22 protein-coding genes are annotated in these 41,773 nt (G+C 39.6%); 8 read left to right on the top strand and 14 right to left on the bottom strand.

Going from position 1 to position 41,773, the window contains the following annotated elements; genetic code table 11:
• Together ACSHXM_RS09490 and ACSHXM_RS09485 are read right to left on the bottom strand one after the other, a co-directional pair.
• Positions 1-851 (bottom strand): sulfatase-like hydrolase/transferase (locus ACSHXM_RS09490; RefSeq protein WP_435688521.1); only part of this gene is annotated, 851 nt, incomplete at its 3' end.
• Between the two features lie 211 nt (positions 852-1,062).
• The gene (locus tag ACSHXM_RS09485; RefSeq protein WP_435688520.1) at positions 1,063-4,740 is read right to left on the bottom strand and encodes a TonB-dependent receptor domain-containing protein; all 3,678 of its coding nucleotides are present in this window, start codon (positions 4,738-4,740) and stop codon (positions 1,063-1,065) included.
• Positions 4,741-5,157: 417 nt separating this feature from the next.
• Between ACSHXM_RS09485 and ACSHXM_RS09480 the strand changes: the two genes are divergently transcribed.
• The 5 genes from ACSHXM_RS09480 to ACSHXM_RS09460 all read left to right on the top strand — a co-directional run bounded on the left by ACSHXM_RS09480 (position 5,158) and on the right by ACSHXM_RS09460 (position 13,555).
• Positions 5,158-6,528, top strand: a complete 1,371-nt coding sequence (locus ACSHXM_RS09480; protein WP_435688519.1) for a sulfatase-like hydrolase/transferase — start codon at positions 5,158-5,160, stop codon at positions 6,526-6,528.
• Positions 6,529-6,589: 61 nt separating this feature from the next.
• Complete coding sequence (locus tag ACSHXM_RS09475; protein ID WP_435688518.1) at positions 6,590-8,176, top strand: sulfatase family protein; 1,587 nt, start codon at positions 6,590-6,592, stop codon at positions 8,174-8,176.
• A 5-nt stretch (positions 8,177-8,181) separates the two neighbouring features.
• On the top strand, positions 8,182-9,075 hold the full coding sequence (locus ACSHXM_RS09470; protein ID WP_435688517.1) for a sialate O-acetylesterase: 894 nt from the start codon (positions 8,182-8,184) through the stop codon (positions 9,073-9,075).
• A gap of 25 nt (positions 9,076-9,100) precedes the next feature.
• Complete coding sequence (locus ACSHXM_RS09465) at positions 9,101-11,932, top strand: hypothetical protein (protein ID WP_435688516.1); 2,832 nt, start codon at positions 9,101-9,103, stop codon at positions 11,930-11,932.
• A 39-nt stretch (positions 11,933-11,971) separates the two neighbouring features.
• Complete coding sequence (locus ACSHXM_RS09460; protein WP_435688515.1) at positions 11,972-13,555, top strand: sulfatase-like hydrolase/transferase; 1,584 nt, start codon at positions 11,972-11,974, stop codon at positions 13,553-13,555.
• Here ACSHXM_RS09460 and ACSHXM_RS09455 read toward each other — a convergent pair.
• From ACSHXM_RS09455 to ACSHXM_RS09410, 10 genes are all read right to left on the bottom strand, one after another.
• Positions 13,527-13,697, bottom strand: coding sequence for a hypothetical protein (locus tag ACSHXM_RS09455; RefSeq protein ID WP_435688514.1), 171 nt, complete (start codon positions 13,695-13,697; stop codon positions 13,527-13,529). The genes ACSHXM_RS09460 and ACSHXM_RS09455 overlap by 29 nt on opposite strands.
• A 21-nt stretch (positions 13,698-13,718) precedes the next feature.
• Positions 13,719-13,841 (bottom strand): hypothetical protein, encoded by a 123-nt coding sequence (locus tag ACSHXM_RS09450; RefSeq protein WP_435688513.1) that lies wholly within the window; start codon positions 13,839-13,841, stop codon positions 13,719-13,721.
• Between the two features lie 107 nt (positions 13,842-13,948).
• Positions 13,949-16,036 (bottom strand): glycoside hydrolase family 127 protein, encoded by a 2,088-nt coding sequence (locus ACSHXM_RS09445; RefSeq protein ID WP_435688512.1) that lies wholly within the window; start codon positions 16,034-16,036, stop codon positions 13,949-13,951.
• Between the two features lie 51 nt (positions 16,037-16,087).
• Positions 16,088-18,751, bottom strand: a complete 2,664-nt coding sequence (locus tag ACSHXM_RS09440) for a hypothetical protein (RefSeq protein WP_435688511.1) — start codon at positions 18,749-18,751, stop codon at positions 16,088-16,090.
• Between the two features lie 70 nt (positions 18,752-18,821).
• The gene (locus ACSHXM_RS09435) at positions 18,822-20,219 is read right to left on the bottom strand and encodes a sulfatase (protein WP_435688510.1); all 1,398 of its coding nucleotides are present in this window, start codon (positions 20,217-20,219) and stop codon (positions 18,822-18,824) included.
• 10 nt (positions 20,220-20,229) lie between these two features.
• Complete coding sequence (locus ACSHXM_RS09430) at positions 20,230-22,089, bottom strand: right-handed parallel beta-helix repeat-containing protein (protein ID WP_435688509.1); 1,860 nt, start codon at positions 22,087-22,089, stop codon at positions 20,230-20,232.
• Between the two features lie 34 nt (positions 22,090-22,123).
• Positions 22,124-23,944: an alpha-1,3-galactosidase-related protein gene (locus ACSHXM_RS09425; protein WP_435688508.1), complete on the bottom strand. Its 1,821-nt coding sequence runs from the start codon at positions 23,942-23,944 to the stop codon at positions 22,124-22,126.
• A gap of 253 nt (positions 23,945-24,197) precedes the next feature.
• Positions 24,198-25,790: a sulfatase family protein gene (locus ACSHXM_RS09420; protein WP_435688507.1), complete on the bottom strand. Its 1,593-nt coding sequence runs from the start codon at positions 25,788-25,790 to the stop codon at positions 24,198-24,200.
• Between the two features lie 66 nt (positions 25,791-25,856).
• Positions 25,857-27,371, bottom strand: coding sequence for an arylsulfatase (locus tag ACSHXM_RS09415; RefSeq protein WP_435688506.1), 1,515 nt, complete (start codon positions 27,369-27,371; stop codon positions 25,857-25,859).
• A gap of 13 nt (positions 27,372-27,384) precedes the next feature.
• The gene (locus ACSHXM_RS09410) at positions 27,385-29,811 is read right to left on the bottom strand and encodes a glycoside hydrolase family 2 TIM barrel-domain containing protein (RefSeq protein ID WP_435688505.1); all 2,427 of its coding nucleotides are present in this window, start codon (positions 29,809-29,811) and stop codon (positions 27,385-27,387) included.
• A gap of 269 nt (positions 29,812-30,080) precedes the next feature.
• Here ACSHXM_RS09410 and ACSHXM_RS09405 point away from each other — a divergent pair, with 269 nt between their 5' ends.
• The gene (locus tag ACSHXM_RS09405) at positions 30,081-32,450 is read left to right on the top strand and encodes a glycoside hydrolase family 2 TIM barrel-domain containing protein (RefSeq protein ID WP_435688504.1); all 2,370 of its coding nucleotides are present in this window, start codon (positions 30,081-30,083) and stop codon (positions 32,448-32,450) included.
• 73 nt (positions 32,451-32,523) lie between these two features.
• On the opposite strand, the gene ACSHXM_RS09400 is transcribed toward ACSHXM_RS09405, so the two are convergent.
• A complete protein-coding gene (locus tag ACSHXM_RS09400; protein ID WP_435688503.1) occupies positions 32,524-34,491 on the bottom strand; it encodes a sulfatase-like hydrolase/transferase in 1,968 nt (655 codons plus the stop codon).
• 95 nt (positions 34,492-34,586) lie between these two features.
• Positions 34,587-35,612, bottom strand: a complete 1,026-nt coding sequence (locus ACSHXM_RS09395; protein ID WP_435688502.1) for a LacI family DNA-binding transcriptional regulator — start codon at positions 35,610-35,612, stop codon at positions 34,587-34,589.
• 168 nt (positions 35,613-35,780) lie between these two features.
• On the opposite strand from ACSHXM_RS09395, the gene ACSHXM_RS09390 reads away from it, so the two are divergent.
• Positions 35,781-37,139, top strand: coding sequence for an MFS transporter (locus ACSHXM_RS09390; RefSeq protein ID WP_435688501.1), 1,359 nt, complete (start codon positions 35,781-35,783; stop codon positions 37,137-37,139).
• Positions 37,140-38,822: 1,683 nt separating this feature from the next.
• Positions 38,823-41,717 carry a TonB-dependent receptor gene (locus ACSHXM_RS09385; protein ID WP_435688500.1) on the top strand — a complete coding sequence of 965 codons (2,895 nt, stop codon included), beginning with the start codon at positions 38,823-38,825 and terminating at the stop codon, positions 41,715-41,717.
• Positions 41,718-41,773 lie beyond the last annotated feature (56 nt).

The following is a 41,773-nucleotide window of genomic DNA, read 5'->3' as shown; positions in this document are numbered from 1 at the left end:
AACGGGAAAAACAACATAAAAGGCGCATCTTTACTGTCTTTAATAAAGTCTTTGGCTTTATCGGTAAAAACATGAGGGAAATCTTCATCTACCCATTCAGCAGACTTACCACCAGCCATCCACCCAATACGAGAAATACCATTTACGATAGTGCGACTATGTTGCAAATCAGCCGTCTGTTTCAATAATTCTGGGCTTTCAGTGCCTACAGGGCGATTACCAATACGCTCTTTATAACTGATGGTAATTGGGTCATTAGGATCTAAATTGACGACTTTATGGTTTTCCAAATATACGGTAGGCACTCGGTCTCCTGTGGCTGGCATTAAAAAGCTATAGTCAAATCCAAGCTCCAGAGGACCAGGTTTAACATCTTTATTCCAATCAACAAAGCCGTCACCTAGGCCTAAATGCCATTTACCCACCACAGCTGTTTTATAACCCGCTTTTTTTAACATTTTTGGTAGCGTGGGTTTAGTGTGGTCAATAATTAAAGGGGCATCACCCGGCAAGATTGCCGCGTCATTTCTAAAGGCAAACTGCCCTGTTAATAACGAGTAGCGAGATGGGGTACAAGTTGCTGCAGAACTATGGGCATCAGTAAAACGAATACCTTCATTTGCTAAGGCGTCAACATTAGGCGTTTGAGTCGCGGTCATACCGTAACTACTTAAATCACCGTAACCTAAATCATCTACGTAGAAAATAACGATGTTAGGTTTGGCAGACGCATCAACCGATACTTCTGTTTTTATTACAGCAGTCTCTGTTTTAGGGCCACAACCAACCAACAAACTCGCTACCATTAACGCAGATGCAGACAATTTCATTCGGGACAAACTTACTTTCATAATTACACTCACAACTCGTCACACTCTCTAAATATTAAATGTACATTTTTGTGCACTAAACTGAATGCCAATTGAATATACTCAAATTTATAAAAAATCATTTCGAAATATAAAATCCCCAGAAAACACTGGCTAAGATAAACCGTTATCTCCTCTAAAAACATAAATAATGACCCGTATATACCGGTCATAAATTAATATGTTCGGAAAGTTAGAAGTTCCCCCTAATGCCTAAACGAAACTGACGTCCTGTTTTATATTCAGTAAGTGTACGGCTGGCATTTCCGTCTCCATCCATCACATTACCTTCGTCAAACAATATTGGGGTACCGTCACCTGCTACTCCCATCACTGTACGAGTACTTGTGTAGAAAGTTCGACGAGATTCATTGGTTAAATTAAGCGCTTGGAATGACACTGATATATTTTTATTAATTTCATAAGAGGCACTTAGATCTAATCGATTATTTGACTCTAACCATGATGCACCACTAGCCAATCCACGGTTCACCAGTTGAGTAGAATTATAACGATTAGCTAACCTCAACATTGCCCCATCTTTTTCCCAAAACACGGTCACATTCGAAGAATGTTTAGGTGTATAAGGTTGAGGTAACGGTTTGATAACTTGGCCCGTGGTAACAGAAACTTCTGCATCTGATTCAGAATCTGCATAAGTGTAATTGATGTTTGTTCCTAGCCCAGAAAAAGCGCCCGGTAAAAAGTCGAAGTTTTGTGTATAGCTAAATTCCAAACCTTGGGTTAAAGCACCTTTACCATTTCGTACCACATCCATATTCAGTGAATGACAGCCCAATGTCAGTGGCTCACGGAGCTGTTTATGCATCATTCGATCAGGCATACAATCCGAATTGAAAGGGGTTTCTTGCCACTCAGGTAGGCCCGTCAATTCATTCACTACTGGGTTACCAGCCGAATCTACCAACTGGTTTGGTACAAACAACACATCATTTAAGTTCTCCACACCAGCCATGTCATAGTTTTCACGCTGATCAGTCCATAAGTAGATTTCATTAACTCTTTCTTCAAAGTTCGTCATATCTTTACGGAACAAGGCCACAGACAACAAGCTACTTGGATTAAAGTACCATTCTAGGGAGATATCTTGGTTATTGGACTCTAATGGCACTAGAGCAACATTATTAATTGTACCTGAACCTCTTAATTCCCAAGCACTTTCACGAATTGCTCCACCTGGCGTGGTTGAATCAAACCTAGGGCGGGCCATAGTTTTAGTAGCGGAGAACCGACCTATTAACTCATCGCTAAACAAATAATTTAGATTTAAACTGGGTAACCACACGTCGTTAGTCGCTTCGTCTGCGACTAAGAATGGTCGTACGTTGGCGATAGTGCCCAACTGCTCACCTGCATTGACCAAATTGCCAAAGGCATCATTAATAGTGATGTGACTAGTTGAACGGTCAGCTAATGCTTTAATTTCTTGAGTGTTGGAAAAACGACCATTGTTACCATTAGGGTTACCCTCGTTTCTCACTACAACTGGCGCGCCGTTTTCCCAAACGACTTGTAGAATATAATCATCATTACTAGGATCTAACTCGTCCGCAGGGATATTTTCGCCTGGTTCAGCTAATTGTGTATTTGCCTGTCTACGATGGAAAGCATGAGTCAATTGATATAAAGAACAAGTTCCAAGCTGTTGTAAATTAGATGGGTAGCTGTTTCTATCTAGGCCACCTGCAGGATTTTCAAGCCACACTGGAGCATCACACTGAGGTTGGCTAGTATCAGCGTATTGTAACAATTGCATCGGGTCATACGTATTACCCCCTCCTTGAAACTGTAATTTACTATAGGCTTCTGAGTAAGTAGTCGTTTCTACGTAACGTAAGCCTAAATTGCCGGTTAATCGACCATCCATATATTCAAAATTAACCTTAGCGTAAACCGCTTTTACGTCTTGATCTATCAAACGGGAGCCTGAATTATCAATTTTAAGTTTTACGTCTTTACCACCTTCACCATTAGATGGAGTGACAATTTCTAAGGCTTTAAACGGGTCTACCACATCCCAGCCCGACATGTAGGCTTGCTCACGACCATCTAAAATTCCGGCCATAAAATTATCTGCAGGAAACGCATCATCTGCAATAACATCAGCCAACCGAATAGTTGTAATACCGTTAAGAGATACTTCTTCTCCTTCGGAGTTAAACACTGTTGCTCCGTTAATAAAGGTATCTCTTTGGGTCACAACATCTTTTACACGATTGGTAGATTTGACACCAAATTCAACTTTTGTTATCCCGGCAAAATCAACTGTCCAATCAAAGTCTAAAAAGAAAGACTTATTAGTGTCTGAGTTCGAATTATCATATTTGGTTAAATTAGCTGCACCAAATAAATTCGGATCCAATATATTCGTTAAACTGGGAGCAAAATTAAGTGTCACATCCTCTGTTGAGTTAACCTGTGTAAGTCCCTGAGCTACATCAATACTACAGCGACTGCCAGTACAATCGTAACCCGCGGGTTCAAGTGTTATTACATCAGGATCATCTGAGGTCAAAGGGATGTCATACATACTGGTGGCACTCACACCATTTGGTGTCATGAATAACCCTATATTGTCTTTGCTATCAGATTGAGTACGAGAATAACCAGCCAAAAAAGTCATTTTTAAATCTTCAGTTATCCAATGTTCCAAGTTAAATGTGGCCACATTAGTTTTTTGATCATAACCGCCCACGTTGCGATATGAACGCCCTTTGGCATGACGAGAGTAACGTTTAACTAACGAGCTTGATTCGCGATCAACCGTCCACCAATCATGTTGGGGATCGTCTTCGTTGTTAGGATCCAACAAGCCAAATTGCATATTGAAATTTTGGTTGTCATCCAAAATGTCTTGTTGAGAATGACTTAAATCTAATTGAATATCAGTGTTATCTGTAGGTGCATATTGAAGACCAGCTGTAATCGATTTTCTATTACGCTCATTCATATTGATTATTTGGCTGGCTTGAGACATTGTGAGCGCATATAACTCACCATCGTTAAGAATTTCGGTATCACTATCAAAGTCAGCTGGTTGACCTTCAACCCCGGCTATACGAAGAACTTTTCCTGTCTCGGCATCTCGTGCTCGACCATCAGGAATATTGATAGATGCTTCATGCCAACTAGCTCGATACTCATCTCTGCGGGTATGTTGCGTTTCATCAGAAGCTGTCACAATCACCCCAAATGTATCATCGAAAAACTTATCAGATAAACTAAACGACAACTTACGGTCTACGTCATCTGAAAACTGGTTATATCGGCCTTGAATTTCTACGTTACGTCTTGGTTTTTTAATATTTAGTGGTTTAACTGTTTTAAGTACTACGTTTGCACCCAAAGACCCTTCATCCTGATCAGCCGAAGAGGTTTTTTGCACGACTATAGATGACAATATATCTGAAGAAAATGAGCTCAAATCAACACTTTGGTCAGCTACAGGCGAATCACTTCCACCACTTAAACCACTGGTTAAGGCGACACCGTTCATAGAAATTTGGTTTAATGAAGCACCGGCACCACGTACCGCGATACGCGTGCCTTCACCGTCTGATTCTTGAACTGTTACCCCTGTCACCCTAGATAACGCGTCGGCAATATTTTGATCGGTCGATTTACCCACATCTTCAGCATGAATGGAATCAGTCACACCATCAGCAAAACGTTTATTATTAATGCCTCTTTGTAAGCTACCTCTAAATCCTTTTACAGTAATCACTTCAACATCTTGCTCTTGTTGAGCTTGCTGCTTTCCAGACGATGCTTCTTGTGCATGGGCTGTGTTACTTAAGAAGGCCGCTACTAAGGCCGCTGAAATGGTGTTCAGTTTAAAGTTTGTGTTCATGTCGTTTACCATCACCTGTTGTCATACAGAAATAATGAGTCGATAACTGAGTATTACACATCTATGAATCAACTCTTGCAAATAGGGAATACGTTCTCCCTCTGTGTTTTCCAAAGAATACATAACAATCAACAGATTTGCTAATTAATTGTAAATAAAATTTATCTACAATCGCTAAACGACACTCATAGAATCACATAAAATCCATATAAAACGTGGACATGCCGTATAAAAATAAGTTTCAACTGAAACTTCAAAAACATAAACCAATTAACATTAATCAGGAAAACGTTACCATTTTAATTGCATATACTTTGTTTCTACAATATTATTTGGTTATACAACACGAATAGAGTTTAAAAGAACATGCAAATGAATGTATTCAACATTTTAACCCTATCAATTAGTCTCATTTGCATGAGCTCATCCGCTCAATCATCTGAAGTAAAGTCGATTCAAAAATCGGAACGTCCAAATATTGTATTTTTATTGGCTGATGACCTTGGATACGGAGAGTTAGGTTCTTACGGTCAGAAAACAATTAAAACACCAAGGTTAGATGCATTAGCTAAACAAGGACTTCGCTTTACTGACTTTTATGCAGGCAATGCGGTTTGCGCGCCATCACGAGCGGTATTAATGACAGGCAAACATGCAGGCCACGCAACCATTCGCGGCAACAAAGGCGTTCATGGCGGTACAGATAAAAGCAAGAGTCGTTGGGGCCGAGTATCTCTAGGTTTAGATGAATTAACCCTTGGTGATATGATGCAAGGAGCAGGTTATCAAACTGCTTTTGTCGGTAAATGGCATTTAGAAGACCCTAATAATTTAGACACTTGGGCTTATGCCAGAGGTTTTGATTACGCAGTTCAAGAGCAGTGGAAACGGGCTGATAGCAAAATTGATTTCGACAAAACCACTCATTGGATAAACGGCATCAATGAAAAAAAACTGTACGATTATACCAAATGGGACAACATCGATGAGTTTCGCACAAGTTTTGCGATAGAGTTTTTAGATACTAAAAGAGTGGAAGATAAACCATTTTTCTTATTTATGTCTTATCGCACCCCTCACGGTCACGAAGAAATGTTACGGAATAAAACAATGTTCTCGGACAAAGACTGGAAAGAGGCCGAAAAACATCACGCTCGAAAAATTACTTTGTGGGATCGTCAAGTGGGTCGTTTAGTTGACCATTTAGAGTCTATTGGTGAGTTAGACAACACCTTAATAATATTCACTAGTGACAATGGTGGACATCATTCTATGGGTCATGATCATCAGTTCTTCAGTAGTAACGGTGTATTAAAAGGTTTTAAACGAGACTTATATGAAGGTGGAATTCGAGTTCCTCATTTTGCAGTTTGGGCAAATAAAATCAAAGGCAACTCAGTGTCGTCTCATATCTCTGGGTTCCAAGACTTCATGCCCACTCTTGCGGACGTAGCAGGCGTTGACAAGCCAGCTATTACCGATGGTTTATCATTATTACCCACCTATTTAGACAAAGGCACCCAACAAAAACATACATATCTCTATTGGGAAGAACAGCGTAATGCAAATCCAGACAAAGGATTACTTAGAGCAATCCGTGAAGGTGATTGGAAAGCAGTACAAGTTGGCTTAACTGCAAAAATGGAAATATATAATTTGAAAAATGACATAGGTGAAACTAAAAATTTAGCCGAACAATACCCAGAAAAAGTAGCCAGATATAAGCGGTTATTTAAACAATCATCGACCTATAACCCTTATTTCCCTTATGCTAATCAAAGTAAGTAAATTGCAATGAAAATGATAAAGACTAGACAACGCACACTACATATTGTGAAAGGATAGCAAAATGAACTGGTTCAAAATTCTCGCCCTAGGGCTTGTTACATTAACGATTGTGGGTTGTAATTCAGCATCAACAGAAGACACCTCTAAACAATCCGCTAAAACATCTAAAAGCCAACATAAAACCAATACAGATCCAACCAAACCGAATATCATTTGGTTAGTGTTAGAAGATATTTCATTAGATCTAGCTGTGTATGGCACGCCAGTTGTGAAAACACCCAATTTAGACAAGCTGGCAAACGAAGGTATGCGCTTCAATAAAGCCTACGCCACCGCAGCTGTGTGCTCTACAGCGCGCTCAGCGTTTTTTACTGGTATGCACGCCACTAGTATAGGCGCTCATCATCATAGAAGTCATTTAGACGATGGTTTTGAATTACCTAAACATGTGAAGATGTTATCTGAATACACTCGTGAAGCCGGTTACGTGAATTTGTTAATGGGCCCAAAACAAAAAACAGATTTTAACTTTAACCATAAAGCAAAAGCATTTGACGCCCAAGACGGCGAAATCAAATATTCAGGAGGTGCTTATACACATGCTCCTGTAGACATGAAAATCTTAGAACGTCCAGCTTGGCAAACATACTTAAAAGAACATGCGGGGAAGCCATTTTTTGCTCAGTTAAATTACAGCGAAACCCATAGAACTTTTGTGGCAGATCATAAAAACCCAATTAACCCAGCAGATGTAACATTACCTAGTTATTATCCAGATCACGAAATTACCCGTCGCGACTGGGCGTTGTATTTAGAAACCGTACAAACGGTAGACCAAAAAGTGGGCAATTTTTTTACTGAGTTAGAACAAGCTGGGGCATTAGACAACACAATTGTATTCATTTTTGGCGACCACGGCCGAGCCATGTTGCGTGACAAACAATGGTTATACGATGGCGGCATTGAAGTCCCTTTAATTGTTTGGGGTAAAGGTATTCAAAAAGGTGTAGTCAGTGATGAATTGGTAAGCTTGATTGATATCATGCCAACGAGCATGGAACTAGCAGGCATTGAAGTACCAGAATACATTGAAGGACACGTATTTTTGGGCGACAACAAACAGTCGCGAGATTACATTTACGCCCACAAAGATAGATGTGACGAAACCGACGATAGAGTGCGCGCGGTTCGTGACCAACGGTTTAAATACATCAAAAATTTCTGGCCTGAAAAACCTTACACCGACTTTAACACCTACAAAAAATTACAATATCCAGTAATGACCTTGATGCAAAAGTTAAACGAAGAAGGAAAATTAAACGCAGCCCAAGCACCGTTTTTTGCAGACTCTAGACCACCTGAAGAATTATACGACACCGCGAATGATCCTGATGAAGTACACAACTTAGCCAATGACCCTAAATACACAGACAAGTTATTAGAAATGCGGGCAGAGTTAGTCAGATGGCAAGCTGAAACGGGCGACCAAGGCATGATAGACGAATCACCAGCGGCCAAAAAAGAGTGGGATGACTTTTTCGTAAACCATTACAAAACTCAAATGGAAAACCGCGGCTTAACGACAGACGTAGATCACGATACTTATTTGGTGTTTTGGGATAAATTTATGAAAGATTTGGGGAAATAGTCAAAATGATTAGATTAGCCATATTACCACTGATGTGGCTAATGCTTTTATCTAGCTGCACTTCTTCTATTCAAAAAAATTCAGAAGAAGTACATATCATCCTAATGGCAGGCCAATCAAATATGGCTGGCGCTGGAAATTTTGATGCTATAGATGAAATAAGCAAAAAACGGTTAGCGCAGTTAAGCAAACAAATCACTATTGTAAGCAAAAACCAAAACATACAAAAAGCCAACAAACCGTTTTATGTTGAGTCAGCATATCATTTAAAAAAATACGGTTTTGAGCGAACTTTTGGCCCCGAATTACCCATGTTATTGGCCCTAAACGAACAAGATCCCAAGCAAAAGTACATAGTTATTAAAACTGCTTATGGCGGTACGTCTTTACATGGAGCTTGGAATGCAAACTGGACGTTAGAAAAAGCCCAAGTCGCTGAAAAAGGAAAATACAAACAAAGTCTTAAGTTATTTTCTGAACACATTACTCAAATACAAAACACGCTAGGTTATTTAGAGCAACAAGGCACATCTTACAAAGTTTTAGGTTTAGGCTGGTTACAAGGTGAAGCAGATACAGGCTCTGCGCTAAAAGCAGATAGTTACCACCAGAATCTAACTAATTTAATCGCCGCATATCGCACCGAGCTTGAACAACCAAAATTGAAGGTTGTGATAGCGCAAATCAATATGGCTGCTAAAAAGTATTTACCGGGCACGGGTAAAGTAAGAGCAGCTCAGTCAAGCGTGGCTTTGGCAGATCCTCTTGTGAACTTAATCCCCACCTCACTTAATCCATCATGGCAAGACTACCCCAAACACTTTGACAATGTACATTACAACACCATTGGTCAAACACGATTTGGAAAAGCCTTCGCTAAGGCATTTTTGTCTTATTAGCACTTAATAAATCTGGATGTGAATCATGTTTTACCACCACCTAAAAACTCTTTCTCTTGTTAGCTTAATGACGTTACAAACGTTTAATGTCATTGCCGATAACAAAACTGCAATTACCAGCATAGATACCAATTACACCATAAGTAAAATCAGAACCACCAGCATTAAAAATCAATCTGTAATGATTGGATCAAGCTATAAAGGCACAATCGTCGCCTACTCCTTTCGCGGCAAGTTGTTATGGGAGAATGTTTTATCTGGTTATATGAATCATGACCTATGGACCGCCGATCTAGATCAAGATGGCCAAGACGAAATTTTAACGGCAAACGCTGACGGACACATTTACTGCTTGTCTAATACAGGGCAACTACTTTGGTCTTTCAAGGCTAATGATGCCCCTATGTATTCAGTGTCGGTACTCCAACATAAACAACAAACTTATGTGGTAGCAGGCAGTTACGATAAACATCTTTATTATTTAGATGCACAAGGCAATAAAGTTAAGAGTATTCACGCATCTAACTATGTCACCACTAAACCGTGGGGAATTAAAAACAAAAGCAAACAACCTAAGGGCACCCGCAATCCACAAAAAGAGCAAGAAATAGCTAACTTTATTCGGCCCTTAAAAGATAAAAACAACCAAGCTATTTTAGCTGTACATGGCACCATGAACTCCATGCAATCAGCTGGTTCTTTGTACCTGTTTAAACCTTTGGCTGACAAGCCGTTTAAAACAGTCAAATTAACAGCCACTAGAAGTCCAGTAGGTGATTTACGTATTGCTGATTTTAATAATGATGGTTTTGAAGACATCATTATGGGCAGCACTAAAATGAAGGGCCAAAGCATAGCCATATATGACTCAATCAAAAATAAACAAATTGGCTTGCCGCTACCTAAGATGAACCAAGCGTTTGGTGAGTTTGGTTATCGTGTCGCTCAATCAGAAATAATCCAGCAAAACCAACAACCCCATTTACTAACCTTGTATGGCAATATATTGAGTCTTTTACCCATCACTAAAAAACTAAACAAAAACAAAAACAAAATTGAAGTTCATAAAGGCAAATATTCCTACAACGATATGTGGAAAGATTCAAAAACAGGACACATCATTTTAGCCAGTGCCCAATCTGGTGGTAGTAATTTTCATATTATCGATACCAATAATCCAACTTGGATACATGACTTTGTTCATTTAACTCCATCCGGCAAGTTGGCTAGAATGCAGGCTAATATGAAGATCCTGCAAACTCAAATCAGCAACTTCAACAATGACTTACCACTTACTTCAAACAACGCTGTTTATTTAATGTCAGATTATAAAAAAACCTCTAAAGAGGTGATTAGCCGGATAAATAAAGAATACAGGTCTCCTATATTTTTAGGATATGGAAACTTACGTTCCGAGAATTGGGATCGTGCTTCTATTAAAAATGAGGTGTATAAAAATAAACGAGATAAAAGACAAAAGTACGATCAAACTCAATCGCAAATTTTAAAACAAGCTGAAAATTTGTATCAAGGTGTTCCTGGCGGAGCTTACTGGGGTGGCCATGGCAATGATCCATTTTTTAGAAGCTTTGATACCCATAAAAAAACCTTACAAATAGCTGGCACTAAAAAGACTGTCATGATCTTTCCTGAGTTGGCCAAATACGATAAAGATTTTGAATATGTATTATCAGATTTTGTTTTTCCTCTGGCCGAAGAATTCAAAAAAACTGATGCAAAAATGTTTTTACGGAATAAACATACCTTCTGGCAATCAATGATTTATAAGCGAGGATGGGCAGATCTAGTGTCTGGTAAATACGCCGATGTATTTGTGCCGGCAATGGAAGAAACCACCGACAAATCGATGGACTTAAGCATTGCCGCACGTACCGGTTTATGGGCTAGTGGCGCAGTGAATCAATGGGGTACAAGGTTCTCGCGAGACAACACGAGTTTTGACCGATTGCGACAGCATTCTCATCAAATGGTGCCTAACTTGGCACTAAGGCAATTTGTTTATCATATTGCCAATGGCGCGACTTATGTGAATAACTTTGCTTATCAAAATGATTACTTAGAAGTGTTGTGGGATTTGATCGGAAAAGATGTACTTTACAGCCCTAAGCCTAATCAAATACTCAGTTATTCCCCTGTGCATTTGAGCATGTTAGAGCCTGATGGGCATTATGTTGACGAAGGGAACAATGTCAAATGGTTAACCCTGTTTAACCAAGAAGTCGAAGACAGTAACCCTATGGTATTCAGCCACTTAAATGGCTCTTGGCCGGGTGCCCCCGTTACACAATGGGACTACTCACGGTATGCATCAGGAGTGCAAGACAGGCACCTTAATTACTTACCGCCACAGCCTAACGGCATGGTGTTAATTACACCGCCTCAATCTGGTATCAATGCAGACAAAAGTGCTCCAAGAGGTCTACTGGTTGACAACTTACATCCACTATACAAAAACATCATGACTGAGTTTTACACGAATGGTCGTGATTATATTTCGGCTGATGGAAAACAAACCTACCCAGCAGATAGTTACTATCAAGAAGTCACTAAAACGATTCAAGATAAAAGCCAACTATTACCTATCACTGTGAAAGGCAATGCTGCATGGGTTGTCGCACAAATTGCACCTAAAACGCTACGCTTAACTTTAATTGATGGTGGCTACATTAATCCTCAATCAGCAAAGGTAGAAGTGCATTTTAATACGATCACACCGACTAAAGTCACTGACATATTAGATAATACTCAATACGAGATTAACCAACAGAAAATCAAAGTGGATATCCCCACGGGTCTATTTAGGTTTATCGATATACAGTTAACCAAAGCGTTGTAATTCGATGACCAAAAAATATTAATTAAGGGTAATCAAGCTATGCACAATCAGATTAATTGCAGACTTACCGTCATACTATTTTTAATTACAGTGCAAGCTTGCAGTAGTGCTAAAAATATTCCCATACAACCAGCTTTGCCCAACATAGTATTATTCTTAGTTGACGATATGGGGCCGATGGACACCTCTGTCCCTATGTTGGTAAACACTGAAGACAAAGCAGTGATCCATCAACTTAATCATTTTTACAACACCCCGAAAATGCAAAACATGGCTGACAAAGGTATACGTTTTTCTCAGTTTTACGCTCATTCGGTTTGCTCCCCTACTCGCGCCTCAATTTTCACTGGGCAAAATTCCGCACGACAAGGCACAACCCAGTGGATTAACCCAGTAGAAAACAATAAAGGACAATATGGTCCATCTAAATGGAACTGGTCTGGGCTAAAAAACGGAGATGCCGTTCTTGTGGATATGTTAAACAATCTTGGTTATCAAACTATCCATGTGGGGAAAGGTCACTTTGGGCCTATGGATCATGAAGGTGCTAATCCGCTAAAATTAGGTTTTAAGCAAAACATTGGCGGCGCCTATCAAGGGGCACCTGGCAGCTATTACGGGCAAGATGATTATGGGTTTAAAACCAGAAAACTATACGGCGTTCCTCACTTAGAAAAGTACCACGGTTCAGATACATATTTGACAGAGGCTTTAACACTCGAAGCAAATCGAGCTATATCCGAATCGACTGATAACAATCAGCCATTTTTCTTGTATATGTCCCACTATGGTGTGCATACACCTTTTCAAGATGATCCAAGATTTTTAGCTAATTACAAAGATAAGAAAACAGCATACGCACAAATATACGCATCTATGATTGAAGGCGTGGATAAATCTTTAGGAGATATTGAGCAACACCTTAAGCAATTGGGTATTGCTGAAAATACTTTGGTTATCTTTGTTGGCGATAATGGCAGTACAGCCCCACTATCAAACAAAACCAAACAGCGATTTGAGCCCTATACTCACTCTAGTTCAGCACCACTCAGAGGCATGAAAGGAACGAGTTATGAGGGCGGCATGCGAGTACCGTTTATGGCAGCTTGGTCCCAACTAAATAGTAGCAATTATTGGCAACAAATACTTACTATCAAGCCGGGGGCAATAAATACTCAAATAGGCACTATTTTAGATATTTTGCCAACCGTTCAACATTTAGTAACGGGTAACCTGCCAAAAGATCACATTCTTGATGGAGAAAATCTCAGTATTCAATTGAGTGGTAATCACAACAGTAAACGTTCAGAATCCTTTTTAAATCATTTTCCCCATGTGCACCGCAGCAGTTATTTTACCAGTTATATAGAAGGTGATTGGAAACTAGTTTATTACTATCCTCTAGAAGAATCAGTCAAACAAAAAGATCCATTACGTAAAAATGGGCTGGCGGAGTACCGCTTATTCAACTTAAAAAATGATCCTTACGAACAACACAATTTAGCGAGTTCCAACAAAGATCAACTGCGTACTATGCTAAGAAAAATGAATCAAGATTTGCAGCACAAAAACGCCCAATTTCCAGAATATAATTCTAAGTTACTAATACCTCAATTACCTTAGTTACATTTTCAATATTGACGCTGTAGGCAAAGACTTGTTTGATTAAACCATCTTGAACATTCGACATGGCTGTTAGATGAGAATGAAACAACGCCACATTATCGTCTACCCCATTTTTATGGCCCCAACGAACTGTATACATAGCCGCTCGGGAAGGTGAGCATTAACCTGTTGTAGTCATAGCATTGTTGAAGTGTACACTTTGCGCAGCTAACGCATCAATATTCGGGGTATTTACCGGCCCGCCCCTGTAAGAAAAACTATCAAAACGCATATCGTCAAACATTAAAATCAGTACATTTGGCTATTTATCTGACTTAGCGCCTACCTGCGAGGTCATCAAAAAACACATTACGACCAAACACCAAGTCCTTTTAACTAATGTGCATTTTCTCATTTAAATGGCCACCAAGCTGATGAACCTTGTTGTTTTTCCGACTTATCCCAAACCACTGGCATAAACACGGTCATTTCTGTTTCACCTCGGTTGCTCCAAGCATAATAGGGCACTAGCTGTGCCGAATGATTGAAAAACTCGGGCTTTGAAATTTTTCGATACAGTTGATTTTTAGGGCTGTTTTGGCGAATTAATAACTCTCCATCCAGGGTCACAACTGTGTCTTGACTACCTGAAAAGTCGTTAACCAATTTAGGTGTAAACTCGGCATCACCCGATACGTAAACATCTAAAATATCTGTGCCTTTTGGCAAATCAGGTGATTCAACCACATACACCACAGGGCCACGCTTTACCGCTACTTGATTTCTGACCGATTCGATGAGTGGGTTGCCTTCAACAAAATTCACCTCTAATGGCAAGCTAAGTGTTATCACGTCACCCGATTGCCATTGTCGATTCACAGCGACATAACTAGAAGGAGTTACCTGCTCTTGATAACTTCGACCATTAACAGAGATTTTTGCGCCATCTGCCCACTCTGGGATACGCAACATCAAATCAAACGCTTCTTTTTTAGCTTGTTGGATAGTGAATTCTATGTCTCCATCCCAAGGATATTGGGTGGTTTGGATTAACTTTAATGTTGATCCGTCTAACAATTGGGTAGATAAAGTATTACCACCATATAAGTTCACTGCAATACCATTTTCTGTCAGGCTATAGGCCCACCCAGATAACTTCGCCAATGTACGTACTAGATTAGGAGGGCAACAAAAACAATTCAGATAAGACTCACGTTTTAGGGTGGCCGTAGTGCCTTGTTGACCAAATCGACCAGTGGCGTGTTTATGGCTTCTGCGTAACGGGTTAGTGTAGAAATAATGTTTACCGTCGGCAGCGATACCCGACAAAGCACTGTTGTATAGCACGGTTTCCATTACGTCAGCATGTTTTGCATCACCGGTAATCCCCAACATCCGCCAATTAAACATTGCATTGGTAATATTGGCGCAAGTTTCGTTGTAAGAGGTAGAGTTAGGCAAAATATAGTCATCTAAAAATGCTTCATGCACCATGTCTTTTTTGCCTGAAACACCATGATGAGCTGCACCGATTGCTCCAGTTAAGAACATCTTCTTTTGGTTGGCACTCGACCAAATACGATTTAAGGCGTCGATTAACGCTTTTTCTCCAGTTTCAGCATATACATCAGCGGCTCCGGCATAATAGTACATAGCTAAAACAGCATGACCTACTGCATTTTTCTCTTTACGCAATGGAGTGCGCTCTTGCACCATATCGCCTGTCATATTTAAACGAGTGGTGTCGTCAAGTTTAGTATCGCCACCGCGCATATTGATAAACAATTCTGCTAACTGTAAATATTTTTTATTTTTTGTTTCTCGATACAATTCAACTAAACCAATTATTTGAGTTTGATTGAAACCAAAGCGAGATAAATGTTTAGGTCTAGAAATAAAAGTGTTGTAAATCAGATTGGCATTTTTTAAGGCGATATCCAAAAAATTATTTTGGCCTGTCACTCTATGGTGAATGATAGCTGCATACATAAGATGACCACTGTTGTACATCTCGTGATAACGGCGATTGGTATAAGGCTTTATGCCTTTAATAGTACTGTGGGTTTGCAAATATCCATCCGGTTGTTGTGCTTTAGCAATGACATCAATGATTTCGTCTATTTGAGTTAACAGGTTTGGATCTTGGTTAATCGCATATAAGTACATGGTTGACTCCATCCACTTATAAAAATCTCCGTCGTGAAAAGGAAAACCTTTAGCTTCACCTTCTTTTAGTTCGGCAGCAATCTTGAAGTTGTTATATCCATGGCCAATGTCGCCTTTTAGCAATTCCCCCATGTAAGGCACCATAGTATTTTCTAACATGTTGAATTTGTCTGCCCAAAAACCTTCGGTCCACTTAGCTTGCCCTATGCCAATACTTTTAAACTTAACATGAGGACTATGTTTGTTATCAGCTACTCCAGTTTCGATACTGGCATTAACCTGCAATGACAATACACATGCCACTACTGCAAAGCGTTTTTTTATTTCAAACATCCAAATCCCTCATGTTTAATAAGTATTTTAAGTAAGCACATTAGGTTAAAATTAATATTCCACGTCTATAAATCGTAACGAACCCGCTGGCACCACTAATGATGACTGGCTATTGTTCACTGCTATTATTTGCTTAGACAGAATATCTTTCACCCATTTAGGTTTAATGCCTTGGTACTGAATAGTGACTTGCCTATCTTGAGGGTCGGTGTACCCCTGATCTAACAAGATAATACGAGAGTGACTTTCATCTAGCTTAATCACACTCCACGCAGCCCCTTTGACTAAAATGGGTAATTGGTTGGCACCTTGTTTAAGGGTGTTTTGCATAAGTGTACTAAATTCAGCAGCCGGTATTTTTTTACCGTCTAATAAGCCATATTTACCGTCTCCAACAAAATAAGGCATCTTATTTTTGTCTAGCTGTTTATGGGTATCTACTGGGGCAATAGGTACCATGCCATGGGGTAATTCTGGAATGTAATTTAACCAGCGATAATCCACACCTAACGCTGCACTAGAATAATCATGGGCTGGTAAACTAGTGCCTGCCCAGTGCATTTGTGCCACAGACATTAGAGCGTCTTCATCATCGGTTTTATAGTGGTTTAGTTGATGATGATTATCGATAGAGTGAATTAAACCTTTATTAATATCTTGATTTAACATCCAAGAGCCAATGGATTGTATATTCTGTTTTTCAACAACAGGTAACACCCCTGATTTCATCAAGGCATACAAAATATTCAAACCAGGTTTTTCAGCATACTTGTTTTGGAAAATAATTCCCATACGCGCACCGTAAGCGGCCATCATCACACCTTGACGTAAATAAGGAGAAATCGACCGTTGACCGCCTGGTGTGTAAGGTCGCCAGCTTGTTGGATTATCGTCCACTAAACGCATGGCAAAATCATCCACATAACCACCAGCAAACATACCCACTCGGCCCGTTAAATTTAAGTCTTGTGTGCGTGAAGATGTGTCTTCAGAGGCTGGCACCAATATGTCGCTATACTTACCCGAGAAAAACAAATCTTTCCAAGGCTGCATATGGGATGTAGCAGCCCAAAATACATTTTTGTAACGAAAATATAGTTTGGCCTTACCTTGTTTACGCATGGCTGCTGCCAGCCTAGGTACGTATTCTTCAATAAAATGAATGACTCTAGGGTCTTTTGGATCATACATTTCTGCATATATGAATCCGTGGGCAGTATTAGGCGCTGCGGCTAGAATAGCTTCCAAGGTATCAATAGACATATAGAAGGGGTCGGTAACGTGCCCTGCCCACACGACAAACGGCTGGCCTTTCTTTTCGAAGTCTTTTGCCATACCTACTATCTCTTTTCGAGTGAGTTGATACTTACCTCTTTTATCTTTCTTAAGGGCGATTTCACCTATATTTTTAGCTAAAGTGGTTCGATCCCAGTTTTCTTTCCAATTGGTTTGGATGGCAGTTTTAAGTTGAGCACCATCCAATTTTTGCACTTGTTTATTGGGTGTTGCACTGGTGATCATAAACCAAGGTTTGTCTGACTTTGTTTGATAACTTGGCAATTCAAAGTCTAAAGCCTGTTGGTACAAATTATTGATATTGCTCTCTACATCAGCCAAGCGCCCCTGCAACTTATGTTTAGTTTGGTACCAATCACTCTTGTTTAAATCAAAACTATAAAGCGTATTACCGCCCCCAACTTGTCCAGCAGCAAACAATTGTTTCGTTTTGGGTTCAAGTGCAAAACCATTAAATATTAGCCCTGATAATTTTTTTCCTATCTTTTCAATTAACTTACCTTTGTTATCCACTATGTAAGTAATACCACCAAACTGAAACATGACTTGATTACGAATGGGTAATAAGGATTCTCCATAAACATGGGCGTACCGTTGTTTGTCTTTGCCACTGATATTAAAACTGGCTAGCTGCTCAAACTGTCCATTGTATGCAGCAAACGTACCCGAGGCCTTTTCAGCCGCTTTGCCACCTGCGAAAAAAAGTAAATCGTCTAGACCATCTTGATCTAGGTCGGCAATTTTTAAATCAGTGACCATGACGCTGTTTCTGAGGGAGTGCATTTTTCTATCATTCCAAGCAATCTTACTGATGATCTTTTTAGAAGCGGGGTCCATAAAACCCAAAAACTGCCATCTAAACTTATCGTGAGCATAAGTGTAAATAAGCAGACTAGCTTTATCTTTCTCGATAAAGTGACCAGCTTCAATTTTACGTACGGTGCCGTCAATAGTAGTGGTAGATAACAACTGCCCTGTGACACTTAATTCATATAAATTGAAATCATTACCACCGGCATAAATCCGGGTTCGACCTCCAACCTGGGCAACGGCAATTTCATTAAAACGAACCTTATGGTTAGGTGTAAACTGCCACATTTTTTGACCTTTAGCATTCCAAGCATAAATGCTACCATCACCACTGGCTGCCAATAAGTCATCATTATTATCACCGTTTAAATCTACCGCATTCAGTTCAAACAACACGGCTTTATTGTCTGTTTTGGTTTGCCAGATTAGTTTTCCATCAGTGGAATATTGTGCCACAGCGCCATCTAATTCTCCCGTATACAACACACCCTGCCCGCCTACATTAGCTGTAATCAAAGTGCGAACACCGTTTCCTTGAGTGGTAAAGGTTTTTGCCAGAACGCTGGTCGTGAGGCAGCAAAAAACGGCCGATAATAATAGCTTTTTCATAATTCATTCTTATTGATTAAACAATGGAGTAGCCGGATCTAATGGGTTAGATCCGGCTTATTAATGTGCTTTATTGCACGCCAGAATATTGCTCTAGTTGCATTTCTTTTTCCCAATTGGCTAACTTAGCAACCAAATCTTTCACAATTTTGGGATGTTGGGCGGATACATCCGTGATTTCAGAAATATCTTTGACAATGTTATATAATTGGGTTTTCCCACTACGATAGGCTGCCAACTTCCAGTCGCCTTCGCGCACGGTCGCATACAAATCTTCATAGGCACGATAACCAAATAAGGGTTTGTCACGTTTTAGGATAGAGTTTTGTTGAATAGTAGCCAGTAAAGAAGTGCCATCTAAGTTTTTATATTTGGCTAGCTTGCCACCGGCAATTTCAACCAAAGTAGGAAACAAATCGGTAGATTGCACAATGCTTTGGTTAGTGGCTCCCGCTTGAGTCACACCAGGCCAGCTAATAATTAATGGCACACGGGCACCACCTTCATATAATGTGTCTATTTTTTTGCCTCCGCGGAAGGGTTTATTTTCAAGAATGCCCCCTTGATCAGATAAGAAGATGATCACAGTATTCTTATCCATGCCTTTGTCTTCCAATGCTTTGCGCACTCGCCCTACCGATTCATCAATTCCACTCACTAAAGCGGCGTGATGAGCTTCTTTGCCTTTTAATCCTTTATCTTCAAAGTGTTTAACTAAGTCTTTTCGGCCTTCAAACGGGGTATGAATGGCGTAATACCACATAGACAACATAAAAGGTTTGGATTTATCGTAAGTCTGAATAAAGTCAACTGCATCATCGGTAAGTTTGTCAGTTAAATAGCGTTCTTTTACCTCTTTATATACATCTGAATGTTTAAAGTAAGGAGGATAATAAGAAGCTGGATGTCCCCAATTGGTTGCGCCGACTTGTTTATCAAAACCTTGATCAGTAGGGTGATAACCTTCATGACCTAAATGCCATTTACCCATAAACATATTGTAGTAACCCTGGTCTTTTAACGCCTCCGCATAGGTAACATAATCGGTATCTAACCAGTTTACACTAGGCACTTGCGCAGGGTCTTTCTCCCACAAATTATGGATTTGTTGAGTGCGGCCGTACTTATCAAAACCATATTGTTTTTTATGGGGAATATGTCTTGGCATGCCAATTCGTGCAGCATATTGACCGGTTACTAAACTCGCCCGACTTGGGCTACAGGTAGGCGTAGGAATATAGGCGCTTTCAAACTCTAAACCGTCGGTAGAAATTTGATCAATATTAGGCGTTTCGTATACTTTGTCTCTTTTGGTACGTGACGCCCAGCCCATATCATCAACAAAAAATAACACTATGTTAGGTTGGCTGGGTTTGTTGTTAAAAAGTGTACCAGCGTGAACAGAAGTTGCCGCCCACAGGGAAGCTGTTAAGCCCAATTTAACCAAGTTAGTCATTAAGTTTTTCATAAACTATTTCCTATTCTGACGCGCTAACACGCATAAGTTGGCTGGCCGGTTTAGAGAAACCAGTAAAGGTGTTATTAGACTTTATTTTTACGTTTTCGCTGTGGTTGACCACAAACAAATGCTGATATTGCTTACGCTCAGGATAAATAGATGTTTTATTAATTTTGTTGTTTTGGAAAGTCACACCTTCTACTGAAAACAAATTTAAAATAGGCGCGTAATCAAATACATTGAAGGTGTTATTTTCGATAAGAATATTTTTGTTATACCGCGCAGAATCTTTATATTTGTCGTCAATTCCGGCCGCAACAGCAATAACCCCAGCGCCCCAAACAGAATAAAAGCTATTATCAAAAACGTTGTTGCGAATTATCGCCTCACTTACACCACCTTGTTCATACCAAAAGTTGGCATCACCTTCGAATAAAATGGCCGAACCTGGCGCATGAAAATAGTTGTCTTCGACTATGGTTTTACCACGGCTATTTAACAACATACCTCGGGCACGGTTATTACGTATGGTATTACCTTTAATCAATACTTCAGCGTAGTCTCTCACCTCTGCAATAGAGTCCCCTTCTTGTAGTCTACCATCAAATTTTTCGGCAAATACTACTCGAGTGATTTCGGCGCTAATACGCTGACTACTCGCCACTTTAGCGGTACTGTATGTATTCATACTAGGGGCATGAACTAGCTCTAAGGAGTCTCCCGCTTCAATAAAGTCAAAGCCATATTGCTGAGGGTGCTGCAGGCGAACATCCATGGTTTTATCATCGTAAATTTTATCCACTTGTACGTATATGCCATGAATATTAGTCGCATCATCTTTTTGATTTTCAAACAAATTATTCAGTAGCTGAATTTTGCCTGTACAGTTTACAAAATGCGTGGCATCAGCTGTAGTAGACACATAACGCCCTTCACTTGGCGTAACCGCTGAGTTTTGCATAGTTACGTTGTGGCTACGCTGAGCCAACATGCCCATTCCACCAGCGTGGTGAATAGTAATATTGTCAAACAGTACATCTTGGCTATCAGACACTACGAACCCAGGGTAATTACGATACTTGGCTTGAAAGGTCATGATATTACCTACTGTAGCTTCTAGGTTACCTTGAAAGATACGCACATTTCTGTGGCCTGGAAGTTTTTCAGCCCGTAAACCATTACCTGTACTAATATCTTTACGCATATAAGCGGTTTCACGTTTTTCTGAGTCAAACTCTAACAAGCGTTTAAATCGGTAGTCCGCTGCGTTTTCTACAGCTTTACGACGTTCTAATTTGTCTATGGTGATTTTACCCGGTGGGTTGTCGTTTTCTAACGCTACAAAGGTTAAAATTCCCGTGGCATTTATTTTGTAAGGGAAGGCTTTTGGAATATGAATGTCCAGATACCCCTTGCCTGTAGCGAGTACTTTTCCTTCACTATGAAATGAACGTTTAAAATCTATGGAGAAGTTTTTAAAGGTGACATTTTTAGCATCTTCAATCACAAACGGATTGACCCCACCATGAAACATAAAATCAGAGCCCTGACCGTCAATCTCAATATTCTCTAACCCGTACATTGGAAATATGACCCGTTTAACTCCAGGATCATTGTTACTGATGTAAACCATTTTTTCAGCCGCGCGATCGGGGTAAAAATCGTATGTACCTTTAGGGAAAACAATCTTGGTTACACCTTTTTTTTGCGCGGTAGACAATATTTTAGCGATAGCATAGGTACTATCCGAACCGTCATTCTTGCTTACGCCATGTTGGCTAACGTCTAACACTTTCGCCAACAATGGTGAACTCATGGTCAATAGAAGCCCTAACGTCAGGCTAGCTAAGGCTTTACTGGAAACTGATTTTTTCGTCATATACATAATTAAATCTCTATTCGGTAAAATACGGTTATTTAGCTATTGAACCGTCATCTTTTAAGGTTTTTTGGCTATGTTTATCTGCTTTAACCGCAATCGAAAAGTCACCTTCGTAACGGTTATTTTTTAGCTCAACATTATTGCTATGCATAAACTCAAACAGAGGACGGTTTGGATGAATCACAGGTTTATCTACAGATTGCTCAATCGTGTTGTTTTGAATTAATAAACCATCGACTCGATCAGCCCACACAATACGTGTACCAAAGGTTTTAATGGTGTTGTTTTCAAAACGTATATTTTTATCAAAGGCCTGAGTTTGATCGAAGGTTTTGCCTAATCTTGGAGTGATATATAAAGCAGCATGTTCTTTACCTGCATAAGCAAAATCTTCAAACACATTGTTACGAATAGTCACGTCTTCCACGATTCCTGACTCAAACCAAAAGAAAGTTTCGCCACGGAACAAAATTGACGACATCATTGAAGACAAATGATTATCTTCAATCACTATCTTAAGTGGTGTTTTGATCACGATATTTCGCGCTCTATGGTCGCGAATAACATTTCCACGCATGGTAAAAGTCGGGTTCCATGTTTTGTTCTCTAACAGGTCTCCCTGTTTAAGCCCCTTTGGCAAGGCTTGGGTAAAACTAATCTCGGTGTACATTTCATTCAATACACGTACTTTATCAACTGTAGCCACTCCTGCACGACCCACATTAGGTTGATGTACAAACCAGATATCGTCCCCCTTACCAGCAAATTCAAAACCCGTTTGTTCGAAGTGCCCAAATTTAACTCTAACTGTTTTGTTATCAATTATTTTATCTACGATTGTATAGGTGCCATGTACGTTAGTGCCGTCGTCCAACATGTTTTCGAAACGGCTATTTTCAACCAATATATCCCCTTTACAATTAGCAAAATGGGTGGCGTCGGCAGTAGATGAAATCAATCGTTGTGCACCATCTCTTAGATGTACACCTGAGTTCAAAATCTTGATATTTTCAGTGCGTTCAAATAAAAACCCCATACCCAATGCATGATGTATTGTCACATTATCAAACACTACATTTTTTGAATTTTTTACCTGAAACGCTGGGGCATATCTATCGCTATGGCGATCACCTTTTGAACTGGTAAGAGAGCCTACTGGAGGGTAGTGTTTTAACTTTTCATGAAGACGTAATACACCATTACCCCTGTCTTCAACCTTAGTAGGTTTACTATGGCGATCAAAACCACCATGCACGACTTTCTTTTGATCTTTTTCAAAGGCTAAGGTTGAGCCCATGTAGTCGTAATTAAACCCGTCTATGTTTGGAAATAAAATCTTGCCGTCTTTTAACTTCCAGCTATGAGTGCCTACCCAAGGTTTTACATCGCGGTAAGCTTGTTTCTTATTAACGGCAAGTACTTCTGCCACAAACGTAAAAGGAATATCCCAATCAATAGTTAAGTTAGTCACTTTTATTTGTTGATTGTTATAAAGCTGGAAAGGTGCCGTTTGTCCGTGGAATATAAACTCAGAATCACCACCTTCAATCTCTACCGACTTAAAATTATCAAGTGGAAAAATCACTTTTTTCACTCCGTTACCGTGATTTGTAACGGCGCTATAACGGCTCAAAGCGTACTCTGGTGAAAACTGATAATGACCTTTCTTAAACACTAACTTAATCTCATCATCGGTCACATTGTCTAACGCATCACGGATAATGGGTGTCATGTCTTCAGCTGTCGATTCAAATACTAAGGTTTGTTTTGCTTGGGTAGGAGTAGCGGTAATCGCTGCCAAAGAAACGGCTAACACTAACAGTGATTTTGCTGAGTTCGAAAGTAATTTCATAATAAACCTTAGTCAATTTCTGATACTTAACATTCATGTTCGAGGAATGTTAATTGAATAAAGGGATAACGTTATCCCTAATGGAATGATAATAGCCTCAGTAAAAGCAAATGTCTACATCTAGGTCATAGCTTATTAACAACTAAACAACATTAAGTCAGATAAGTAAATAACGAAAACTGAAACGAATTTGTTGAAATTAAATGAGCTGTATAAAACAAAAAACCGCCTTTACATAAGGCGGTTAGGGAGTTTACTGAAACTTCTTACGATACAAATTTTCTATTGAATCTAGGGCTGGGTGTTTGGGCTTAGCTAGATAATCTGGCCATTGTAAAGGTTTGTAAACCTGTGACCCGGGCAAATGTAATGTCTCATGATTATTCGCTCTGTAGCTCTCACATTGTTTACTTACACAAGATTTACCCCATAAATCTATGGTTTCTTTAATCGCTGTTTCAGACTCTGGGTAAGCGCCTTTATCATCAGTAGATACAATCCAATCTTGCAACAATTTTCGATGGTGACGCAACTCAGCTCTAAACTCATCACGATCAGCCAAGTTGTCAATTTGGTGGGGATCTTTTTGCAAATCGTACAACTCTTCTACAGGCTTAGTTTTATCAAAATAACTGGCTTGAACTGGGGTTAATTTTCCTTGTTCAAACCAAGATCGTAATTCCTGACTGAAAGCTTTACTGTCTCGATACTGGGGTTGAGCTCTAGGGACTTCCGGATGAAAATTACGAATATATCGATATTGTTCGGTACGAACTGCCCTCGCACGATCAAAAGAATAATCCATTCTATCTTTTGCTGATATCACATGATCACGGCCATTAAAATCATCAGAAAATAGGTTTATCCCATCAAAATGTTTTGGTACTTCTATGCCTGCTATGGCCAAACTTGTTGCCGGAATATCGAGACCACTGATCAATTCGTCACGTACCGCGCCTTTTCTAGTCAGCAAATGATTACCAGCTGGCCAGTTAACAATAAATGGTACCTTTACTCCGTCTTCGTACAAGTCTTGCTTGTGTCTGAGTAAAATCATACCGTGGTCAGAAAACCAAAATACAGCGGTGTTTTCTAGTATCCCATTATCTTTTAACTGCGCTAAAATTTCTTTTAACTCTCTATCTGATTCTTGTTGAGTCGCATAATGTTTGGCCCACTCTTTTCTGTGTTCAGGAGCGTTGGGATAATATGGAGGCACTGTCATAGAATCAGGATTTATTCTAGCCACGGCTTCTTTTTTGATCTTGTGTTTACCACCTTTTAACTGGATTTGGCCAAAAAATGGTTTGCCTTTAAGTGTGTTCGCCCAGTCGAAATTTTCACCATCGTACGCCCCTTGCCAACCTTTGATGCCTTGTTGAGCGTTATACAATTTGTTTCTGTCGTATTTAAAATTGTAATCGTCTTTACCAATGTTAAAGGTTTGATAACCCGCCTCTACAAACAACTCAGGAACCGTTTTGTATCCTTCAGGTAGAAACATTCCATTATAACTACTGCGGTTTGATCTATGTTGATGCACACCTAAAGTGGTTTGGTATTGCCCTGTAATTAAGGCTGAACGCGTTGCCGAACAAACAGGGGCTGGTTGTATAGCATTATTAAAACGCACTCCCGTATCTGCAAACTCTTTTATGGTAGGGGTAGCAACTGTGAAATCACCATAGGCGTTATTCCAAGCGTTTTGATCTTCAATGTAAATCCACAAAATATTAGTTTGAACCTTTTGTTCAGCTTTTTTACTGACTTGTTCGGGTACTACCAATGATTGAGAACAAGCAGAAATCGCTGCGACTACCAACAAACCAAATATGTGTTTAAACATCACTGCACTTTCCTCAATTTTAAACTTTCAGCGCCAACTAATTATTTTGATCTACAGCTTAAAAAGTTAATCAAAATTCCACTTATCAATCCATGAGCGAGTGCGGCTTTTATCCATTAATGACTCATATTTTGCCACCAAATCAGGATGTTGCTCAGCTAGGTCCTTAGTTTCAGCTAAATCTTTAGATAAATCATACAGTTCAACATGAGTATTTATTTGTTTAGATTTAGGACCTTTGTAAAAGCGTATAGCTTTCCATTTCCCATCTCGGATTGCCTGCGCTCTTTGTTTTCCTTGAGGAAACTCCCAATACAAATAGTCATGTTCGGCTTGCTGCCCTTGATTGGTTAAGTCAGCTAAAAATGACAAACCATCTGTGGTTTTAGGTTTTGTTTGACCACTAATATCGGCTAACGTGGGCATCACATCCCAAAAAGCTCCTATATGATTAGACTCAGTGCCTGCTGCAATTTTCCCAGGCCACCAAGCTATCATAGGCATACGGATCCCACCTTCATACAATTGGCGTTTAAAGCCACGTAAATCACCATTGGCTTTAAAGAACTTCATGTCTGCTCCACCTTCTGGCGTAGCACCATTGTCGCTGGTAAATATCACTAACGTGTTGTCGTCAATGCCTAAGGCTTTTAGTTTGTTAAGTACTTCACCCACATGTTTGTCTGTATAACTCACCATGGCCGCACGTGTTGCTCTTGGTTTTTCCACAGGCATGTAATAAGCGACTTTTTCTGGTGGATCGACTTCAAAATAATACTTTTCTATTTCTTCATCTGGCGCCTGCAAAGCAGCATGTGGCATTGCGTATGATAAATATAAAAAGAATGGTTCACGCTGATTCTTTTCGATAAAACCTAAAGCGTCTTGATTCATATGAGCTTGAGCAAAATCAGTTCGTTTAAACTGCTCGTAACTTTTAGGATCGTTGTAATTAAAATTGGGTAACTTCAAGTGATGCATATCTAGATAATCATTATCTAATTTGGTCCACTCTTCATTACGCCATAGGTGAGTAGGTGCATGATTATGAGCTTGTTTTTGATCTAAATATCCAAAGAAATAATCAAAACCTTGTAAGTTTGGAATACCAACAGAGTTTTGCCCACCTAATCCCCATTTACCAATTGCTGCGGTTTTATATCCTGCATCTTTCATCACAGTTGCAAGCGTCGTTGAGTTGGGTAAAAGTGGTAATTGACCAAATTCTGTTTCGTCGGTAAAACCACCTAATTCATAATTTCCACGAATATGGCTGTGGCCTGAATGTTTACCTGTCATCAATGAGGCGCGAGACGGAGCACAAACAGCACTGCCGGCGTAAAACTGTGTATACCTTTTACCTTCTTTAGCCATTTGATCTAGATTAGGCGTGCGAATAACACTTTGCCCGTAGCTACCTAGTTCACCATAGCCCATGTCATCAACCATAATAAAAATGACATTCGGCTTGTCTAAACGTTTTGCTTGTTTGACAGTGTTATTTTCTGTGGTTGCGCTAGAACAACCTACTAAGGTCATACTAAGAGCAATAGCCAAAACGAACTGATTAAATTTAAACATGTTTGATCTTCTTTTAATTAGAAATTAGCGTAATCGGTTGTACATCTAAATTTTCAGAATACGCTGATATCTTGACTTGGCCAGTTTGACCTTTTTTACTCTTCACAATCAACAACGCCTTGCCATAAAATGCTCGGCGATAATCAACATTAAAAGGTGCTGTTGTGGCTGAGTCACCATTACCTACCGCCGCTATTACTGCCGGCCCGCTCACCTTAAACTGGATATGATTATCAGCATCAGGCACCATGTTGCCATCTTTGTCCTGTACTTCTGCGGTTATATAAGACAAGTCGTAACCATCTGCACTGATTTCGGTGCGATCTGGCGTTAACACTAGCTGATACGCCTTACCTGCGGTATTCACTTGTTTGCTTGCCACCACTTTACCTTGGTTATACGCCACCACTTTAATATCACCCGGTTGATACTCAACGTTCCACATCAAACGGTATGGCGAATCGAAATGTTTAGTTTGTTTATCGTATTTTAAACTTACAGGTAACCTAACTGTATCAACCCCCATTGTTTTACGACCCGCTGATTTACCGTTTACAAATAATTCAACTTGTTCAGCATTTGAATAAACCATCACCGGAATAGTTTGTCCTACTTTTTTATGCCAGTTCCAATGTGGAAGTACATGTACCATTGGCTCAGTTGTCCATTGGCTTTGATACAAATAAAACCGGTCTTTTTTGAAACCCGACAAATCGACCGCCCCAAAAGATGAACTGCGTGCTGGCCAGTCTTGATTCCAGTAAAATTTGTGTCCGTGATCACGGCCACCATAAGGTGTAGGTTCGCCAATGTAATCAAACCCGGTCCAAATATATTCGCCCATTACATTAGGATTTTTATCTAAGTTATCAAACTCAATATCAGGCACGTAAGCCCAAGGAGGGGTAACCACATCATAACTGGTGACATATTTTGACGGATGTTTACGATATTTCTCGATAGGAAAATGATACACACCACGAGTACTAACCACTGAAGATGTCTCAGTACCTAACATCAACCAATTAGGATGTTTCTTTTTGATGTCGCTATACAAATACGCCTTGTAATTAAACCCAGCAATGTCAATTTGTTCAGCAAAACCGTTTTGAGTTGGCTCTGGATACATGCTCATGCCGTGTGTGACTAAACGAGTATGATCTTCTTCATGCATAATATCGGTTAGGCGTTTCGCTAACTTCCAGCCATCTTTTTCTTTTTGCTCATGTACTTCATTACCGTTACTCCACATGATCACAGACGGATTATTGCGGTTTTGAATAACCATGTCTCGCAAATCTTGCTCATGCCATTGGTCGAAGTCTTTGTGGTAGCCATTTGTCACGGTTGGCTTTTCTAGCTGCCACATGTCAAATGCTTCTACTTGCAACAAAATTCCCATTTTGTCGGCCAACTCAACTAATTCTGGTGATGGCGGATTATGCGAGGTGCGTACCGAATTCACTCCCATTTCTTGCATAATCTGTAGCTTTCGTTCAATCGCACGAGTACTGGCAATTGCGCCTAGTGGACCATTATCATGATGCAAACATACTCCTTGGATTTGCACTCGGCGGCCATTTAACCAAAAACCATCGTCTACTTTGAATTCAATATTACGGATGCCCAGTGGCGTATGATAAACATCAACTAATTTATCTTCACGTTTCACACTGGTGACAATATCGTACCGATAAGGATTATTTATATCCCATAAAATTGGCGACTCGATTAAGAATTCTGCACCAAACTTAGTACTACTATTTTTGCCTAAATAAAGTTGCCTATTAAGGGTTTTAACGACTTTACCATCAGCTTGTTTAACTTCTGTGGTGATAGATACGCTTGTGTCTCTGCCGTGGTTTTCAATAATCGTATCTAACCTGACGGTAGCCTGCTCTTCACTCACAATAGGCGTGTTAACAAAGGTCCCCCACTTTTTCACATGAACTTGGTCATTAACCTCTAACCAAGTATTTCGGTACAAACCAGCACCAGGATACCAACGAGCTGAATAGTTTTGTGGTGCTAAACGCACAGCAATCACATTGTCATGACCAGCTTCGTTTAAATAAGGAGTAATATCGTAATTAAAAGCAATATATCCAAAAGGACGTTCACCCACCAATTTGCCATTTACATATACACTTGAATTAGACATAGCACCGTCAAAGGTGACGGATACATTTTTGTTGGCTGATGATTTAGGTAAAATGAAATGTTTACGATACCAAGCCACACCAAAAACAGGTAACCCCCCATTACGGGCACTATATTTTTTATCGAATGGTCCTTCAATGGCCCAATCATGGGGCAAATCTAGTTGACGCCATTTTTCATCCGAGAAAGAGGCTGAGTCAGCACCGAGGTTTTTACCCTTTGCAAACAACCAACCTGCATTAAAGCTTTGCTTTTCACCAACAGCCCACACATTGTTCACATTCAATACCATAATAAATACAACCAATAGAGAGTTGAACCGTCGCATTAGAAAAGGCGAATTCTTTATTTTTAACATATCAAAACCAAAGGGATAACGTTTTCCCTAGATAGTAATAGTAGAATTTAGATCAGTCAATAATTATTAATAAAATGTTAAGGACAACGATATTTCTATTATTCTATATAAACTTCGTTTACTTTTGATTTATACCAGCGGATAGCATATTTTATGTGGCAATAATTAAACTTGGGGTGAGTAAAATTTTTATGTCAAATTGGTTACGAGTTATTAGTATATTTGTAGTTGTTACATATTTACTCAGCGCATGTGTATCTGTATTACCACCCTCTCAATCTGCTTTTCAGGAACAAGAATTAGCACAAAGTTGGCAGTTCCAAAAAGGCCCTCATTTGGCCAATCACTTCGATATAGACCACTCAAAGTGGCAGGTAGTACATTTACCTCATACCACCAAAGTTGAAAATAAAGTCATTGAAACCCAATGGCAGGGGATCGCTTATTACCAAAAAGAATTTAGTATCGATCCGGCTCAACAAGGGAAGTTGATATCACTATATTTTGATGCAGCAATGAACGTTGCAGAAGTATGGTTAAACGGTGAGAGATTAGGTAAACATTCAGGTGGTTATTTGCCTTTTAGTTTCGATATTACGCAATTAGCACGCTATAAAACATCTAATACACTGTTAGTAAAATTAAATAATTTGGACAGTTCCATCACAGGACCCAAACCAATCTATGATCTAGATTTCAATATGTATGGAGGCTTATATCGCTCTGTCAGATTACAATTTAAACCTCAATTGCATATCACAGATCCAGTAGCGGCAAACAAAATTGCTTCTGGCGGTATATTCATCAAACCTTCGGTCGTATTTACAGGTAAACAACATAATACGTCTGCGATAGACATTCAAACTCACGTAAAAAATAACTCTGATAAAACTATGCATTTTCAGTTATTTCAAAAGCTTAGTTACAAAAACAAACACGTTAAACAAACGGCAATAAGTTACACCTTAGCTGCGGGAAAAGAGCAGGATATCAAGCAAAAACTGCAAGTAAATAATGCCGATTTATGGCATCCAAATTCACCTAACCTATACCAGTTACGCACAGAACTTAAGCAAGATAACCAATTATTACAAACAGCCGAAAATTCTGTGGGCTTTAGAAATTATGAATTTAATGAGAGCAACCAATTACTTATAAATGGCCAAAAGTTTTTTGTTAGAGGTGTAAATTATCACCAAGATTATCCTTACGTAGGTTATGCAAAATCAGCCCAAGCAGAGTATCGTGATGCACAATTAATTAAGTCCGCGGGATTTGATTTTGTGCGCTTGTCTCACTACCCACATTCACCAGCGTTTTTAAAAGCAGCTGATGAACTTGGTTTAGTATTGCTCAATCCATTTTTGGGCTGGCAGTATTACAACGAGGATGAATCCTTTAAACAAAATGCTTATCAAAGATGCCGGGATTTAATTCGTCGTGACCGCAATCACCCTAGTGTTTTAGCCTGGGAGTGCTCATTAAACGAAACAAAAATGCCTGCAGACTTCATCGCCAATTTGGACAAAATAGTCAATGAAGAAAGCCCCAATACTTATTCAGCAGGCTGGCAAGAAGGTTTTGACATATACATTCAGGCTAGACAACATGTATTTAAACACCCTGATGAAGTAAAACCCGATATGCCTTATATGGTATCCGAATACGGGGATTGGGAGTATTATCGATTTAACGCCGGAGCCAACCAACCAAATTGGTATAAGCTGCCAGAAGAAGCCCGATTTAGCCGTCAGCTTATCAGTGCAGGTGAACAGCGTTTATTACAACAAGCGACCAACTTACAAGAAGCTTATATCGATAACAGTAAACATAACCCTGTAGCTGATAGTTACTGGGTTATGTTTGACTATAACCGTGGCAAATTTAACAGTATAGAGTCCTCTGGTATTGCCAGTATCGACCGTATTCCCAAATACAGCTATTACTTTTACCAAAGCCAGCGCAATCCTATGGTCAACTCAAGCAAGTTTGATGCAGGCCCTATGGTATTTATAGCAAGTGATTGGAACCAAAGCTCAAACCCTAAAGTAAGAGTGTTTACCAATAGTGATAAAGTTGAGTTGTATTTGAATAATCAACTTGTTGCCACCCAGTCTCCCGTCAAAGAGTTTAGTCAGGCAGTGTTGCCCCACCCTCCCATTACATTCGACTTAGCCAACTTCGAATCAGGTACCTTAGTTGCTAAAGCATTCATCCAAGACAAGTTAGTAGCTCAGCATCAACTATCAACACCTGGTCAAGCTGTGGCATTGAAACTTAAAATGGCATTACATGGCGTACCCACAGCCCCGAATGACACCGTATTTATTCACGCTCAATTAGTAGATGAAAATGGATTACCCACAATTGATAATGATGTATCGGTGCAATTTAGTATTCAAGGAGATGCTCAGGTAATAAATCCAGAAAACCAACTAGGCATTAAAACCACAAAAGGCATAGCCAGTGCTCTAATTAGAACAGGCACAAACCTATCAGGCATCACCATTTCCGCCAAGGTTTTAAACAGCCCTATCAAGGCTCAAGACATAAAGCTGTAAGATTAGTAGACAAAAAAATAGCCGTGTTATGACAGCAAAATACGGCTATTTGTATCGAAATTTCAGCAATACATTAAATTTTGTCGCTTATATAATCCCAACGTACATTAAACCACACATCAAAAAACCTATCGCCTCTATAACTAGCACTGCTTTTATCTGGAGCAGGCCAAGTATTAACGGCTGGCCTAACAAACACTGCATTCACTTGTTCATGTAAATTAGTGGCAATATTAAGCAACTGCAGTTGTTCAAATTGATTGTTAGTATTGGCAATTAACTCACTCAAAGGTTTGACTGGATCAATCACTTTATTTAATCCTAAAAACTCAATAGCTCTAGCTTTAACGTGAATGCTACTGTCACTTTTAGCCAGCTGTATAATATGCTGATTAAATTCTTCAGCTTGTTTACCAAAACTGCTTAAAGTGATTAATGCCCAATACCGTTGCCATTGATCTGCAGATTTTAACAATTGACGCAATTTAGCTTTTGCTTGTTGGTAAGGGACTAATTGTAAATCCGCAATATCAATCAAACCTGCTATATGTGTTTTGTTTGCCTGACCAAAACCAACAGCAGTTACTCCTTTGGGCGTATGTTGGGCTAATAACTCTGATTCAGGGTAAAAGCCTAAGTCAGGCCAAGATTTAATTTCGTCTTGCAACATGCTTCTAAGTTCAACTAACTGTGCTTGGTATTTTGGCAAAGCAGCTAAGTTAGTTGTTTCTTGCGGATCATTGGCAATATCGTATAAGGCTTCTGGGGACTTAGGTTTGAAAAAAGCAGATTGTACTTGATTAAGTTTTCCTTGTTGAAACAAAGATTTCCATTCTGCATACACATATTGACGATAGCGATACTCTGCAAATAAACCATCAGAGTAAAAAGGCTGGTAGTTACGAATATACTTTAAGTTATCTTTGCGCACTGCCCGCACTAAGTCAGACTTTTCATCAAAACGATCCGCGTGGCTATAAGTTACATCACGCTTATTTAAGCTTTTTAGATCAATGTTTTTCCCTAGGAAAGCTTCGCCATCATGATACTCTGCACTTTCCAACCCAGCTAATTTAAGCAGCGTTGGCGCAAAGTCGATAAAACTAACAAAACCATCAACGCGAGTATTGTTAGGTTGTTGCATGTCTTTTGACAATAAATGCCTGAAGTTTTTAGGCACTCGAACAATTAGCGGTACATTTATCCCTCGTTCAAATATATAACCTTTACTGGCCGGAAGTACGCCCCCGTGATCACCAAAGTAAAAAATGAAAGTGTTTTCTAACTCACCATCTTCTTTCAACATATCCAAGACTTTATTCATTTCACCATCAATATTTTGATGATGATCAAGATAACGAGCTTGAGTATAACGAAACGCTTCTGTGTCTGGATAAATTGGCGATAAATCGACTTTGCTAGGAGCATGCCTAGTAGGATTATTTTGAATATCTGATTCAGGGAAGTGCAAGGTATGTTCATGGGTTAATTTCCAAGATTGCACGTGGAAAAATGGCTGATTAGGAGTTCTGTCACGCCAATAAGCACCGCTTTTAGATTGATGCCACACACGATCTAATCCTTCAAAGTTGTAATCGCTTTTGAAATTATTAGTGGTGTAATACCCGGCATTTTTTAATGACTCACTAAAAGGTGTGAACCCATTTGGTAACTCAATTGGCTCTGCAGTTCGATGGTTCTGAGTGCCAATTCTTGGGCCATAAGCTCCTGTTGCTAGAGTAGAGCGAGCAGTTGAACATACTGGTGCATTTGAAAAGGCATTATCAAAGATTAATCCTTGCTCAGCCAGCTCTTCAACCATAGGCATACTAGCCCCCGCTTGGTCGTAAAGTTTAAGAAAATGTTTGGAATTATCTTCAGAAATTAACCACAAAAAATTCGGCTTTTTGTTATTACTTTCAAGCGTCGAAGTGTGAGAGGACTCGTCTGTGCCCGAGCAACTCATTAAAGAAATAAGCGCTAAACTACCTAAGAGATAACAGGCTCTAGATAGCAAAGTAGTGTGTAGAGTGGATTTCATAATTAAACCAAAGGGAAAACGTTATCCCAAGAATATAATTACATACTTCAAAACTCAACTGATTTTACACATAGTTTACAATTGGTTAATTAGAGTTAGTTAATATCTTTAACAGAATTGCGTTCAACAATAGTCGGCATAAATAGGTGGGTTCTTTCAAAACCTTCAGGCTCTTTAGAGGTCAAGCTAAGTGACAACTTAGTTGCATATTCAGCCATTTCAACGATGGGATAACGAATAGTAGTTAAAGCTGGCCGGCATATTTTGGCAATATCCAAATCATCAAAACCAATGACAGACACATCTTCTGGTACACTTTTCCCCATATCAAATAGTGCATTCATAACAGCAATAGCCATCTCATCATTGTAGGTAACAATCGCGGTAAACTTGGCTCCTTTGGCATATAACTCAGCGACTGCAGAGGCACAATATCCCTGAATCCCCAACTTATGTGGTTTCTCGTTAATGGGAAACATGATGTTTTCATCAGGTATATTCACACCTTTACCCGCTAATCCTTGTTTTACACCTTGGATGCGTTCTTCTTGATCTTGATTTTGAGAGTTAAAACTGATTATGGCCACATCTCTATGACCTTTTTTATACAGATAATCAGCAGCTAAACGACCACCAGAAACGTTATCTAACCAAATACATCTAGGTGCAATACTAGGCATAAATCGGCTGATAAACACTAAACCAGGAATTTGTTCGGCTAATTCAGCAAGTTTTTCTTCATCACCGTATTTAGAATGAAGAATAATATTCTGACACCCATGCTCACGCAAAGATGACACTGCATCTAATTCTGCATCGGTATCGTTTAACGAATTAAGGGTCATAACTCTAAAACGTTCTTTACGGGCTTCACGCTCTGCACCATGGGCGATGCTACCAAAAAATGGCTTGTGTAAAACGGGCGTGATAACGCCAACTAATTCAGAACGACGGCTAACTAAGGCGCGGGCATTGGTATTGGGTCGATATCCCATCTCGTTAATGATTTTTTGGACTTTTGCTCGGCACTTTTTACCTACTTTGCCTTGTCCTCGTACAACCCGCGAAACGGTTGAAGGGGATACCCCCGCTACACGAGCTACGTCTTTTATTGTAACCATGAAATATCCAAATTTATTTTTCCATACAATTAGGGCGCGCCCTACACTTATTTAGATAGAACGTTATCCTATGTATTTTCCCTTTGCAAACAATAGACTAGATAAACCTGTTATGAATTATGAATTCCGTTAATATAATGTAAAAAGTAGAATAAAACGGGTAGCACCATGGCAAACAACACAGCCCCACATCTAGACCAGGTACTTTTTAAACAAAAACTGATTTTAGGATTAGGCTTCTTAGCCGTGTTTTTTTCTAATCAAGGAATTGGTATTCTGGCCATTCCTTATTATCAAATGACCTTAGGTGTAGATCCTTTTTTATTGTCTATCGCCATGAAAGCTCCCGTTTTAATTGCTAGCTTTTTTGCTCCTTGGGTGGGATATATGTCAGACAAATTCCAAAGTCCACTTGGAAGAAGACGGCCATTTTTATTTGTTTTTCCATGGCTTACTGGATTAGTCTTTGGCTGTATATGGATGGTGCCTAGTGACTGGAGTACGAACCATCAACTCATCTACTTCTCTGTACTGGTGTTAATTTTTTATCTATTTAGTACTTGCTGGACCGTACCCTTGAAATGTTTAGCCTACGAAGCGTCGACTAATTCCCATGAGCGTACTAAGGTAATGGGGTTTATTACTTATTTCTTGAAATTTGGTTCGATATTTTACCACTGGGTTTTCCCTATCGCGCAACTTAGCATTTTTGGCGGAATAATAATCGGCATGCAATTTGTCGGTTGGGGTATGGCGTTAGTATTCTTTGGTTTAATAACACTTATTCCAGCCATGTTCATAAAAGAACGTACCTACGAACCAGCGAAAGTAAAACCCAAAGCTTCTTTAGTCAAAAGCATTCAGGTAGTGATGGAAAACGCCAATATGAAGATCTTATTGGGTCTTCTCTTACTGCAAATGACATTAGGCAGTTTTTCAGCCAGCATGGATTATTATGTGCTGGTCTATCACATGAGCGGTGGCGATGTAGGGTTGGGCGCAACTTGGAAGGGTGTATTATCAACATCCTACGCGATAGCAGGCATCACAGCTGTTCCAATTGTCATTTCTTTGTCTAAAAAATACGGTAAAACAAACACAATGAAAGGTATCTATTTACTAACCGCAGTGGGAGGCGTTGGAAAATGGTTTATTTACCAACCCGGCAGCGAGTGGTTTTTACTACTAGATGCACTTTTATGCACCAGTGTGTGGGTAGGAATGGGAGTGATAGTATCGGCCATGATTGCTGACCAAATTGATCTAGATGAAAAAACACACAACATTAGACGAGAAGGTATATTTGTATCATTAAAAAATTGGATCATTGCGTTAGCCAGTACCGTAGCCGTTATTAGCTCGGGCCTTACCCTTAACCTAATAGGTTTTGAAGCTCTTCAAGGTGCCGCACAATCAGAAACAGCAATACTACTAATGCGTATACTTTTAGTCAGCGGAACCATTCTGTCAGCATTAGGTGGATTTGTATTAATTAGCCAATACAAAGCTCCCAGCACAACTAAGTAAGAGTCGTTAACTTAAAACTTCAACTTTCTAGAAATAAGAGATAGGCAATATCAATCTTATTATAAATAATATTGAGCATTGTATTTAAGATAGGAACTACTGTGCCAAAAAGTTGTAGTGGTCACACTATTCAAATTACTTTGTAGAAGGTATAGAATCAACTGAAGTCAGGTATCCCACTTGATTGGCGTGAACAAAAACAACTTTTTACCTAACCTGTCTACCTGCCTTTTCATCCATAACCTCCCAATAGCCACTTAACCTTTCCAGGCAAAACCATCCAAAGCGAACAGTCAAGTTACAGTACGAGACGATTAGGGATCCACAGGGTATTAGAACGAAAAAAAGCTTATCGTAAACACGATAAGCCTGATTTGTATAGCCGCTATCCCATCACTTAGCAGTACCAAGCTAACTCTGGGACAGAACAAATAATACGTTGGTGGATGTAGTCTACTGTTAACTCATCTCTACGTATTTCGCTAAAAACGGTAAAATATGGGGTGTTCTTCGTTTTTATCGGATAATTAATTGTTACCACCCTCTTTACTCTTTGTTAAATCGAGGCCTCCAGGAGCTTTCGAGATGAATAGCTAAATCAATAACAAGGATTTATCAGGGAGTATGCTCTTCCCCTATTTTTGTGGACACCTCCTCATCATACTGTCTAAAGTGGGTATTAAGCCCTTCAACGCCTTTGTGGAGACCAGCAGTGTTTAACTGAAGGTTTTGGCGCTTGAATAAGTCAGATACCAAATCATGGCAATATTTAATCATCTTAGTTGAAAGATGTTCTGCACCACCTTTGTCACAGCAGCAGATTATGGTGACATTCTCCGGTAAAAAGTAATGACCAAATTTAGGCTTCCCTATGGGATTGAAGACTTGGTGCTAACCAAAATCAGTCAACCATAAGGCCCATTTTCTCTGCAAGCTCTACTGGTTGCTCTTTAATTACATTAAGAATCTGGTACCAGTCCATATTTCTGGTTTCTCTACAACATTCCATAACTCTACAAGAGTAATAACAGCGGCTCGACATTGTACGTAAGCTTGTCTTCGTTTTTAACGGGAATGAAATGTTACGCAGCCGTGATAGACACGGTGGAGCCATTTAGATTGTTACAATTGGTATAAACGCAATGAGGTTGTCAAAGCAAATAACTGCAGATTAATGCTAAACCTTGTTTCTTCATTATGACAGCTAATAGTGTGTAGCATCGCTACTTCAATATTCTAGTGTGAGATATCAACTAAGTTTAATTTCTAATTCCTAGACCTTAAAAACCGACACCGCCATCAACTTATATAAAAACCACCAGATTTATATATGATTCAAAACCTAAGCAAAAACGAGAAAAAAACCACATCAGCAGAAAAGGAATTAAAATAACCTTAAAAAAACAGTTTAATGAAAACACGACCCCACCATTCATGCAACCATCATAAACATCATACATCAACAATATAAAACCAATTAAAACAACAATATAAACAAATTAAATGAGAACGATTTCATTACCAAAACTTACAATTAACTTATTTTTTTTCTTGCATTAGGAATACGTTTGCCCTTTAATAACCGTGTTAACAAACTAGTAACATCAAACAGAATGTTAGTTAACACTAAATGTACGTTTCCATAAATAAAACACATTTATATAAAATACAAAAAGGTAACACATGAAAAACACATTCAAAACAAGAGTTCTCCCAGTCGCTTTAGCGATATCAAGCGCACTAAGCTCACAACAAGGTTTTGCCCAAGAAGCTGATAACACTGAAGTGATTCAGGTCTCTGGTATTCGTAGTAGTTTAATCGAATCCATGGATCTGAAGAAAAACGCCTCTTCTATTCAAGACAGTATTGTTGCTGAAGATATCGGTAAATTCCCTGATCAAAACGTCGCAGAATCCTTACAACGTATTACAGGTGTCATGATTGACCGTACAAATGGTGAAGGTTCTAAAGTGACCGTCCGTGGCTTTGGTCCTAAGTTCAACTCTGTTCATTTAAATGACCGCGTTATTGCCACAACAGATGTGGGTCGTGAGTTTGATTTCCAATCTTTACCTTCTGAGTTAATCTCAGGTGCTGACGTAATCAAAGCATCTCGAGCGAATATTTCAGAAGGCAGTGTGGGTGCGTACATTAACGTACGAACAGCACGTCCTTTAGACAAACCGGGCTTTCAAGCTGCCGGCTCAGTAAACTCAAAATACAATGATTTATCAGAAGAGTTTGATCCAAAAATCTCCGCCATAGTCAGCAACACCTTTGCCGACGACACAATTGGTGTGTTATTTGGAATATCTAAATTAGATATCACTAACCGTATAGACAGTGCTGGCGCTAACCGCTGGGCTTTCTTTGACGCGGCGGACACGGCCTTTGCTCCTGGCCCTATTACTGACGAAAGTGGTAATGAAGTCACCAGTGGAAATATTTGGTTCCCAGGTAGAGCTTGGTATTCTATGGATACTGAAACAAGAGATCGTAAAAGTGCAAACTTGACTCTACAATGGGCACAAAACGATGACGTAGTGCATACTTTTGACCTTTTGTATTCAGAACTTGATCGCTCAGCTTTTGGTAATGGTCTGCAAGTTCCTACACAGCGTGATGGTTTTACTGACGTTGTTGTTTCTCAATATGGTACAGCACTCGCAGCGACTAAAGCAGCAAGTCCTATCGATGGTCGTTTCCAAGTTGAAGGTCAAAAATCAGAACAAATCGCCACTGGTTTTAACACAATCGTATATAAAGGGGCTTGGACCTTTGAGTTAGATCTAGCCTACTCAAAAGCAGATTCAGTTGCTCACCGTGGTGCATATATCCCGCATATCGTAAACCACAATGTTGACCAAAGTGTTCCTGAGTTCTTATCTGACGGTGTGACAGCTAACCCAGATTACAGACCAGATCAGAAATTAGGGCTTATCGTTGGTGAAGACTACATTCGTTACGACAGCCGTAACAGCGATGTGATTAACGTTGAATCCACTATTGATTGGGCAAATCCAGCTTCAATCCGTGCCCACTGGAATAACGTGGCAGAAGATGTGTTGAAAGATGAAGTCAAAGCCTTCAAATTTGATGCAAGTTATGAAGTTGAATACGGTGCTATTACCTCAATTGACGCAGGTATTGCATTAAGTCAACGTGAAAAATCAAGAGAAGCATTACAAATTGCAAATGGGTGTTTTGATGTAGGTCAGTTTGCCGGCGGCACAGAAGCTAACGCAGCTAATGCTAACACCTGTAACTCGGGTTTAGATTTGCCTGATGATATCTTCGCAATTAACAGCAACAATGGCTTTATGAGTGACGTTGCTGGTGACTTCCCTCGTGATTTTGTCTTAATACCTAAACTAGACGCTTTTATTGACGGCATTGGTGAATTACGTAACCAACCTGATTGGGATACCTTAGAGCCTCGTCCAAATAATACAGTATCAAACAGCGAAGACTCGACCGCATTATACGTACAACTCAATATGGAAGGCGAAACAGACGCATTCAGTTGGACCGGTAACGCCGGATTCCGTTATGTCGAAACAGATGTTAAATCAATCGGTAATGCAGTTGAATTGTTAAGTGTTGTATCTGTATTAGGTGGATCTGAAGGTGGCTTAATTGACGCGACACTTTCTGAGCCTTCTTTCTTAACCAAATCTAACGATTATTCTAACGTCTTGCCAAGTGCTAACGTTAGCCTAGATTTTGGTGATGGTTACTTCTTAAAAGCCGGTGCAGCAAAAGTTATTACCCGTCCAGCAATTGAAGATGTAGGTGTTAACCGTTCATTTAATTATGTACGTTCTACAGATACTCGCCAATCAGGTGGTAACCCTTTCTTAACACCTTACGAAGCAACACAGTTTGACTTGTCTCTAGAATATTACGCTGACAATGGCGATGCGTACAGCTTAGCTATATTCCGTAAAGATATTGGTACTTACATTTCAACCATTACCTACCAAAGAAGCGATCGTTTTATGATCGATAAATTGGATGCTGACGGTAATATCTATCAGGCTCCTTTAGTAGAAAGTATCACTGAAAAAGGCAATCGCGAAGGCGGTACAGTCAACGGTTTCGAAGTGGCAGCACTACATTACTTTGACTACTTACCGGGTTACTTAAGTGGATTTGGTATTCAAGCAAACTATACGGTCACAGACAGTAGTGATGATAACGTTGATACCTTTCTTCAAGAGAACGTCATGGCGCCTGGAAACGGCTTAGAAGGTTTATCTAAAAATGCATACAACGTGATTGCTTTTTACGATAAAGATGAATTCCAAGCACGTATTGCTTACAACTGGCGTGAACGTTTCTTAGAGTATCGTCAAGGGCCAACTCTTGGAAGTAACGGTATACCTCAACACGTTGAAGATTATGGCCAGTATGACTTTAGTGCATCATATGATATCAACGAAAACGTTACTGTTAATGCTGAAGTGATTAACTTAACAAACGAAAGTAACTTACGTTTTGCAGACGTTCGCGAACGAGTTGTTAACCTAGCCTATTCTGGTCGTCGTTACCAAATAGGTGTATCAGCTAAGTTCTAAACGTCCTTACTTTTTCACCCATGACAACAGGCTCTATGTGTTAACATAGAGCCTGT

The organism is Paraglaciecola sp. (assembly GCF_051252315.1).
In the GTDB taxonomy this organism is placed as follows: Bacteria; Pseudomonadota; Gammaproteobacteria; order Enterobacterales; family Alteromonadaceae; genus Paraglaciecola.
Note: the sequence above shows the minus strand (reverse complement) of the source record. Positions and strands in the feature narration are given on the sequence as shown.

Excerpts from the sequence above, each read along its gene's own strand:
- ACSHXM_RS09485 (WP_435688520.1), bottom strand. The coding sequence starts at position 4,740 with ATGAACACAAACTTTAAACTGAACACCATTTCAGCGGCCTTAGTAGCG.
- ACSHXM_RS09480 (WP_435688519.1), top strand. The coding sequence starts at position 5,158 with ATGAGCTCATCCGCTCAATCATCTGAAGTAAAGTCGATTCAAAAATCG.
- ACSHXM_RS09475 (WP_435688518.1), top strand. The coding sequence starts at position 6,590 with ATGAACTGGTTCAAAATTCTCGCCCTAGGGCTTGTTACATTAACGATT.
- ACSHXM_RS09470 (WP_435688517.1), top strand. The coding sequence starts at position 8,182 with ATGATTAGATTAGCCATATTACCACTGATGTGGCTAATGCTTTTATCT.
- ACSHXM_RS09465 (WP_435688516.1), top strand. The coding sequence starts at position 9,101 with ATGTTTTACCACCACCTAAAAACTCTTTCTCTTGTTAGCTTAATGACG.
- ACSHXM_RS09460 (WP_435688515.1), top strand. The coding sequence starts at position 11,972 with ATGCACAATCAGATTAATTGCAGACTTACCGTCATACTATTTTTAATT.
- ACSHXM_RS09455 (WP_435688514.1), bottom strand. The coding sequence starts at position 13,697 with ATGTATACAGTTCGTTGGGGCCATAAAAATGGGGTAGACGATAATGTG.
- ACSHXM_RS09450 (WP_435688513.1), bottom strand. The coding sequence starts at position 13,841 with ATGTTTGACGATATGCGTTTTGATAGTTTTTCTTACAGGGGCGGGCCG.
- ACSHXM_RS09445 (WP_435688512.1), bottom strand. The coding sequence starts at position 16,036 with ATGTTTGAAATAAAAAAACGCTTTGCAGTAGTGGCATGTGTATTGTCA.
- ACSHXM_RS09440 (WP_435688511.1), bottom strand. The coding sequence starts at position 18,751 with ATGAAAAAGCTATTATTATCGGCCGTTTTTTGCTGCCTCACGACCAGC.
- ACSHXM_RS09435 (WP_435688510.1), bottom strand. The coding sequence starts at position 20,219 with ATGAAAAACTTAATGACTAACTTGGTTAAATTGGGCTTAACAGCTTCC.
- ACSHXM_RS09430 (WP_435688509.1), bottom strand. The coding sequence starts at position 22,089 with ATGACGAAAAAATCAGTTTCCAGTAAAGCCTTAGCTAGCCTGACGTTA.
- ACSHXM_RS09425 (WP_435688508.1), bottom strand. The coding sequence starts at position 23,944 with ATGAAATTACTTTCGAACTCAGCAAAATCACTGTTAGTGTTAGCCGTT.
- ACSHXM_RS09420 (WP_435688507.1), bottom strand. The coding sequence starts at position 25,790 with ATGTTTAAACACATATTTGGTTTGTTGGTAGTCGCAGCGATTTCTGCT.
- ACSHXM_RS09415 (WP_435688506.1), bottom strand. The coding sequence starts at position 27,371 with ATGTTTAAATTTAATCAGTTCGTTTTGGCTATTGCTCTTAGTATGACC.
- ACSHXM_RS09405 (WP_435688504.1), top strand. The coding sequence starts at position 30,081 with ATGTCAAATTGGTTACGAGTTATTAGTATATTTGTAGTTGTTACATAT.
- ACSHXM_RS09400 (WP_435688503.1), bottom strand. The coding sequence starts at position 34,491 with ATGAAATCCACTCTACACACTACTTTGCTATCTAGAGCCTGTTATCTC.
- ACSHXM_RS09395 (WP_435688502.1), bottom strand. The coding sequence starts at position 35,612 with ATGGTTACAATAAAAGACGTAGCTCGTGTAGCGGGGGTATCCCCTTCA.
- ACSHXM_RS09390 (WP_435688501.1), top strand. The coding sequence starts at position 35,781 with ATGGCAAACAACACAGCCCCACATCTAGACCAGGTACTTTTTAAACAA.
- ACSHXM_RS09385 (WP_435688500.1), top strand. The coding sequence starts at position 38,823 with ATGAAAAACACATTCAAAACAAGAGTTCTCCCAGTCGCTTTAGCGATA.